The organism is Curtobacterium sp. MCLR17_051, from assembly GCF_003234395.1.
Classification (GTDB): Bacteria; Actinomycetota; Actinomycetes; order Actinomycetales; family Microbacteriaceae; genus Curtobacterium; species Curtobacterium flaccumfaciens.
In genome coordinates this window covers 171654-226212 of record NZ_QKTA01000001.1, presented here as the reverse complement: position 1 = coordinate 226212, position 54559 = coordinate 171654, and the positions used below count along the sequence as shown (strand labels likewise).

60 protein-coding genes and 4 tRNA genes (2 of these 64 only partly in view) are annotated in these 54559 nt (G+C 71.1%); 43 read left to right on the top strand and 21 right to left on the bottom strand.

The window, feature by feature from the left end; translation table 11 throughout:
* A protein-coding gene (locus tag DEJ06_RS01115; RefSeq protein ID WP_027466323.1) for a superoxide dismutase crosses the window boundary here: on the top strand, positions 1–376 show its 3' portion. The gene continues 239 nt to the left of window position 1, outside the view; 376 of the gene's 615 nt are visible here — the last part of the coding sequence; its start codon lies beyond the left edge, outside the window; the stop codon is at positions 374–376.
* Positions 377–529: 153 nt separating this feature from the next.
* On the opposite strand, the gene DEJ06_RS01110 is transcribed toward DEJ06_RS01115, so the two are convergent.
* Positions 530–1111, bottom strand: coding sequence for a TetR/AcrR family transcriptional regulator (locus tag DEJ06_RS01110; RefSeq protein WP_111038126.1), 582 nt, complete (start codon positions 1109–1111; stop codon positions 530–532).
* Positions 1112–1269: 158 nt separating this feature from the next.
* Here DEJ06_RS01110 and DEJ06_RS01105 point away from each other — a divergent pair, with 158 nt between their 5' ends.
* Positions 1270–2241: a carbohydrate kinase family protein gene (locus DEJ06_RS01105; RefSeq protein WP_111038125.1), complete on the top strand. Its 972-nt coding sequence runs from the start codon at positions 1270–1272 to the stop codon at positions 2239–2241.
* A gap of 78 nt (positions 2242–2319) precedes the next feature.
* Here the strand turns inward: DEJ06_RS01105 and DEJ06_RS01100 are convergent, their stop codons facing one another.
* The 5 genes from DEJ06_RS01100 to upp all read right to left on the bottom strand — a co-directional run bounded on the left by DEJ06_RS01100 (position 2320) and on the right by upp (position 7989).
* Positions 2320–3792, bottom strand: coding sequence for a serine hydrolase (locus DEJ06_RS01100; RefSeq protein WP_111038124.1), 1473 nt, complete (start codon positions 3790–3792; stop codon positions 2320–2322).
* Entirely contained in the window at positions 3789–5138 is a 1350-nt protein-coding gene (locus tag DEJ06_RS01095) for a deoxyribodipyrimidine photo-lyase (RefSeq protein WP_111038123.1), read from the bottom strand. Before DEJ06_RS01095 ends, DEJ06_RS01100 begins: the two co-directional genes overlap by 4 nt.
* Positions 5135–5647 carry a MarR family winged helix-turn-helix transcriptional regulator gene (locus DEJ06_RS01090; RefSeq protein ID WP_181433080.1) on the bottom strand — a complete coding sequence of 171 codons (513 nt, stop codon included), beginning with the start codon at positions 5645–5647 and terminating at the stop codon, positions 5135–5137. Before DEJ06_RS01090 ends, DEJ06_RS01095 begins: the two co-directional genes overlap by 4 nt.
* Before the next feature lie 258 nt (positions 5648–5905).
* The gene (locus DEJ06_RS01085; RefSeq protein ID WP_111038122.1) at positions 5906–6673 is read right to left on the bottom strand and encodes a winged helix-turn-helix domain-containing protein; all 768 of its coding nucleotides are present in this window, start codon (positions 6671–6673) and stop codon (positions 5906–5908) included.
* Positions 6674–7353: 680 nt separating this feature from the next.
* Complete coding sequence (gene upp / locus DEJ06_RS01080) at positions 7354–7989, bottom strand: uracil phosphoribosyltransferase (protein WP_111038121.1); 636 nt, start codon at positions 7987–7989, stop codon at positions 7354–7356.
* A 76-nt stretch (positions 7990–8065) separates the two neighbouring features.
* On the opposite strand from upp, the gene DEJ06_RS01075 reads away from it, so the two are divergent.
* On the top strand, positions 8066–8500 hold the full coding sequence (locus tag DEJ06_RS01075; RefSeq protein WP_071247896.1) for a nucleoside deaminase: 435 nt from the start codon (positions 8066–8068) through the stop codon (positions 8498–8500).
* Here the strand turns inward: DEJ06_RS01075 and DEJ06_RS01070 are convergent.
* Complete coding sequence (locus DEJ06_RS01070) at positions 8481–9437, bottom strand: cation diffusion facilitator family transporter (protein WP_111038120.1); 957 nt, start codon at positions 9435–9437, stop codon at positions 8481–8483. The genes DEJ06_RS01075 and DEJ06_RS01070 overlap by 20 nt on opposite strands.
* Positions 9438–9501: 64 nt before the next feature.
* On the opposite strand from DEJ06_RS01070, the gene proC reads away from it, so the two are divergent.
* Positions 9502–10332 (top strand): pyrroline-5-carboxylate reductase, encoded by an 831-nt coding sequence (gene proC, locus DEJ06_RS01065; protein ID WP_111038119.1) that lies wholly within the window; start codon positions 9502–9504, stop codon positions 10330–10332.
* 87 nt (positions 10333–10419) lie between these two features.
* On the opposite strand, the gene DEJ06_RS01060 is transcribed toward proC, so the two are convergent.
* Positions 10420–11115 carry a TrkA family potassium uptake protein gene (locus tag DEJ06_RS01060; RefSeq protein ID WP_217499818.1) on the bottom strand — a complete coding sequence of 232 codons (696 nt, stop codon included), beginning with the start codon at positions 11113–11115 and terminating at the stop codon, positions 10420–10422.
* Complete coding sequence (locus DEJ06_RS01055; RefSeq protein ID WP_071406293.1) at positions 11108–12541, bottom strand: TrkH family potassium uptake protein; 1434 nt, start codon at positions 12539–12541, stop codon at positions 11108–11110. The genes DEJ06_RS01060 and DEJ06_RS01055 overlap by 8 nt, the downstream gene beginning before the upstream one ends.
* 74 nt (positions 12542–12615) lie before the next feature.
* Between DEJ06_RS01055 and DEJ06_RS01050 the strand changes: the two genes are divergently transcribed.
* The 5 genes from DEJ06_RS01050 to DEJ06_RS01030 all read left to right on the top strand — a co-directional run bounded on the left by DEJ06_RS01050 (position 12616) and on the right by DEJ06_RS01030 (position 14323).
* Entirely contained in the window at positions 12616–13131 is a 516-nt protein-coding gene (locus DEJ06_RS01050; protein ID WP_051596885.1) for a helix-turn-helix transcriptional regulator, read from the top strand.
* Positions 13132–13288: 157 nt separating this feature from the next.
* A complete protein-coding gene (locus tag DEJ06_RS01045; RefSeq protein WP_111038118.1) occupies positions 13289–13483 on the top strand; it encodes a helix-turn-helix domain-containing protein in 195 nt (64 codons plus the stop codon).
* A 109-nt stretch (positions 13484–13592) separates the two neighbouring features.
* A complete protein-coding gene (locus tag DEJ06_RS01040) occupies positions 13593–13691 on the top strand; it encodes a 30S ribosomal protein bS22 (protein ID WP_003792170.1) in 99 nt (32 codons plus the stop codon).
* Between the two features lie 87 nt (positions 13692–13778).
* On the top strand, positions 13779–14033 hold the full coding sequence (locus DEJ06_RS01035) for a glutaredoxin family protein (RefSeq protein ID WP_071247435.1): 255 nt from the start codon (positions 13779–13781) through the stop codon (positions 14031–14033).
* Positions 14030–14323 carry a Dabb family protein gene (locus tag DEJ06_RS01030; RefSeq protein WP_111038117.1) on the top strand — a complete coding sequence of 98 codons (294 nt, stop codon included), beginning with the start codon at positions 14030–14032 and terminating at the stop codon, positions 14321–14323. The genes DEJ06_RS01035 and DEJ06_RS01030 overlap by 4 nt, the downstream gene beginning before the upstream one ends.
* A 128-nt stretch (positions 14324–14451) precedes the next feature.
* Here DEJ06_RS01030 and aspS read toward each other — a convergent pair whose 3' ends face one another.
* Positions 14452–15792, bottom strand: a complete 1341-nt coding sequence (gene aspS / locus DEJ06_RS01025; RefSeq protein WP_111038116.1) for an aspartate--tRNA(Asn) ligase — start codon at positions 15790–15792, stop codon at positions 14452–14454.
* A 33-nt stretch (positions 15793–15825) separates the two neighbouring features.
* Between aspS and DEJ06_RS01020 the strand changes: the two genes are divergently transcribed.
* Together DEJ06_RS01020 and DEJ06_RS17985 are read left to right on the top strand one after the other, a co-directional pair.
* On the top strand, positions 15826–16161 hold the full coding sequence (locus DEJ06_RS01020) for a hypothetical protein (RefSeq protein ID WP_146245773.1): 336 nt from the start codon (positions 15826–15828) through the stop codon (positions 16159–16161).
* Positions 16158–16385, top strand: coding sequence for a hypothetical protein (locus DEJ06_RS17985; RefSeq protein WP_128780976.1), 228 nt, complete (start codon positions 16158–16160; stop codon positions 16383–16385). Before DEJ06_RS01020 ends, DEJ06_RS17985 begins: the two co-directional genes overlap by 4 nt.
* Here DEJ06_RS17985 and DEJ06_RS01015 read toward each other — a convergent pair.
* The gene (locus DEJ06_RS01015; RefSeq protein WP_111038349.1) at positions 16362–16736 is read right to left on the bottom strand and encodes a MerR family transcriptional regulator; all 375 of its coding nucleotides are present in this window, start codon (positions 16734–16736) and stop codon (positions 16362–16364) included. The genes DEJ06_RS17985 and DEJ06_RS01015 overlap by 24 nt on opposite strands.
* 69 nt (positions 16737–16805) lie before the next feature.
* Between DEJ06_RS01015 and DEJ06_RS01010 the strand changes: the two genes are divergently transcribed.
* The 6 genes from DEJ06_RS01010 (at position 16806) to ccsB (ending at position 23135) form a co-directional block, all read left to right on the top strand.
* Positions 16806–18299, top strand: a complete 1494-nt coding sequence (locus DEJ06_RS01010; protein ID WP_111038114.1) for a SulP family inorganic anion transporter — start codon at positions 16806–16808, stop codon at positions 18297–18299.
* 67 nt (positions 18300–18366) lie between these two features.
* Entirely contained in the window at positions 18367–19023 is a 657-nt protein-coding gene (locus DEJ06_RS01005; protein ID WP_111038113.1) for a histidine phosphatase family protein, read from the top strand.
* Positions 19020–19658, top strand: coding sequence for a TlpA disulfide reductase family protein (locus tag DEJ06_RS01000; RefSeq protein WP_111038112.1), 639 nt, complete (start codon positions 19020–19022; stop codon positions 19656–19658). The genes DEJ06_RS01005 and DEJ06_RS01000 overlap by 4 nt, the downstream gene beginning before the upstream one ends.
* 45 nt (positions 19659–19703) lie before the next feature.
* Positions 19704–20402 carry a cytochrome c biogenesis CcdA family protein gene (locus DEJ06_RS00995; protein WP_110863490.1) on the top strand — a complete coding sequence of 233 codons (699 nt, stop codon included), beginning with the start codon at positions 19704–19706 and terminating at the stop codon, positions 20400–20402.
* A complete protein-coding gene (locus tag DEJ06_RS00990; RefSeq protein WP_250896982.1) occupies positions 20386–22110 on the top strand; it encodes a cytochrome c biogenesis protein ResB in 1725 nt (574 codons plus the stop codon). Before DEJ06_RS00995 ends, DEJ06_RS00990 begins: the two co-directional genes overlap by 17 nt.
* A gap of 5 nt (positions 22111–22115) precedes the next feature.
* Positions 22116–23135, top strand: a complete 1020-nt coding sequence (ccsB, locus tag DEJ06_RS00985; protein ID WP_110863489.1) for a c-type cytochrome biogenesis protein CcsB — start codon at positions 22116–22118, stop codon at positions 23133–23135.
* Positions 23136–23406: 271 nt separating this feature from the next.
* On the opposite strand, the gene DEJ06_RS00980 is transcribed toward ccsB, so the two are convergent.
* On the bottom strand, positions 23407–24396 hold the full coding sequence (locus tag DEJ06_RS00980) for an o-succinylbenzoate synthase (protein WP_111038111.1): 990 nt from the start codon (positions 24394–24396) through the stop codon (positions 23407–23409).
* A gap of 319 nt (positions 24397–24715) precedes the next feature.
* Between DEJ06_RS00980 and DEJ06_RS00975 the strand changes: the two genes are divergently transcribed.
* Genes DEJ06_RS00975 through DEJ06_RS00960 form a run of 4 tightly spaced genes read left to right on the top strand, consistent with a single transcriptional unit; the run spans position 24716 to position 28202 of the window.
* Complete coding sequence (locus DEJ06_RS00975) at positions 24716–25060, top strand: hypothetical protein (protein WP_071406302.1); 345 nt, start codon at positions 24716–24718, stop codon at positions 25058–25060.
* Between the two features lie 31 nt (positions 25061–25091).
* Positions 25092–26021: a 1,4-dihydroxy-2-naphthoyl-CoA synthase gene (locus DEJ06_RS00970; RefSeq protein ID WP_111038110.1), complete on the top strand. Its 930-nt coding sequence runs from the start codon at positions 25092–25094 to the stop codon at positions 26019–26021.
* Positions 26021–27160, top strand: a complete 1140-nt coding sequence (locus DEJ06_RS00965; RefSeq protein WP_111038109.1) for an AMP-binding protein — start codon at positions 26021–26023, stop codon at positions 27158–27160. The genes DEJ06_RS00970 and DEJ06_RS00965 overlap by 1 nt, the downstream gene beginning before the upstream one ends.
* A 40-nt stretch (positions 27161–27200) precedes the next feature.
* Positions 27201–28202 (top strand): 1,4-dihydroxy-2-naphthoate polyprenyltransferase, encoded by a 1002-nt coding sequence (locus DEJ06_RS00960; RefSeq protein WP_111038108.1) that lies wholly within the window; start codon positions 27201–27203, stop codon positions 28200–28202.
* Between the two features lie 45 nt (positions 28203–28247).
* Here the strand turns inward: DEJ06_RS00960 and DEJ06_RS00955 are convergent, their stop codons facing one another.
* Positions 28248–28583: a DUF4229 domain-containing protein gene (locus DEJ06_RS00955; RefSeq protein WP_111038107.1), complete on the bottom strand. Its 336-nt coding sequence runs from the start codon at positions 28581–28583 to the stop codon at positions 28248–28250.
* Between the two features lie 64 nt (positions 28584–28647).
* Here DEJ06_RS00955 and DEJ06_RS00950 point away from each other — a divergent pair, with 64 nt between their 5' ends.
* Both DEJ06_RS00950 and menD read left to right on the top strand, forming a co-directional pair.
* A complete protein-coding gene (locus DEJ06_RS00950; RefSeq protein ID WP_071406307.1) occupies positions 28648–29007 on the top strand; it encodes a PLDc N-terminal domain-containing protein in 360 nt (119 codons plus the stop codon).
* Positions 29000–30805 carry a 2-succinyl-5-enolpyruvyl-6-hydroxy-3-cyclohexene-1-carboxylic-acid synthase gene (menD, locus tag DEJ06_RS00945; protein ID WP_111038348.1) on the top strand — a complete coding sequence of 602 codons (1806 nt, stop codon included), beginning with the start codon at positions 29000–29002 and terminating at the stop codon, positions 30803–30805. The genes DEJ06_RS00950 and menD overlap by 8 nt, the downstream gene beginning before the upstream one ends.
* A gap of 101 nt (positions 30806–30906) precedes the next feature.
* Here menD and DEJ06_RS00940 read toward each other — a convergent pair whose 3' ends face one another.
* The gene (locus DEJ06_RS00940; protein ID WP_111038106.1) at positions 30907–32166 is read right to left on the bottom strand and encodes an isochorismate synthase MenF; all 1260 of its coding nucleotides are present in this window, start codon (positions 32164–32166) and stop codon (positions 30907–30909) included.
* An 86-nt stretch (positions 32167–32252) separates the two neighbouring features.
* Here DEJ06_RS00940 and DEJ06_RS00935 point away from each other — a divergent pair, with 86 nt between their 5' ends.
* From DEJ06_RS00935 to DEJ06_RS00920, 4 genes are all read left to right on the top strand, one after another.
* Entirely contained in the window at positions 32253–33044 is a 792-nt protein-coding gene (locus DEJ06_RS00935) for a demethylmenaquinone methyltransferase (protein ID WP_071406309.1), read from the top strand.
* Between the two features lie 31 nt (positions 33045–33075).
* Positions 33076–34152, top strand: a complete 1077-nt coding sequence (locus DEJ06_RS00930; protein ID WP_111038105.1) for a polyprenyl synthetase family protein — start codon at positions 33076–33078, stop codon at positions 34150–34152.
* A gap of 83 nt (positions 34153–34235) precedes the next feature.
* Entirely contained in the window at positions 34236–35609 is a 1374-nt protein-coding gene (locus tag DEJ06_RS00925; RefSeq protein ID WP_110863405.1) for an FAD-dependent oxidoreductase, read from the top strand.
* Between the two features lie 5 nt (positions 35610–35614).
* Positions 35615–36730 (top strand): heparan-alpha-glucosaminide N-acetyltransferase domain-containing protein, encoded by a 1116-nt coding sequence (locus DEJ06_RS00920; RefSeq protein WP_111038104.1) that lies wholly within the window; start codon positions 35615–35617, stop codon positions 36728–36730.
* A 208-nt stretch (positions 36731–36938) separates the two neighbouring features.
* Here DEJ06_RS00920 and cls read toward each other — a convergent pair whose 3' ends face one another.
* Together cls and DEJ06_RS00910 are read right to left on the bottom strand one after the other, a co-directional pair.
* Positions 36939–38399, bottom strand: coding sequence for a cardiolipin synthase (gene cls / locus DEJ06_RS00915; RefSeq protein WP_111029385.1), 1461 nt, complete (start codon positions 38397–38399; stop codon positions 36939–36941).
* Between the two features lie 39 nt (positions 38400–38438).
* Positions 38439–38927 carry a YajQ family cyclic di-GMP-binding protein gene (locus DEJ06_RS00910; protein ID WP_017888627.1) on the bottom strand — a complete coding sequence of 163 codons (489 nt, stop codon included), beginning with the start codon at positions 38925–38927 and terminating at the stop codon, positions 38439–38441.
* Positions 38928–39064: 137 nt separating this feature from the next.
* Between DEJ06_RS00910 and DEJ06_RS00905 the strand changes: the two genes are divergently transcribed.
* The 5 genes from DEJ06_RS00905 (at position 39065) to DEJ06_RS00885 (ending at position 41615) form a co-directional block, all read left to right on the top strand.
* Positions 39065–39149: transfer RNA gene (locus DEJ06_RS00905), tRNA-Tyr, on the top strand.
* Between the two features lie 58 nt (positions 39150–39207).
* Positions 39208–40038: an inositol monophosphatase family protein gene (locus tag DEJ06_RS00900; RefSeq protein ID WP_111038103.1), complete on the top strand. Its 831-nt coding sequence runs from the start codon at positions 39208–39210 to the stop codon at positions 40036–40038.
* A 148-nt stretch (positions 40039–40186) separates the two neighbouring features.
* The gene (locus tag DEJ06_RS00895) at positions 40187–41344 is read left to right on the top strand and encodes a M23 family metallopeptidase (RefSeq protein ID WP_111038102.1); all 1158 of its coding nucleotides are present in this window, start codon (positions 40187–40189) and stop codon (positions 41342–41344) included.
* A 93-nt stretch (positions 41345–41437) separates the two neighbouring features.
* Positions 41438–41509 (top strand) — tRNA-Thr (locus DEJ06_RS00890).
* Positions 41510–41541: 32 nt separating this feature from the next.
* Positions 41542–41615: transfer RNA gene (locus DEJ06_RS00885), tRNA-Met, on the top strand.
* Between the two features lie 92 nt (positions 41616–41707).
* On the opposite strand, the gene DEJ06_RS00880 is transcribed toward DEJ06_RS00885, so the two are convergent.
* Both DEJ06_RS00880 and DEJ06_RS00875 read right to left on the bottom strand, forming a co-directional pair.
* Positions 41708–43603: an ABC transporter ATP-binding protein gene (locus DEJ06_RS00880; RefSeq protein ID WP_111038101.1), complete on the bottom strand. Its 1896-nt coding sequence runs from the start codon at positions 43601–43603 to the stop codon at positions 41708–41710.
* 112 nt (positions 43604–43715) lie between these two features.
* Positions 43716–44114 (bottom strand): hypothetical protein, encoded by a 399-nt coding sequence (locus DEJ06_RS00875; protein WP_071406316.1) that lies wholly within the window; start codon positions 44112–44114, stop codon positions 43716–43718.
* Positions 44115–44245: 131 nt separating this feature from the next.
* On the opposite strand from DEJ06_RS00875, the gene DEJ06_RS00870 reads away from it, so the two are divergent.
* The 3 genes from DEJ06_RS00870 to DEJ06_RS00860 are packed head-to-tail and all read left to right on the top strand — an operon-like array spanning position 44246 to position 46148.
* A complete protein-coding gene (locus tag DEJ06_RS00870) occupies positions 44246–44695 on the top strand; it encodes a MaoC family dehydratase N-terminal domain-containing protein (protein WP_084741396.1) in 450 nt (149 codons plus the stop codon).
* Positions 44692–45117 carry a MaoC/PaaZ C-terminal domain-containing protein gene (locus DEJ06_RS00865; RefSeq protein WP_111038100.1) on the top strand — a complete coding sequence of 142 codons (426 nt, stop codon included), beginning with the start codon at positions 44692–44694 and terminating at the stop codon, positions 45115–45117. Before DEJ06_RS00870 ends, DEJ06_RS00865 begins: the two co-directional genes overlap by 4 nt.
* 2 nt (positions 45118–45119) lie before the next feature.
* Positions 45120–46148, top strand: a complete 1029-nt coding sequence (locus tag DEJ06_RS00860) for a UDP-N-acetylmuramate dehydrogenase (protein WP_111038099.1) — start codon at positions 45120–45122, stop codon at positions 46146–46148.
* A 117-nt stretch (positions 46149–46265) separates the two neighbouring features.
* Here DEJ06_RS00860 and DEJ06_RS00855 read toward each other — a convergent pair whose 3' ends face one another.
* Positions 46266–47492 carry a pyridoxal phosphate-dependent aminotransferase gene (locus DEJ06_RS00855; RefSeq protein ID WP_111038098.1) on the bottom strand — a complete coding sequence of 409 codons (1227 nt, stop codon included), beginning with the start codon at positions 47490–47492 and terminating at the stop codon, positions 46266–46268.
* Between the two features lie 150 nt (positions 47493–47642).
* Here DEJ06_RS00855 and DEJ06_RS00850 point away from each other — a divergent pair.
* The 6 genes from DEJ06_RS00850 (at position 47643) to DEJ06_RS00825 (ending at position 51262) form a co-directional block, all read left to right on the top strand.
* Positions 47643–47715: transfer RNA gene (locus tag DEJ06_RS00850), tRNA-Trp, on the top strand.
* A 35-nt stretch (positions 47716–47750) separates the two neighbouring features.
* Positions 47751–48014 (top strand): preprotein translocase subunit SecE, encoded by a 264-nt coding sequence (gene secE, locus DEJ06_RS00845; protein ID WP_371830607.1) that lies wholly within the window; start codon positions 47751–47753, stop codon positions 48012–48014.
* Positions 48015–48148: 134 nt separating this feature from the next.
* Entirely contained in the window at positions 48149–49198 is a 1050-nt protein-coding gene (gene nusG, locus DEJ06_RS00840; protein WP_111038097.1) for a transcription termination/antitermination protein NusG, read from the top strand.
* A 158-nt stretch (positions 49199–49356) separates the two neighbouring features.
* On the top strand, positions 49357–49788 hold the full coding sequence (gene rplK / locus DEJ06_RS00835) for a 50S ribosomal protein L11 (protein WP_017888638.1): 432 nt from the start codon (positions 49357–49359) through the stop codon (positions 49786–49788).
* Positions 49789–49878: 90 nt separating this feature from the next.
* Positions 49879–50568, top strand: a complete 690-nt coding sequence (rplA, locus tag DEJ06_RS00830) for a 50S ribosomal protein L1 (protein WP_111038096.1) — start codon at positions 49879–49881, stop codon at positions 50566–50568.
* 85 nt (positions 50569–50653) lie between these two features.
* On the top strand, positions 50654–51262 hold the full coding sequence (locus DEJ06_RS00825; RefSeq protein ID WP_071406320.1) for a Pr6Pr family membrane protein: 609 nt from the start codon (positions 50654–50656) through the stop codon (positions 51260–51262).
* On the opposite strand, the gene DEJ06_RS00820 is transcribed toward DEJ06_RS00825, so the two are convergent.
* The gene (locus DEJ06_RS00820; RefSeq protein ID WP_111038095.1) at positions 51259–51942 is read right to left on the bottom strand and encodes a YqaJ viral recombinase family protein; all 684 of its coding nucleotides are present in this window, start codon (positions 51940–51942) and stop codon (positions 51259–51261) included. The genes DEJ06_RS00825 and DEJ06_RS00820 overlap by 4 nt on opposite strands.
* A 67-nt stretch (positions 51943–52009) precedes the next feature.
* The gene (locus tag DEJ06_RS00815; RefSeq protein ID WP_027466368.1) at positions 52010–53221 is read right to left on the bottom strand and encodes an ROK family transcriptional regulator; all 1212 of its coding nucleotides are present in this window, start codon (positions 53219–53221) and stop codon (positions 52010–52012) included.
* Between the two features lie 144 nt (positions 53222–53365).
* On the opposite strand from DEJ06_RS00815, the gene DEJ06_RS00810 reads away from it, so the two are divergent.
* On the top strand, positions 53366–54112 hold the full coding sequence (locus DEJ06_RS00810) for a sugar phosphate isomerase/epimerase (protein ID WP_111038094.1): 747 nt from the start codon (positions 53366–53368) through the stop codon (positions 54110–54112).
* On the top strand, positions 54109–54559 hold the 5' portion of the coding sequence (locus tag DEJ06_RS00805) for a Gfo/Idh/MocA family protein (protein ID WP_111038093.1). 701 nt of this gene lie beyond the right edge of the window; only the first 451 of its 1152 coding nucleotides appear in the window; it begins with the start codon at positions 54109–54111; its stop codon lies off the right edge, out of view. Before DEJ06_RS00810 ends, DEJ06_RS00805 begins: the two co-directional genes overlap by 4 nt.

The window sequence follows — 54559 nt, the reverse complement described above, 5'->3', positions numbered from 1 at the left end:
GACCAACCTCGGCCCGGACACGAAGGTCCCCGAGGGCGAGCTCGCCGCGGCGATCGACGAGTTCTTCGGTTCGTTCGAGAAGTTCCAGGCGCAGTTCGCCGCCGTCGCGAACGGCATCCAGGGCTCCGGCTGGTCCGTGCTGGCCTGGGACACCGTGGGCCAGAAGCTCACCACGTTCCAGCTCTTCGACCAGCAGGGCAACATCCCGTTCGGCCTCGTCCCGATCTTCATGCTCGACATGTGGGAGCACGCCTTCTACCTCGACTACCTGAACGTCAAGGCGGACTACGTCAAGGCCGTCTGGAACATCGTCGACTGGGAGAACGTCGCCGCTCGTTTCGAGAACGCGAAGTCGCAGCGGTTCGTCACGCTCTGATCCGCGTCGGCGGGTCACCACGGTGACCACCTGACGAACGGGAGGCACGGTGCCAGCTGGCACCGTGCCTCCCGTTCGTGGTCCGGGTCACGTTCCGGGCCGTGCGCCGTCGCCGGGTACGCGAGCGGTCCGCGATCGCGTGGGTGCGTGTGCTCAGCGCACGCGGTCTGCGGCGGCCGTGCTGGCTGCCAGGTCGTGGGCGATGCGACGCAGTGCAGCGTCGGCGTCGGTGTGCGCGCCGTCGACGAGCGCGCCCCACTGGGCTCCGCGGGCGGCCAGGACCGTGTGCTGGGCCGCGCGTTCGGCGAGGACGGGGTCGGCGCCGTGTGCTCGGCACCAGGCCCGGATGGCGGCGACCTGGCAGCGGTGCGCGCGGCGCTGCCGGTCACGCCCGTCGAGGGACTCGACCGACCCGAGTTCGAAGGTGAGCCGTGCGGCCAGCGCACGGTGCGGGTCGTCGAGCCCGCCGAAGGTCGCGACCAGGTGGTCGGCGAGGGCGTCCGTGTCGGCGGCGGGTTCGAGCGCGGGCGCTCGGTGCGAGGTCGCGAGGTGCTCGACGACGGAGTCGATCAGGGCGTCGCGGGAGCCGAAGTGGTAGACGACCGGGTAGGCGCTCGTCCCGAGCACGCGGCCGAGGCCCCGGACCGTGACGTCCTCGATCTTGGTCTCGACGAAGTGGTCGACGACCTTCTCGAGGATCGCGGGTTTGCGGGTGGGGTCGGGCTTCCTGGGCATGGCATCTCCGTCGTCGGGGCGGTGGTCGCGCGACCGCCCACATACTAGCAGCCGGTATATCAGTGGCACCATTGGTCGTTGTGTGCGATCTCTCCGCGAAACCTCCGTTTTCACCGATAGAAACGGAGAAAAACTCGGCTCCGGGTAGACTGTTGCGGATGTCCATGCCGTACGAGGGTGCTCTGCCGCCGTCACGGCCCGAGGGGACCCGCGCCGGACGGGTGGTCGCGGGCCGTCGTCGCGGCGCCGGAAAACGCTTCCTGGTCGTCGGCGACGTCCTGGACGGCGTCCTCGTGCACACCACCGCGCACCGGATCGGAGTGCACGACCCCGCTGCGGAGATCCGCCACCGGCCGACCGGTGCCGGTGGCAACACGGCCACCTGGCTCGGCTGGCTCGGGGCCGAGGTCGACGTCGTCGCCCGGGTCGGGGTCGACGACGTGTACCGCCACGAGCGCGCGCTCGAGGACGCCGGGGTCCGCGCCCACCTGCGCTACGACGCGATGACGTCCACCGGGGTCGTCGTCTCGGTCCGCAACGACCACGGTCGCACCGCGATGTCCGACCCCGCCGCGAGTGGGAAGATCAGTGCCGCCGACGTCCCGCCGTCGGTGGTCGCCCGCGCCGACATCGTGCACCTAACCGGCGCGGCCATGCTCGGCGGCGGTGCCGACCGGCTCGCCGACCTCGTGGCGTGCGCCCGGACCGGCCCAGCGCGCGTGGCGGTGGACCCCTCGTCGGTGGCGGTGATCGAGACGATCGGTGCCGACCGGTTCCTCGAAGCCCTGCGGGGCGTCGACGTGCTCTTCCCCGACCAGCACGAGGCGCTCGCCCTCGCCGGGGGTGACGACCTCGACGCCGCGGTTCGTCGGCTCACCGAGCACGTCCCACTGGTCGTCGTCAAGGCCGGGGCCGACGGCGCGCTCATCGGGCGCCGGGGCCGCAGCGTCCACCGGGTGCCCGCGACACCGGCGACCGTCGTCGACACCATCGGGGCCGGGGACGCCTTCGTCGCCGGGTTCGTCCGTGCGTGGGCGACGGATCCGGTCCGCGTCGGTGCGGCAGCCCGCGAGGGCACCCGGGTCGCCGCGCGGGCACTCGGCTTCGTGGGCGGTCGACCGCCGGTCTGAGCTGACGGGTACCCGCGTGGTGCCGTCGGGTCAGCGCGCCGTCAGATCAGCGCTCGGACGGTTCAGCGCTCCGTCAGATCAACGCTCCGACGGTTCAGCGACGACGTTCAGGGTCTGGACGCGCCCCGCGGCGGCGGGCGCGAGCCGGATCTCGACGCGCAGCCGCCCGCAGGTGCCGGGGAGCCACCAGCGCAGGTGCGACGGCGCCGCCGAGTACTCGGACACCGGTGCGGCACCGAGGTCGGCACCGACGTCCGCGACGGCCTGCGCCACCGCACGCCGCCGTCGGTCGTACGGCACGTCCATCGCCACGTTCGGCGTGCAGATCGCGTCCGCCAGATCGTCGCGCCAGTCGGCCAGGAGGCGCGTCACGGCGGCCTGGGCGGCTCGCGTCGCGCGGGTGGTCGCCACCACCCCGGTGCTCGGTCCGGTCACGTCGGCGTCGGCTTCCGGCGCGTCGGATGTGTGGGCCGTCAGCGCCGCGTCGAGCACGAGGTCGTGCGCCTGTTGCGCGGCCGCGGAGACCTTGGCCTGCGTGGCGTTCTCGAACGCGACGACCCCGAGGCCGTCGCGCACGGACCACCGCATGTGCGCGGAGAAGCCCGGGTAGCCGCCGGAGTGCGAGACGAGCTCGCCGAAGCGGTCGTCCTGCTCGACGAACAGCCCGAAGCCGTACGCCGTCGCGCGGGCCGAACCCGGGACGACGGACGACGGGACGACCCGCATCGCCTGCTGCATGAGCCGGCGGTCAGCGGGGGAGACCGGGCCGGGTTCCGGTGCGGCGGAGAACGCCGAACCGAGGTGTGTCGCCCAGCGCGCCAGGTCACGCACGGTCGAGAAGAGCCCGCCGATCGACGAGAAGGCACCGGGGCCGGTCATCGGCAGGGGTTCCCAGTCGCCCTCGTGTCCGCGGACACCGGTGACCACGAAGCCGGTCGACTCGGCGGCGCTGAACACCGTGTCGGTGAGGCCGAGGGGACGGAGCACGATCTCACTGGCGGCAGCGGTGAAGGGCTGCCCCGTCACGGCGGCGACGACCCGGCCGAGCAGCGCGTAGCCGAGGTTCGAGTAGGCGAAGCGGGTGCCGGGCAGCGAGTCGAACAGCAGGCCGCCGCGCAGGACCTCGTCGAGCTCGGCGTCCGAGATCGACTCCTGCCGGTCGGCCCAGGGGTCGTCGGTGGGGAACCCGGCCGACATCGTCAGCAGCATCCGCACCGTGGGGACGGGGGAGTCCGGGGTCGGCAGGGTGACGGCGCCGAAGGCCGACACGAAGTCGGTGATCGGCGCGTCGAGGTCGAGCGCACCCCGGGCGACGAGGGTCAGCAGGGTCGCGGCGGTGACGCTCTTGGTGCAGGAGGCGATGCGGTAGACGGTGTCGGCGTCCGGGCTCCGGCCGTCACCGCGGTCACCGTGCCCGCCGGACGCGACGAGGCCGGAGCGGTCGAACACGCCCCACACGCTGCTCGGCGCGAGGCCCTGCTCGACGCGAGCACGGAACAGCTCGTCGACCTGGTCGACGACCGCAGCGATCGCGGGCTGCGACCCGGTCACGAGCGCCGCATCCGTTCGTAGGCGTCGAGCGCCCGCTGCCGCGACGCCTTCAGGTCGACCATCGGCTCGGGGCGCAGCTCGTCGGCGGGGACCCAGCGGTGGACGTACTCGCGGTGCGGGTCGAAGCGCTCGAGTTGCCGATCGGGGTTGAAGACCCGGAAGTACGGGGCGGCGTCGAAGCCCGAGCCCGCGACCCACTGCCAGTTCGCCGCGTTGTTGGCGGGGTCGGCGTCGACCAGGGTGTCCCAGAACCACTGCTCCCCGACGCGCCAGTCGACGAGCAGGTTCTTCACGAGGAAGCTGCCGGCCGCCAGCCGCACCCGGTTGTGCATGGCGCCGCTGTGCCAGAGCTCGCGCATGCCCGCGTCGACCAGGTCGAAGCCGGTCAGGCCCTGCCGCCAGCGGTCGAGCTCGGCCGCTTCCGGATCACGCCACGGGAACGCGTCGAAGTTCCGTCGGACGTTGACGGTGGCGATGTCGTCGCAGTGGAAGTACTCGTTCCAGTTGAACTCGCGCCACGCCAGCTGCCGGAGGAACGCGGCGGCGTTCTGGCGCTGCGCCGGCTCGAGCCGCTCGTGCAGGCGGTGCCACACCTGGTACGGGCTGATCTCGCCCCACCGCAGGAACGGCGAGAGGCTGCTCGTGGCCTCCATCGCGGGCTCGTCGCGCTGGTCGTAGTCCTCGAGCGCGTGTTCGACGAAGTGCTCGAGCTGCTGCTGCGCGCCGTGCTCGCCCGGGGTCCAGGCGTCACGGAGGCCGCCGGCCCAGTCGGGCTTCGTCGGCAGCAGTGCCCAGTCGGCCAGCGCATCACCCGTGACGTCGGCCGGAGCGGGCAGGTCGTCGGGGTCGGGCAGGGGGTGGCGCGGTTCGGGCAGCGCCTGGACGGCGTTCCAGAACGGGGTGAAGACCTTGTACGGCTCGCCCTGCCCGGTGAGCACGGTCCACGGTTCCCAGAGCAGGTTCGCGGCGAAGCTGTGCGCCTCGACGCCACGGTCGTGCAGGGCCGTCTTGATGCCGGCGTCGATGTCCCGCTCGACGGCGCCGTACCGACGGTTCCAGTACACGGCGTCGGCTCCGGTGTCGGCGACGAGCTGGTCGATCGCCGTCGCCGCGGCACCGCGCCGGAGGACCAGCCGGGAACCCCGCTCGCGCAGGTCGGCATCGAGGGCGGTCAGGGACTGGTGCAGCCACCAGCGGCTCGCGGCACCGATCGGACGGAGCCCGGGGGACTGCTCGTCGAGGACGACCACCACCGTGACGTCGCCGCCGTGGTCGATCGCCGCACGGAGCGCCGGGTTGTCCGACAGCCGCAGGTCGTCACGGAGCCAGACGATCGCGCCGGTCACACCGTCGCCGCATCCGCAGCGGCCACCGGGCGGGTCGTCGATCGCCGGCCCGGTGCCGTGCCGACCGCCAGCCGGAGCTTCGTGCAGAGTTCGGTGAGGGTGCGGAGTTCGGGGTCGGACAGTCCGGCGCCGACCTGCTGCGCGATGCTCGCCGCGTGCTGCACGGCGACCTGGCGGTAGACGTCGAAGCCGTGCGGGGTCAGTGCCACGATCACGCCGCGGGCGTCCGTGGGGTCCGGCTGCTTCTCGACGATGCCGCGGGCGAGCAGCCGGTCGACCAGGCGGCTGACGCTCGGCTGGGTGAGGAGCAGGTGCCCGGTGAGGTCGCGCATCCGGCAGCGGCGGCCGGGCTGGGTCGACAGGTTGAAGCAGACGTCGTACTCGTTGAACGAGATCTCGTCGCCGGGGAAGTCCGCGTTGAGACTCCGCATCACGGCGACCTGGGCGCGGAAGAGCGCTTCCCAGGCGGCGACCGCGGTCGCCTTCTCACTGCGGCGTGTCTCGCTCACGTTCGCGTTCCCTCCGGTCGTACGGTCTGACCACACTACCGACGGGGTCCGACAGGAGCCGGGCGACATGCACGAGGGCCGGCCGCCTGTCGGCGACCGGCCCTCTCCCTTGCACCAAGAGTTTCCTGCAATCACATTCCACAGGCGGTGCCACAGCAAACACCGTCTGCACCACCGACTGTATAACGAAGCGGTAACGGCGCGCCAGCCTCTCCGGGGCCGGTTCGCTGCGAGTTCACCAAGAGCAGCCGATCAGGCTCAGAAGAGGTCGGGCGACGGGGTCGACGCGTACCGCACGGCGACGTCCGCGTGCCGGTCGAAGCGGTAGCCGACGCCGCGCACGGTGCGGACGATCTCCTCGAACGCGCCGAGCTTGGAACGGAGCCGACGCACGTGCACGTCGATGGTGCGCTCGTTCGGGGTCTCGTCCTCGCCGTCCGACCAGAGGCCGTCGATGATCGCGGACCGGTCGACGGTCTGGCCCTCGCGGAGGACCAGGAACTGCAGGAGCTCGAACTCCTTGTAGGTCAGTGGTGCCGCTTCGCCGTCGAGGGTCACGCGCTTCCGCGAGATGTCGATGACGACACCGGTCTCCTCGGGCTCGGGCTTCTCGGCCTGCTTGCGGGCGGCCACCGCGGAGCGGTCCTGCAGGGCGAGCCGGACGACGTCGACGTCCCGGCCACCGGAGTGCTCGGCGGCGACGGCGACGGCCGCGTACGTCTCGGACGACGGGACGAGCTGCGCGGTGAGGGCCTTGAGCTGCTCGACCACCGCGGCCAGGGTCGTGCCGGCGGCGGCGGCCTTCGCTTCGTCGATGCCGACGTACAGGGCGAAGCCGCGGGCCTCGGTGCCCTCGGGGAGTGCGCGGTTCCGCTGCGGTGCGACCACGGGGCTCGTCGGCACGGTGGTCGGTCCGGTCGCCACCGGGGAGGCCGGGCGCGGACGGATCGGCGTCACGGTGCCGAGGTCGGTCGGGGCCGGTGCGGAGCGGAGCGCGGTGCGGGGCTGGGCGATGGTGAGCGACATGGTGGTTCTCCGGGCGGTGTGGCCGGTGCGCGGGTGGCGCGGCGGCCGGTGTCGAATGCGTCATCCCGGGTACGGCGGTGCGCCGATGCCCTGCGGTCCTGCTGCGGACCGGGGCCGACCCGGGGGAACGGGAGACAGACCTCGTGACGTGGTGCGCGTCGCCGACGGTGTCCGTCACCCGGGGATCACGCGCTCGCGACGGGGGTGGTGTCGCGGGGGATCCGGCTGGAACGGGTGCCGATCAGGCACACATTCGACAACGCATGACCGGCATGGTCGGCATCATCACGCCGACGGTCCCCACTGCCCCTGCGGAGGAGCACGCCTCGGAGAGGACGCGGGTGGACACGGTTGCAGTCATGTGACGAGTATCTGCGGTATACCAACGCGGTGTCAACCGTCCGCGCGGACGGTGCGGTGGGCGCGACCGCACGGGCGTCGAGCGCCACGCCCGTTCTGTCCCATTGCGCCCGCGATGGAAAGTGGAATCGGGCGTACCGGGTGGAAAGAACCGACCTGGTACGCCCGCAACGACCTGGTACGCCCGGAACGACCGGGTACGCCCGAATCGACCGGGTACGCCCGGAACGGGCGGGTGCGGTGGGCGCGACCGCGCGGACGACAGGAGGCGCGGTGCCAGCCGGCACCGCGCCTCCAGTCCGAGAAGTGGCGGGTCTGCGCTACTCGGCCAGGCCGTAGAGCCGGTCGCCGGCGTCGCCGAGGCCCGGGACGATGTACCCGTTCTCGTCGAGCTTCTCGTCGAGCGCACCGAGGACGATCGAGACGTTGCGGTCGCCGACGGCCTGCTCGACCATGGCGAGCCCCTCGGGGGCACCGAGGATGCACACGCACGTGATCTCCTGCGCACCACGGGCGAACAGGAAGTCGATCGCGGCGGCGAGGGTGCCACCGGTGGCGAGCATCGGGTCGAGCACGAAGCACTGCCGCCCGGACAGGTCGTCGGGCAGGCGCTCGGCGTAGGTCTGCGGCTCGAGCGTCTCCTCGTTGCGGGCCATGCCGAGGAAGCCGACCTCGGCCGTCGGGACGAGCTTGACCATGCCCTCGAGCATGCCGAGCCCGGCGCGGAGGATCGGGACGACGAGCGGCCGCGGCTTGGCGATCGCGACGCCCATGGTGTGCGCCACCGGCGTGTCGATCGGCGTCGCCGTGACCCGGACGCCCCGCGTGGCCTCGTACGCGAGGAGCGTGACGAGCTCCTCGGTCAGGGCGCGGAACGTGGGGGAGGGTGTCGCACGGTCGCGGAGCACCGAGAGCTTGTGGGTGATGAGCGGGTGGTCGGCGACGTGGACTCGCATAGGGTCGAGCCTAGCGTGCCGTCGACCGTCAGGAGGTCCCGTGGAGGAGCCCGCAGCCCGCCCGTTCGTCCCGGCGATGGAGCGCGCGCTCGACGAGGCTCGACGGTGCCTGGAGACCGACGACGTGCCGGTCGGCGCGGTGGTGCTCGACCGCGACGGCGTCGTGGTCGCCACCGGCCGGAACGAGCGCGAGGCACGACAGGACCCGACGGCCCACGCCGAGGTCCTCGCGCTGCGTGCTGCAGCGGCGGTGACGGGGGACTGGCACCTCGAGGAGCACACGCTCGTGGTGACGCTCGAGCCCTGCCCGATGTGCGCCGGCGCCGTCATGGCCGCACGGGTGCCCCGTGTCGTGTTCGGCGCGTGGGACCCGAAGGCGGGCGCCAGCGGCAGCGTCTACGACATCGCCAGGGACCGCCGGCTGCCGCACCGCTCCGAGGTCATCGGGGGCGTGCTCGAGCAGGCGTGTGCCGAGCTGCTCGACGACTTCTTCAGTCCGCGGCGAGGATGACGATCGCCTCGGTCGGCGGCTGCGGCCCGGTGCGCAGGACGTCCGGTTCGACGTAGATCACCCGGGCGATCGGCACGGCGTTCCGGACACGCTGCTCGACGGTGTCGATGCCGGCGGCGACGTCACCGAGCCGGCGGTCCCCGTCGACGGCGACCTTCACGCCGACCATCAGCTCGTCCGGCCCGAGGTACAGGGTCTTCAGGTGGATGATCGCGTCGACCTCGGGGCCGTCGAGCACCGCCTGCTTGATGCGCTCGACGTCGGCGGCGGTCGCGCCCTCGCCGACGAGCAGGCTCTTCGTCTCGATGCCGAGCACCACCGCGACCGCGATGAGCAGCGCCGCGATGAGCATGGTGCCGATCGCGTCGAACACCCCGTTGCCGGTGATCGCGGTCAGGCCCACGCCGAACAGGGCGAAGACCAGGCCGAGCAGGGCCGCGGTGTCCTCGAGCATCACGACCGGCAGCTCCGGGGCCTTCGCGCGGCGGACGAACTGCACCCAGCTCTGCGAGCCCTTTTGCGGTCGGGCCTCGTGCAGCGCGGTGCGGAGCGAGAAGCCCTCGAGACCGATGGCGATGACGAGCACGACGAGGGGGAGCCACCAGTTCTCGAGCGGGTGCGGGTGGGCGAGCTTCTCGATGCCCTCGTAGAGCGAGAAGACACCGCCGACCGAGAACAGGATGATGGAGACGACGAACGCGTAGACGTAGCGTTCACGCCCGTAGCCGAACGGGTGCTCCTGGTCCGCCGCTCGCCGGGCCTTGCGGCCACCGAGCAGCAGGAGGAGCTGGTTCGCGGAGTCGGCCAGGGAGTGCACGCCCTCGGCCAGCATCGACGCCGATCCGCTGATCGCCGCCGCGATGAACTTCACGATCGCGATGCCGATGTTGGCACCGAGTGCGGCGAAGATCGCCTTCGTGCCTCCGGAAGCGCTCACAGCTGTCCCCTTCTCGTGGTCTGCGACACGATCCTAGGCGGGTGGCGTCGGTAGGGTCGGGAGCATGACGATCGACCTGCCCCGCACCGCCCTGCTCGGCGTCGGCTCCATGTCCGGCGCGGTCCTCGACGGCCTGCTCGCCGCGGGACTCGACCCGGCCACCGTGACCCTCACCACGAAGTCCGAGGCGTCCGCTGCTGCCCACCGGGAGCGCGGTCTCGACGCGACCGCGAGTGACACCGACCCCGACGCCAACCGGTCGGCCGTCCGTGGCGCGGCCCTCGTCGTCGTCGGCGTGAAGCCGTACATGATCGCGGACCTGCTCGACGAGGTCGCCGACGACCTGGAGCCCGGCGCCGTCCTGGTCAGCGTCGCCGTCGGCACCACCACCGCGAGCATGGAGACACGGGTGCCCGCCGGCGTCCGCGTCGTCCGTGCCCTGCCGAACACCCCGATCGGCGTCGGCCACGGCGTCACCGGCATCAGCGCGGGCACCTCGGCCGACGCCGAGGCCGTCGCACTGGCGTCGTCGGTGTTCACCGCCTCGGGCGAGGTCATCGAGGTGCCGGAGTCGCAGCTCGACGCGCTGTCCGCCGTGTCCGGTTCCGGTCCCGCCTACGTCTTCCTGCTGATCGAGCAGTGGCAGCGTGCCGCGGAGGAGCTCGGGTTCACCCACGAACAGGCGGCGACGATGGTGCAGGGCACCGTCCGCGGCGCGGTCGAGCTGCTCGAGCGGTCTGGACGTGAGCCCGCCGACCTGCGCCGCGCGGTGACGAGCCCGAAGGGCACGACGGAGCGGGCCGTCGCGGTGCTGCAGGACGCCGACCTGGCGGACACGCTGCTGCGCGCGTCGCGTGCCGCGATCGCGCGTGCCGAGGAGATCGCCGCGTCGTAGACGCACACCGCGTCGTGGACGCAGCCACAGTGCGGACGGGAGGCCCGGGGCGACGCCGCCACGGGCCTCCCGTCCGTCCGGTGGTCGCTACTCGTACGCGGCGAAGCGCTCCAGGTCGGTCTCGGAACCCGAGACGATGATGACGTCGTCCTCACCGATGACGCTGTCCGGCGTCGCCGGCACGAAGGGGCTGCCGGGCGGCTTGATGCCGAGCACGGTCAGGCCGAAGCGGGTGCGGATCACGGTGGTGGCGAGGTCCTTGCCGCGGACCGCGCGCGGCGGGAACATCTTGACCACGGCGAAGTCGTCGTCGAACTCGATGAAGTCGAGCATCCGGCCGGAGACCAGGTGTGCCGTGCGCTCGCCGGCCTCGCGCTCGGGGTAGACGACGTGGTTCGCGCCGATGCGGGACAGGATCGTGCCGTGCGAGCGGCTGATCGCCTTCGCCCAGATCTGCGGGACGCCGAGGTCGACCAGGTTCGCCGTGATGAGCACGCTCGACTCCAGGTCACTACCCGTGCCGACGACGGCGATGGCGAAGTCCTGCGCGCCGATCTGCCGGAGCGCGTCGATGTCGGTCGCGTCCGCCTGCACCGCGTGGGTGACCCGGTCGGACCACTTCTGCACGAGTCCGGCGTCGGTGTCGACGACGAGCACCTCGCGGTCCTGGCGTTCGAGCTGGCCGGCGGTGGCGGCCCCGAAGCGCCCGAGCCCGATGACCAGGACGGGGGCGTCGTGACTGATGGCACCGTGCTGGTGCGACGAACGGGTGCGGTCAGCCAACGATCGGCCTCTCCTCGGGACGGCGGAACAGTTGCCGGCTCTGGCTGGCGGCCAGGGCAGCGGCGATGGTCACTGTACCGACCCGGCCGAGGAACATGGTGGCGGCGAGCACGTACTTGCCCGGTTCCGGCAGGTCCGCGGACACGCCGGAGGACAGTCCACTGGTCGAGAAGGCCGAGATCACCTCGAACAGCACCCGGTCGAGCGAGTCGTCGGTGATCTGCAGGAGCACCACGGTCGCGACGGCCACGATCGTCGCTCCCCAGAGCACGATGGCCACCGCGACCCGCAGGACGTCGCTCGGGATCCGGCGACCGAAGGCCTCCATGCTCTGGCGACCGCGGGCCTCGGCGACCGCGGCCAGGAACAGCACGGCGAGGGTCGTCACCTTGATGCCGCCGGCCGTCGAGGCGGATCCGCCACCGATGAACATGAGCATGTCCGTGACGAGCAGGCTCGAGCCGTTGAGCTGGTCGAAGTCGACGAGCGAGAAGCCTCCCGAGCGGGTCATCGTCGACAGGAAGAGTGCCTGGAACGCAGTGCGCCCGGCTCCTTCTTCGCCGAAGGTCGTCGGGTTCGACGCCTCGAGGGCGGTGTAGACGACCGCACCGCCGAGGAGCAGGATCGCGCTCGTCGCCAGGGTGAGCTTGACGTGGATCGGCCAGCGCCGCGGGGTGCGCAGCTGCTTCGTCAGGGCACGGATCACCGGGAACCCGATGGACCCCGCCACGACACCGATCATCAGCAGCGTCAGGAACCAGTAGTCGTGGGCGAACGGGTCGAGGCCGTCGGCGTTCGGCGAGAACCCGGTGTTCGTGAAGGCCATCGCCGCGTAGTAGAAGGAGTCGCCGACCGCTGTCCAGAACGGGATGCCGGCGATGAGCACCGACGGCAGGAGCAGCAGGCCGAGGACGATCTCGATCGACAGCGTGCTCACCGCCACCGTCGCGAGCAGGGTGCCGACCTCGCCGAGCCGGACGGCCTGGCCCTCGGGCACGGCGCCGTGGTGGGTGCGGAGCGGGTTCGAGTCGCCGGCCGCCATGAGCTTGGCGCGCAGGCCGAGCTTGCGGGTGACGAACAGCCCGAGGATCGACGCGAAGGTCAGGACCCCGACGGCGCCGATCTGCGTGCCGATGACCACCAGGACCTTGCCGAACACCGACCAGTGCGTCGCCATGTCGACCGTGGACAGCCCGGTGACGCAGACCACCGACGCCGCGGTGAACAGGGCGTCCGCGAAGTGGGTGCTGCTGCGGTCCGCGGTGGCCCACGGCGTCATGAAGAGCACCGTGAACAGGAAGATCAGCGCGATGAACACGACGATCGCCAGTCGGGACGGCGACGAGCGCAGCACCGTCGCGATCCGGCTCGCTCGCCGTCGGCCGACACTCACGTGGTGCGGGATCGGCTCGGTTCGGTCGAGCATGCGTATGCCTCCGAGGACATGGGCCGGGACGGTTCGTCATGGTACATCCGTGGTGCCCCGGCTAGCCTTGCCCCATGGCCGACATCTTCTCCGTCGTGGCGGACCCGACCCGGCGCGAGCTGCTCGGCACGCTGTTGTCCGCCTACGGATCGGACGTCACCGGCGGGGAGCTCAGCGTCGGCCAGCTGGTCGAACGCCTCGGGGTCAGCCAGCCCACGGTGTCGAAGCACCTGCGCGTCCTGCGCGACATCGGGCTCGTCACCAGTCGCGAAGAGGGGCAGCACCGCTACTACCGACTCGACCCGGAGCCGCTCGTGCACCTCGAGGACTGGGTCCTGCCGTTCACGGGCGCGGTCGACGCCGACGGCACCCCGGCCACCACCGCGTGGACGCCGGACGGCCAGCCGGTGTCGATCCGCCGGAACGGCACGGCCGGCAAGGCGACGGTGGAGGTGGGCACCGAGCTCGGTCGTGTGATGGCCGAGGCGTCGTACCGGGCGACCGCGGCGATCTCCGGCGCGCAGCAGGGCTGGGAGCGCGTCGTCGACCGCAGCCGCAAGCGCTTCACCCGCCGGGGCGACGAGGACTGAGCCCTGCCGCTCGGGCTTCCGAGGACGGGGCGGCGCCGGTGCACGCGGCGCGGACTGATCCTGGACACCGGGTCGCACACGCCTCTACAGTTGCCACTGACCACACAGGTCACACCACTCCCGTGCGCAGCGCGCGTGCGAGCCCCGAAGGCGGACCATGACCGGCAGTTTCGACGACGTGCGCTTCCTCACCGTCGCTGAGGTCGCCGAGATGATGCGCGTCTCGAAGATGACCGTGTACCGGATGGTGCACGCCGGTGAGCTCCCCGCCATCCGCTTCGGCCGTTCCTTCCGCGTCCCCCAGTCAGCCGTCGCCGACGTGCTGCGCGGTGGCGTGGCGGACGTCGGCTGAGCGCGCGTTCGACATCACAGCGGGCAGCCGGTAGACTCGGGCAGGTTGATTTTCCGCGGTCTCTTCGGCCCGGTGTCCGTACATCAGCATCAGTCCGAGCGAGGTCCACATGGGTTCTGTCATCAAGAAGCGTCGTAAGCGCATGGCGAAGAAGAAGCACCGCAAGCTCCTTCGCAAGACGCGTCACCAGCGACGCAACAAGAAGTAGACCCTCACAGGTCTGCGCAGGTCGGAGGACCTGCACGAGAAGCCCCGGTTCGCCGGGGCTTTCGCGTTCCCGGACTACGCTGGGACCATGCCCGCAGTGACGTTCCTGACGAAGCCCGGATGCCACCTCTGCGACGACGCCCGACCCGTGGTCGAACGCGTCGTCGCCGACCACCCGGGGGTCACCCTGCAGGAACGCTCGATCCTCGACGACGACGCCCTCCGCCAGGAGTACGCGGAGGACATCCCCGTCGTGCTGATCGACGGGCGCGTCCACAGCAACTGGCACGTCGACGCCGACCGGCTCGCACGTGCGCTCGAGAAGGCCGAGGCCCGCGCATGATCTCCCACGTCGTCTCCTGGTCCCTGCGGACCGACCTCGACCGCACCGCGTCGATCGCCCGCATCCGCGAACTCCTGACCGGTCTGGTCGGCACCGTCGAGTCGATCCGGTCGCTCGAGGTCGTCGAGAACGTCGCCTACCCGGACAAGAACCACGACGTCGCCGTCGTCGCCAGCTTCGACGACCTCGCCGGGCTCGATGCGTACCAGGTGCACCCGGAGCACCAGGCCGCGGCAGCGGAGATCCGCGAACTGGTCACGGCGCGGGCCGCCATCGACTGGCAGAGCTGAGCCGGGCCTCCCGTCCCGCCCCCGGCGCTGCGTGCGCTGCGTGCGCTGCGTGCGCTGCGTGCGTCCAGTGAGCAGAAAAGGTCGCCTCCGATTTCCGGAGGCGACCTTTTCTGCTCACTCGCTGGTGACTACGGGGTCAGGCGCGTCGGGCCACGGAACAGGTACGTGACCTCGCGGATCGACGGCTCACCGAGCATGAGCATCAGCACGCGTGCGAGGCCCATACCGAAGCCGCCGTGCGGCGGGACGCCGTAGCGGAAGAAGTCGAGGTACCAGCCGAGCTCCTCCGGGTCGAGACCCTTCTCGACGGCCTGCGCCTCGAGCACGTCGACGCGGTGCTCACGCTGGGCACCCGTGGAGATCTCGGCACCGTTGAAGATGAGGTCGTAGCTGTTGGTGACCGACGGGTCGCCGGGCTTCCGCATGTGGTAGTACGGCCGGATCGAGGCGTCGTACTCCGTGACGAACACGAACTCGGAGCCGTGGTGCTCCTTCGCCCAGGCGGCGACGCGGCGCTCGCCCTCGGGGTCCAGGTCACCGTCGGCGCGGACGACGTCGTAGCCGCTGTCGGCGACGATCTTGCGCGCGTCGGCCAGGGTCACGCGCGGGAACGGCGTCGCAGGGACCTGCAGCTCGAAGCCGAAGACCTCCGCGATGTCCTTGCCGTACTTCTCCTTGACGGCGGTGATGCCGGCGACCAGGACCTCTTCGTGCATCGCCATGACGTCCTCGTGGGACTCGATCCACGAGAACTCGGCGTCGACGCTGGTGAACTCGGTGGCGTGGCGGCTCGTGAAGGACGGGTCGGCGCGGAAGGCGTCCGCGATCTCGAACACGGCACCGAAGCCGGCCGGCTGCGCCATCTGCTTGAAGTTCTGCGGCGACTGGGCCAGGTAGGCGGTCGTCTCGAAGTACTCCAGCTGGAACAGCTCGGCGCGCGACTCGGATGCCGACGCCATGAGCTTCGGGGTGTGGATCTCGATGTAGTCGCGGTCGACCCAGTACGTGCGGAACGCGTGCTCCAGCGTCGTCTGGATCCGGAAGATCAGGTTCTGCTTGCGGTTGCGCAGGTCGAGGAAGCGCCAGTCGAGGCGCTTGTCGAGCGACGAGTCGTCGGCGATCGGGGTCTCCGGGATCGCGGCACTCACCACCTGCAGCGCACCGATCTTGACCTCGAGCCCGCCGAGCTTCACGCGCTCGTCGTGCTTCAGCGTGCCGGTGACGTGCACGAAGGTGCCGTGCGCCAGGCCGGAGATCTCGTTGGTGGTCGCGAAGGCGGACTGTGCGGCGTCGTCGCCGTCCTCGGCCTCGCGCGTCGCCGGGTTCACGAGCTGGACGGCGCCGGTCTCGTCGCGCAGCACGACGAACTGCACCTTCTTCTGGTCTCGGACGGTCTCGACCCATCCGGCCACGGAGACGGGACCGTCGGGGAGGGCTGCCAGGTCGGCGATGCGGGTGCGTTCGATCACGGTGGTCGAGTCTAACCGCCTGCGTCCGGGGGCGTGGGCGGCAGGGTTCTTCCCTCCACAGGGCCGCCTGCGGCGGTCGCGGTGGTGGTGGCTGCGCTCTGCACGGCGGCGTTCACGCTGCTCGTGGCGGTCGTCGGTGGGCTGTGGGCGGTCATCCGGTGGCGGCGGGACGTCGCGCGTGAACAGCGCGACCGGGCTTGGTCACGATTCGTCTGGGTGGTCGACCACGTCACAGACGCGGACGTGGGTCGTGTCGAGATCGGGAGACTCGTCGCAGGAGCGATGTACAACATGCAGGTTCTTCGCGAGGCCGACGAGGTCATCGGCAAGCTCGTGCTGGAACTGGTGACGGAAGAGGAGCAGACGTGACGCAACGGGACCCGGTGAAGGCCTTGTTCGTGCGGCGGGACGAGGAGTGGAAGGCGAATGTGCGCAAACGGCACTGGTTCCGGCCATGGCGAGCACGTCGGGTGATCGCCGAACACGATCGGCTGCGGGAGATGATGGAGGAGATGGCCGAGGCGAAGCGGGAACGGAGTCGCCTCATCGCGGCTGGCGTGCTCGAGGGCTCAGGGGAGCGACGCGCGGAGTGATCCGAGCGTGCCGATGAACTCCTCGGCCATGCCGGCCCGCTCGATGAGCTTGGCGTGGCGGGCGCGGGCGTCCTCGAGGTACGCGTCGAGGCGGGCTGCCAGCGCTGGTTCGTCATCGGGGTCCTTCATCGCGAGGGCGTCGACCACGCGGAGCAGCTCGGCCATCTCGTCGAGCGTGAACCCGAGCGGCTTCATCCGGCGGATCACGAGCAACCGTTCGAGGTCCTGCGCCGTGTAGACCCGGAAGCCGCCGGTGGTGCGGCCGCTCGGCACGAGCAGCCCGACCTCGTCGTAGTGCCGGATCGTGCGCAGGGACATGCCGGCGCGGTCGGCGAGCTCGCCGATGTGCATCGTGTCGGGGGCGTCGCTGGTGCTCACGGCGTACGACTCTACCCTCACGTGAGGGTAGAGTTCCGATCGATGTCCGTGATCACACACGCGCCGACGGCCCCGAGCGTCCTCGCCGCCCTCCGCTCGCCCCGCATGCTCACCCGAGAGGTCCTGGCCGGCATCGTCACCGCGCTGGCCCTCATCCCCGAGGCGATCTCGTTCTCCGTCGTCGCCGGGGTCGATCCCGCGGTCGGCCTGTTCTCGAGCGTCGTCATCGCGATCGTGATCTCGATCGTCGGTGGTCGCCCCGCGATGATCTCCGCCGCAGCCGGCTCGGTGGCGCTCGTCATCGCCCCGCTCGTCCGAGAGCACGGGATCGAGTACCTGGTGCCCGCGATCGTCCTGGGCGGCGTGTTCCAGCTCGTGCTCGGGTTCCTCGGGGTGGCACGGCTGATGCGCTTCATCCCGCGCAGCGTCAACGTCGCGTTCGTGAACGCCCTGGCCATCCTCATCTTCACCGCCCAGCTGCCGAACCTGCTCGGCGACGACGTGCCGTTCATCGTCTGGCCGCTGACGGCGCTCGGCATCGCGATCATCGTCGGCTTCCCGTTCCTGACGAAGGCGATCCCCGCACCGCTCATCGCGGTCGTCGTCGTCACCGGCATCACGATGGTGTTCAGCGTCGCCGTGCCGACGGTGGGCGACGAGGGCGAACTGCCGACGGCGCTCCCGGGCTTCGGCGGCATCACGACGCCGTTCACGTTCGCGACGCTGCAGATCATCGCCCCGTACGCGTTCGGTGTCGCGATCGTCGGGCTGATCGAGACCCTGCTCACCGCGCAGCTCGTCGACTCCATCACCGAGACGGGTTCGAGCAAGTGGCGCGAGTCGTGGGGCCAGGGCGTCGCGAACATCGCGTCCGCCTTCTTCGGTGGGACCGGCGGTTGCGCGATGATCGGCCAGACGGTGATCAACGTGAAGACCGCGGGTGCCCGGACCCGCGTCTCGACCTTCGCGGCCGGTGTCTCGGTGCTGGTCCTGACGATCGTGCTCCACGACCTCGTGGCCCAGATCCCGATGGCGGCACTGACGGCGGTCATGCTCATGGTCTGCGTCGCGACCTTCGACTGGCACAGCATCCGACCGCGCACGCTGCGCCGGATGCCGTTCGGCGAGACCGCGGTCATGCTGGTCACCGTCGTGGTGGTCGTCGTGACCGAGAACCTCGCGACCGGGGTGCTCGTCGGTGTGGTCGTGGCGGCCCTGGTCTTCGCCCGACGGGTGGCACACGTGGTGACCGTGGTGCGCGAGCCGGTCGACGACCGCACCGTGCGGTACCGGGTCCGCGGGGCGCTGTTCTTCGCCTCGTCGAACGACCTCGTCACACGGTTCTCCTACGCCGAGGACCCGGAGCGCGTGATCATCGACCTGGCCGACGCCCACGTGTTCGACGCGTCCACGGTCGCGGCGCTCGACGGGGTCGAACAGCGGTTCGCGAAGCACGGGTCGACCGTCGAGGTGGTGAACCTCGACACGGGGTCGATCGCGCTGCACGGGCGGCTCTCCGGTGAGCTCGGCGGCTGAGTGCTTCCGCATCCGGTGAATCACCTGAGGGGGCGGTGGGAACCGCGGGCGACCTACACTGGAACCCATGCCCGCGACCCGTCTCCACCTCGTCCGGCACGGAGAGGTGCACAACCCGGGCCGCGTCCTCTACGGCCGGCTCCCGGGCTTCGGGCTGAGTGACCTCGGCACGCGGATGGCGCAGGCCTCCGCGACCGCCTGGAAGGACGCCGGCGTCGACGTGCGTCGGATCGTCGCGTCCCCGCTGCAGCGCACGCAGGAGTCCGCCGCACCCTGGTCGGCCGCCTACGGGCTCGACGTGACGCTCGACGAGCGCCTGATCGAACCGACGAACCGCTACGAGGGGCAGCCCCCCGGGTTCACGAAGCGCTCGCTCGGCCGCCCGGCGGAGTGGCCGTGGATCGCGAACCCGCTGCGTCCCAGCTGGGGCGAGGCGTACGAGTCGATCGCCAACCGCATGCTCGCGGCGATGACCACGGCGTGGGAGAGCGTGGACGAGGGCGACGTCGTCCTGGTCAGCCACCAGCTGCCGATCTGGATGGTCCACCGGAAGCTCGCGGGGGAGCCCCTGTGGCACGACCCGCGCAAGCGCCGCTGTGACCTGTCGAGCATCACCACCGTCGAACGTGTGCCCGCCACGTCGACCGGTCGGTTCACCGAGGTCGGGTACGCGGACCCCGCGCAGGAACTGCGCGCGACCGCCGTCGACGAAGGAGCAGTGTGAACAGCACGAAGCGTGCGCGCGTCATCAGCAAGCGGTTCGCGGTCCTCGCAGCGACGGCCGTCGCTGCCGTGCTCGTCCTGTCCGGCTGCTCGTCGGACAGCGGCGGCATCGCGAAGCAGTACGGCAACGGCACGACCCAGAACTACATCTCCGGTGACGGTGCCGTGACCGAGGTCTCCGCGAAGGACCGCACCGACCCGGTCACCTTCCGGGCCGAGGACTCGAACGGTGACACGGTCTCGTCGAAGGACCTCCGCGGCAAGGTCGTCGTCCTGAACTTCTGGTACGCCAGCTGCCCCCCGTGCCGTGCCGAGGCGAAGTACCTCAACCAGGTGCACGACGAGTACGCCGACGCCGACGACGTCGCGTTCGTCGGTGTCAACGTGCGCGACGAAGCAGCGACCGCGGCCGCCTTCGAGCGCACCTTCGACGTGCAGTACCCGACCGTCCTCGACCAGCGCACGGGCACGATGCAGCTCGCGATGTCCGGGCAGATCGCGCCGAACGCGGTGCCGGCCACGATCGTCCTCGACACCAAGGGCCGCGTGGCCGCCCGGGTCCTCGGCGCGATCGACGGCACGAGCATCCTGCAGACCCTGGTCAGCGACGAGCTCGACGCCGGCAAGGCCTCCTGACCCGTGACCTCCAACCCCTTCGCCGACGCGATCCTGAGCGGCCAGATGGCCGTCGCGCTGCCCGTGGCGGCGCTCGCCGGGCTCGTGTCGTTCCTGTCCCCGTGCGTGCTGCCGCTCGTGCCGGGGTACCTCGGGTACGTCGGCGGTGTCGCCGAGGGCGGGCAGCGTCGGGGTCGTGTGGTGCTCGGCGTGCTGCTGTTCATCGCCGGGTTCACCGCGGTGTTCGTGGCGTACACGACGGTGTTCGGCGCGCTCGGCTTCTGGCTCGTGCGGTGGCGCGACCTCATCACGCAGATCCTCGGGGTCGTCGTGATCGCGATGGGCCTGGTGTTCGTCGGTCGGTTCACGTTCCTGCAGCGCACCATCAAGCCCAGCTGGACCCCGGCCACCGGGATCCTCGGCGCCCCACTGCTCGGCATCGTGTTCGGCCTCGGCTGGACCCCGTGCCTCGGCCCGACGCTGGCGGCCATCAACCTGCTCAGCGTGCAGTCGGGCAGCGCCTGGCAGGGCATGTGGCTCGGGGTGGCGTACTGCCTCGGGCTCGGCATCCCGTTCGTCCTCGTCGCCCTCGGCGCCGGCTGGGCCACGGGGGCCATCGCGGCGGTGAAGCGTCACATGCGCACCGTCAACATCATCGGAGGAGCAATCCTGATCGTCATCGGTCTGCTCATGGTCACCGGTATCTGGTCGGCCGTCATGTCGAGCGTGGGGGCGGTGATCCAGAGCTTTGTCCCCGCGGTCTGACCTGAACGAGCACATCCCGACGGGCGCAGGCGACGGAGCCGACAGCGCCTCCGACCCGCAGCGACCGTCCGACCACGTCGACGGCTCCGGCCCCACCGACGGCGGCATCAACCAGCCGAAGCTCGGCTTCGTCGGGTACCTCCGGTTCTTCTGGCGGCAGCTGACGAGCATGCGCACGGCGCTGTTCCTGCTCATGCTGCTCGCCCTCGCGGCGATCCCGGGCTCGCTCGTCCCGCAGCGCACCGCCGACCCGAACGGCGTCGTGCAGTACAAGGCGGACCACCCGCAGCTCTACCCGGTCCTCGACAAGCTGCAGGTCTTCGACACCTACACCTCGGTGTGGTTCTCCGCGATCTACCTGCTGCTCTTCATCTCGCTCATCGGCTGCATCGTGCCCCGCACGAAGCACCACTGGCAGGCACTGCGGACCCGTCCGCCGAAGACCCCCGCGCGCCTGACGCGACTGGCGGGCTTCCGCACGGTGGCGGTGCAGCCGGACGCGATGATCGACGGGACGACCGGGATCGACGCGACCACGGGCCTCCCGTCCGCCGAGCACGCGGTGACGCGCGCGATGGCGATCCTGAAGCGGTCCGGGTACCGCGTCGAGCGGTTCGGCGACTCGGTGAGCGCGGAGCGCGGCTACCTGCGCGAGACCGGCAACCTGGTGTTCCACGCCGCCCTGGTCGGGGTGCTCCTGGCGGTCGGGGTCGGCGGTGGCTTCGGCTTCACCGGTCAGCGCCTGCTGGTCGAGGGCCAGACGTTCTCGAACGTGCTCGGCTCGTACGACTCGTTCAACCCCGGTCGCTGGTTCCAGCAGACCGACCTCAAGGGCTACAACCTCCGGCTCGACAAGTTCGTGACGAAGTACGAGGAGCGCAACCTCGACGCCCTCGGGCAGGCGCTCGACTACTCGGCCACGGTCACGAGCACCGAGAAGGGCGGCGAGCCGAAGACGAGCCGCCTCGGCGTGAACGATCCGCTGCACGTCGGCGGCACCAACGTCTACCTGCTCGGCAACGGCTACGCGATGCAGGTCACGGTGCGCGACGGCGACGGCAACGTGGCCTTCAAGGACGTCGTGCCGTTCCTGCCGGAGGACGCGAACTACACCTCCACCGGCGTCATCAAGGTGCCGGACGCGAAGCCGGACCAGCTCGGCATGGTCGGGTTCTTCTACCCCACGGCATCGAAGCTCGCGAGCGGCGCCTACTCGAGTGCCTACCCGGACACCCAGAACCCGCTGCTGACGCTGCAGGTCTACACGGGCGACCTCGGGCTCGACAGCGGAGTCCCGCAGAGCGTGTACACGCTCAGCACCAAGGGGCTCGACCAGATCGCCGGTCGGCAGTCGGACACCGCGAGCATCGCGCTGAAGCCCGGCCAGACGAAGAAGCTCCCGGAGGGTGCCGGGTCGATCACGTTCGACGGCGTCAAGCGGTACGTCTCCCTCGACGTGCACCACGACCCCTCGCAGCTCTGGGTGGGCGGGTTCGCCCTGCTCTCCACCCTCGGCCTGCTCACCTCGCTGTTCGTCCCGCGCCGTCGCGTCTGGGTGAAGGTCGTCCCGCGCACGGACACGGCGGGCGGCGAGTACGACCTCGAGTACGCCGGACTCGCACGCGGCGAGGACCCGAACCTCGAACGGGCCGTCGCGGACATCGCACAGCGCCACACGTCGGACCTCGGAGTTAGGATGCCCCAGTGAACGACATGACCACGAACCTCGCGACCTACTCGGTCGTGCTCACGTACTCCGCGATGGCGGTGTACGTGGTCGCGTTCATCTCGTTCGCCCTCGACATGGCCAAACGCTCCGGCGACGTCACGGCCGCCGCGAAGAACGCGGGCGCCGACGACAGCTCGGCCGACGCGGCCAGCGCTGCGGCAGCACCCGGCGCGAAGACGGTCGCGACCGTCCGCGGCGGCACCGTCGTGCTCGAGCAGGTCGCCGCACCGCCGTCGGGCGGTTCGGCCGGCCGCGGCACGAAGTTCGAGCGCGTCGGCATGGCGATGACGATCCTCGCGCTCGTCCTGCACGTCGCCTCGGTCGTCCTCCGCGGCATCGCGGCCGACCGTGTGCCGTGGGGCAACATGTTCGAGTTCTCGCTGACCGGCACGGCGCTGATCACGCTGATCTTCCTGCTCGTGCAGTTCTGGCAGAACCTGAAGTTCCTCGGTGTCTTCATCACCGGCCTGACGATCATCCTGCTCGGCATCGCGACCGTGAACTACTGGGTCCCCGTCGTCCCGCTGCAGCCGGCCCTGCAGTCGTACTGGCTGGTCATCCACGTGTTCGTGGCGATCGCCGGCACCGGGTTCTTCGCGCTCGGCGCGGGGCTCGCGGTGGCGCAGCTCGTGCAGACGTACCGCCAGGGCCGCACGGCCTCCGGCAAGCTCCGCTTCATGGCGACGCTGCCCGACGCCGACCGGCTCGAGGTCCTGACCTACCGCGTCCTGCTCGTCGGCTTCGTCCTGTGGACCTTCACGCTCATCGCCGGTGCGATCTGGGCCGAGCGCGCCTGGGGTCGCTACTGGGGCTGGGACACGAAAGAGGTCTGGACCTTCATCATCTGGGTCGTCTACGCGGGCTACATCCACGCCCGTGCGACCCGTGGCTGGCGCGGTGCGCGGTCGTCCTGGCTGGCCCTCATCGGCTTCGCTGCGGTGATGTTCAACTTCTCGGTCGTGAACGTCTTCTTCAAGGGCCTGCACAGCTACTCGGGTCTGTGAGTCACGCGGGTCGCTGACGCGGCCCTGGTCGCGATCACGACCGGACGGGAGGCACGGTGCCAGCTGGCACCGTGCCTCCCGTCCGTCCTCCGGGGTGCGTGCACGGCCAGGAAGACGCCGTCGTGTCGGTGGGACGCCGCGTCATCGGTGAGACGCCGCTGATTACGGCGGCGTCTCGATGACTCGGCGGCGCCGAAAGGAGACGCCGGCGTCGAACTGAGACGCCGGCGTCTTCCGGAGACGCCGGCGTCTCGTGAGGACGCGGCGGGCGCTACCCGGCGGCGAGCAGATCGTGCACGCGGGCCACCCGCGCACGCCACCACGCCGTGCGCTCCGGCGACGCGGCGTACCGGTCCACCAGCTCCAGCGCGACGTCGACGCGGCGCACCGGCACCCGACCGCCGACCGGCAGCAGCGGATCGGTCGTGACGTCCCCGGCGAACATGGCCGCCGTCCCGAGCCCGGCGGCGTACCCGGGCGTCATCGCCGCAGCGGCCAGGAACGCTCCCATGCCGAGCCCGACCGAGGTGTCGAGCGCACTGGAGACGACGCACGGCAGCCCGGCGTCGGCGATGACGGCACGGGCCGCGGTGGTCCCGCCGAGCGGCTGGGCCTTCACGACCAGGACGTCGGCGGCACCGGCCCGGGCGACGGCGAGGGGGTCGCTCGCCTTCCGGACGCTCTCGTCCGCGGCGACCCGGACGCCGAGGCCGGCGATCCGCGACCGGAGCTCCGCGAGCTCGGGCACCGTCGCGCAGGGCTGCTCGGCGTACTGCAGGTCGAACGGTGCGAGCCGCTCCAGCGCCGCGGTGGCCTGCTCCACGCTCCACAGCCCGTTCGCGTCGACCCGGACCGCGGCCTCGGGCCCCATCACCCGGCGGACCGCGGCGACACGGGCGACGTCGTCGTCGACGGTCGTGCCGGGTTCGGCGACCTTGACCTTGGCCGTCGTACAGCCGGGGTACCGGGCGAGCAGATCGGCGACGTCGGCGGCGGCGATCGCGGGGACGGTGGCGTTGACCGGCACGGAGTCGGCGGCGGGTTCGTGGTCCGTCCACCCGAAGTCGACGGTGGCCCGCAGCCAGGCGGCGGCCTCGGCGTCGTCGTACTCGACGAACGGGGAGAACTCGGTCCAGCCGGCGGGTCCGCGCAGCACGACCGCCTCGCGCGTGGTGATGCCGCGGAACCGCACCCGCATGGGCAGGGCCACCACGTGGGCGTCGGCGAGGAGGTCGGCGAGGTCGGGGAGCACGTCCGCCATCCTCCCACCGCACCCAGGGGGCCCGCCGGTTCCTCGGAGGGGACCGCCAGGGCAGGGCACTAGCATGCATCGGTCGGCCTCGGTCGGCAGGGGAACGACCCGGAACGAGGGAGGCTCGGTGGCGGTGGATCCGCGGCAGCGCGCAGCACAGCAGCGTGCATCGCAGCGCCCGTCCGACCCGTCGAGCGCCGGAGCAGCACGCCCGGCGGCCTCGACTCGTCCGGCAGCTGCAGCGCGACCCTCGGCGGCGACCCGCCCGGCAGCGGGCGCTCGATCCGCGGCGGCTCCCGGGCGCGACTCCGATGACTTCGCCCGCCTCATGCAGCGCAACACCGTCGACGTCCGGCAGACGGGTGGCACGAAGCGCCGCAACCCCGTCGTCGGCAAGATCGCCCTCGGCCTGGCCGTGGTGTCCGCCGCGGTCGACGCCAGTGCCTTCGCCGTGTTCATGGGCGGTGACACGAACTTCGCCTTCGGGATCTGCTTCGTCGTCGTGTTCCTGACGCTCGTCGCCGCCGTGCTCGGGTTCGTCGCCGCCGTCGGCTCGTTCGGACGCTGGTACGGCGCCGTCGGGGTCGTCCTGGCGTTCTTCGCGAACCCCGTCATCCTCATCGTGATCATGGTGTTCGTCGCGCCGGAGATCCTGACCGACATGGGCGCCTGACCCGCCAGACGCCCGGCGGTACGTTGGGAGCATGGCTGCTCCCGTCTCCGACCTGTTCGACCCCGACGTCTGGACCACCGCTCCGATCGCGGAGCAGTTCACCGACATCACGTACCACAAGCACGTCTCCAAGGGCATCGTCCGGGTCGCCTTCGACCGTCCGGAGGTCCGCAACGCCTTTCGCCCGCGCACGGTCGACGAGCTCTACCGCGCCCTCGACGACGCGCGGCAGGACCCCCGTGTCGGCGTCGTGCTGCTCACCGGCAACGGCCCGAGCCCGAAGGACGGCGGGTGGGCGTTCTGCTCCGGCGGCGACCAGCGCATCCGGGGGCGGAGCGGCTACCAGTACGTCGGCGACGAGGGTGCGCCGCCCGCGGGTGTGGACCCCGCGGCCGCCCAGGCGTCGATGGGCCGGCTGCACATCCTCGAGGTCCAGCGGCTGATCCGGATGATGCCCAAGGTCGTCATCGCGGTCGTCCCGGGCTGGGCTGCGGGCGGTGGGCACTCCCTGCACGCGATCTGCGACCTCACCATCGCGAGCGCCGAGCACGGGAAGTTCAAGCAGACCGATGCCGACGTCGGCTCGTTCGACGGCGGCTACGGCAGCGCCTACTACGCCAAGCAGATCGGGCAGAAGTTCGCCCGCGAGGTCTTCTTCCTCGCCCAGGAGTACTCCGCCCAGCGCGCGTACGAGATGGGTGCGGTGAACGCCGTGGTGCCGCACGAGGACCTGGAGCGTGAGGCGATCCGCTGGGGCGAGATCGTGCTCGGCAAGTCGCCGACGGCGATCCGGATGCTCAAGTACGCGTTCAACGCCGTGGACGACGGCATGGTCGGCCAGCAGGTGTTCGCGGGCGAGGCGACGCGGTTGGCCTACGGCACCGACGAGGCCGTCGAGGGCCGCGACTCGTTCCTCGAGAAGCGCGCTCCCGAGTGGACCGCGTTCCCCTGGCACTACTGATGCCCCGTCCGCTGGTCGCGACCGGTACGTCGGACCCGACGGCCGTGCTGCGCGGCCTGGAGGCAGCACTCGCCGGCGGCCCCGCACTGCTCCCCGTCGCCGAGGGGGCACCGGCCCTGCCGACGCCACCTCCGGCCGAGGTCCGGCAGGCGGTCGCCCTGGTGGTCGAGACGAGCGGGTCCACCGGCACCGGCAAGCGCGTGGCGCTCTCGTCCGAGGCGCTCCTCGCCGGTGCTGCCGCGGCGGACGCGGCACTCGGTGGGCCCGGGCGCTGGGTGCTCGCGCTGCCGACGCACTACATCGCCGGCATCAACGTCCTGACCCGCTCGATCACCGCGGGCACCGAACCCGTCGTCGTGCCACCCGGGCACTTCGCGGCCGCCGCGTTCACCGAGGCCGCCGAACGGCTGGTCACCGGTCCGGCCGCGCCGCGTCGCTACACCTCGCTGGTGCCGGTGCAGCTCGCCCGGGTCCTCGACGACCCGGACGCCACCCGTGCGCTCGCCCGGTTCGACGCGGTCCTGGTCGGCGGGCAGGCCACCCCAGCGCCGCTCCGGCAGCGTGCGCTCGACGTCGGGGTCCGGGTCGTGACGACCTACGGTGCGAGCGAGACGAGCGGCGGATGCGTCTACGACGGCGTCCCGTTCGGCACGGTGCGCACCGCGCTGGTCGACGGCGAGCTGCACCTGGCGGGGCCGATGCTCGCCGAGGGGTACCTGGACGACGACGCCCGCACGGCGTCGGCCTTCGTCGAGCGGGACGGGCTGCGCTGGTACCGGACCGGGGACACCGCGACCCTGTCCGACGGCGTGGTCCGCGTGCTCGGACGCCTCGACGACGTGGTGATCTCCGGCGGCGAGAAGGTCCAGCTCGGTGCGGTCGAACGGCTCGTCCGCGGGCTGCCCGGGCAGGAGACCGCTGTCGTCGCCCGGCGCTCGGCGGGGGAGTGGGGCGAGGTCCCGGTCGTCATCACCGAGCAGCCGCTCGACCTCGATGCCGTGCGTGCGCACGTCGGCGCCACCCTGGGCCGAGCCGCCCGGCCGGCGGACGTCGTCGTGCTGGACCGGATCCCGCTGCTGTCGTCGGGCAAACCCGACCGTCGGGCCGTGCAGGCGCTCGTGGAGCCGGGCCGCCCGTAGGGACCGCGAGCGGCCGGGCGGCGCATCGGCAATATGATCGGTGCTCGTGGCACGAACGAAGAACTCGACGCAGAAGCAGGGCCGGTCCGGCAACCCGGCGAAGGCCGCTGCCCCCGCCCGCACCAAGCGGAAGGCGACCGCACGCGACTGGATCGGCGGCGCACGCCTGCGCACCCTGACCCTCGGTGTCGTCCCGGTCGTGCTCGGCACCGCCGTCGCGTTCGTCGACAGCGGGGAGCCCGGCGACTTCGGCGACTACCTGGCGAAGGACGGCCACCTCGCCGTCGCGCTGCTCGCCCTGGCCGTGGCGCTCTTCCTGCAGATCGGTGTGAACTACAGCAACGACTACTCCGACGGGGTCCGCGGCACCGACGAGTACCGCGTCGGCCCGGCACGACTCACCGGAGCCGGTCTGGCCAACCCCCGGACCGTGCTCACCGTCGCCCTGACGTTCTTCGGCCTGGCCGCGGTCGCCGGCCTGGTCATCGTGCTGCTCACCCAGCTGTGGTGGCTGCTGCTCGTGGGGGCCGCCGCCATCGTCGCAGCCTGGTTCTACACGGGCGGCAAGAAGCCGTACGGGTACAACGCCCTGGGCGAGGTCTTCGTCTTCGTCTTCTTCGGGCTGGTCGCCGTGCTCGGCACCCAGTTCGTGCAGATCCGCGAGGTCACGGTCAGCGGCTGGGCAGCCGCGGTGGCCGCCGGGTTCTTCGCCTGCGCGGTCCTGATGGTGAACAACATCCGCGACATCGACGAGGACCAGCTGGCGGGCAAGCGCACGCTCGCCGTGGTCGTCGGGCGTCCGGTGGCCCGCGTCCTGTACGGCCTGTTCCTGATGCTGCCGTACGTCGTGCTGCTCTGGTTCGTGCTGCTGTACTTCCGCACGGGCTTCACGTACTTCTCGCTGCTGTTGGCGCTGCCGGCACTGGCGATCGGGGTGTCGTCACGGAAGCCCCGCGAGCTCATCACGGCCCTGCAGCTGTCGTCGTTCGCCTCGCTCGCCTTCGGCGTGGTGCTCGGGATCACCCTGGCCGTCCAGCCGTAGCCGTTCCGGCTGCTCCACCGGACGGCCCCGCCCTCGCGCTCGGAGTCAGTCGGCGTCGGTGTCCCGGCGCGCCCCGTGCCGGTCGGCGTCGGACACCGGACGGACGGTCGGGGTGGCCGCGGCGTCGGAGTCGGCGGCGTCGACGAAGTCGTCCTCGAAGTCCGAGTCCGCGTCGCGCTCCGGGGTACCGCGGCGGTTCGCCAGGCTCAGCGCGACCTGCGTGCGCAGTCCGGACAGAGCGATGTACGAGATGAGCAGGCCCACCAGGGCGGCCACGATCGTCGCCCAGTACCACGGCATCGGCGTCAGGAGCAGGAGGAGCACGAGCGCCACCACGAAGATGCCGAGCCGAGCCAGGGTGTACAGGAGCCACGCTTTCACACGGTGAGTCTACGGAGCGCCGACCGGCAGGGGCATCACAGGGTCGCGACCTAGACTTCACCGCATGGTCCGCTTGTGGTTGATCGTCGCCGTGGCCGCCGTCGCCTTCACGGTGTACGCGGCCATCGACTGCGGCACGATGCCGCGTCAGCGCGTCCGTTCCCTGCGTCGCGGCGTGTGGCTGCTGCTCGTCATCATCCTGCCCGTCCTCGGTGGCGTGCTCTGGTTCCTGCTGGGCCGCACCCCGGCGGCCGACCCCGGTGCGTCGGCCCGCTACCGTGGACCCGAAGACGACCCGGACTTCCTCGGCACCACGCCGGAGCCGGGCACCACCCTCACGGACAAGGACCAGGACGACGCGACCCTCCGAGACCTCGAAGACCAGTTCCACGAGCGCGACGACGACGGCCGCACCGATCGCTGACGGGCCCGCCGGTTCGGGCAGCCCGGCGACGGACACCGCGCTCGCCCTCCTGCAGGAACTCGTGCGTGCCGGCGTCACCGACGTCGTGGTGAGCCCCGGTTCGCGTTCCCAGGCACTCGCCCTCGCGGCAGTCGCCCTCGAGCGCGCCGGCGGGTTGACCGTGCACGTGCGGTTGGACGAACGGACCGCCGGGTTCTTCGCACTCGGGCTCGCCGTCGAGACGCACCGACCCGCAGCGGTGGTGACGACGTCGGGCACCGCGGTGGCCAACCTGCACCCCGCCGTGCTCGAGGCGCACCACTCCGGCGTGCCGATGATCGTGCTGAGCGCCGACCGTCCCGACGAACTGCGCGGCATCGGCAGCAACCAGACCACCGTCCAGCCGGGGATCTTCGGCCAGGCCGTCGCCTTCGTCCGCGACGTCGAGGCCCCGTCGACGCACGGCGTCGACGGCTCGGTCCGCGACACCCTGCGCACCCTCGCCCGCCAGGCGGTCGCCGCCGCAGCCGGGCACACCGGACAGCCCGGTCCCGCGCAGCTCAACGTCGCGTTCCGCGAGCCGCTGTCGGCCGGACTCGCCCCGGAGCACGTCAGCCCCGTGCCCGAGGACGAGGTCGACCTGGCGTTCGCGACCCGCCGGGCGCACACGGGTCTGCCGGTCGCCGAACTCACCCCGGACGACGAACCGGGCACCGTCGTCATCGCCGGGCACGATGCCGGCGAGGACGCCGAGCGGATCGCCTGGGAACTCGGGGCGCCGCTCCTCGCCGAGGTCTCGAGCGGCGCGCGCTTCGGCCGCAACCTGGTCGTCGCCTACCGCGAACTCCTGCGCGACGCGGACCACGGCGGCGCCGTCCGCCGCGCCGTCGTGCTCGGCCACCCGACCCTCAGCAGAGAGGTCCCCGCGCTCCTGCAGCGCGACGGGGTCGAGGCGATCGTCGTCCGCGGACCGGCGGCCGACCCCTTCGACCCGGCCCGTGCCTCTCCCCACCGGCACGGCCCGGACGCCGCTGGCGCGTCGCCCGGGAACCGGCGGCGTGGGCCCAGCGAATCATTGACCACCTTCGTGTCCGACGTCCGCGTGACGGGCCGCACCCGGCCGGAGCACCGCGCGTGGGTCGGCCGCTGGGTCGGCGCCAGCCGACGGATCCTGGGGGACGGCGATGCCGGCCCGGACCTCGACGCCAAGCGCTCCGCCGACCGTGCCGAGCGGAACAAGTTCCTGCGTGACGAGGTCGCGCTCCGTCGCCGACCCGTCGACCGGGCCATGCTCGCCGAGGCCGTCTGGGGGGTGACCTGGCCGCACGACCGGCTGGTCCTCGGGGCGTCGCAGCTCATCCGTGAAGCCGACGCCCGGGTGCTCGGCAAGAAGATCCGGGTGCACGCGAACCGCGGGCTCGCGGGTATCGACGGCACCGTCTCGACCGCACTCGGCATCGCCGCGGCGCTCGAGCAGTCCTCGGCCTCCGTGGGCACCACACGCGTGCTCCTCGGCGACCTGACCCTGCTGCACGACCTCGGAGCGTTCGTCACCGGCACCGAGGAACGCACCCACCGGGTGCAGGTCGTCGTCGGCAACGACCACGGCGGCGCGATCTTCCGCGGGCTCGAGGTGGCGAAGACCACGCCCGAAGCCGACATGCGGCGGATGATGTCGACCCCGCAGCACGTCGACGTCGAACGGGTCGTCACGGGCCTCGGGTGGGAGTACCGCCGGGCGGCGACGTGGGGTGACCTGGAGCGGGTGCTCACCGACCCGGCCGAGCGGGTCGTGATCGAGGTTCCGCTGGCCGACTGACCGGCCAGCGGCTGTCGGGACCGCGCGGCCACGAGGGTCGCGCGACCGCGTGGATCCCGCGACCGCGTGGATCGCGCGACCGCGTGGGTCGCGCGCCTGCCTCAGGCCAGCGCGTCGGTGATCGGCCGGAACTTCAGCGCCGTCTCGGCGACCTCGCGCGCCGGCTCCGAGCCGGCCACGATCCCGGCCCCCGCCCAGGCCCGGACGGTGCCGTCGTCGTCGATCCGGGCGCTGCGGAGCGCGAGCATCCACTCGCCGTCGCCCGTCGCGCTCATCCACCCGACCGGCCCGGCGTAGCGGCCGCGGTCGACGCCCTCGAGCTCGGCGACGAGCCGCACGGCCACGTCCGTCGGGGTCCCGGCGACCGCGGCCGTCGGGTGCAGGGCGTCGGCGACGTCCAGCGACGTGGTGTCGGGCGGCAGCGTGGCCTGCACGTCGGTCGCCAGGTGCCACAGGTTCGGCAGCTGCAGCCGGAACGGTTCGGCGTCGGCGCGCAGGTCCGTCGCGAGCGGTGCGAGGGCCGCGAGCAGACTGTCGATCGCGAAGGTGTGCTCCTCGACGTCCTTGGCACTGCTGGCCAGGGCCTCGGCGGCGGCCCGGTCGGACACCTCGTCGGTGCCCCGGGCGGCGCTGCCGGCGAGCACCCGTGCGGTCAACCGTGTGCCGTCGGTGCGGGCGAGGGTCTCGGGGGTGGCGCCGACCAGTCCGTCCACCGCGAAGGTCACGCACTGCGGGTAGGCGGCCGCGAGGTCGAGCAGGACCGCCCGTCGATCGGCTCCCGGCGGCAGCGTGCCGACGAGATCGCGGGCGAGCACGACCTTGCGGGCGTCCCCGGCCACGATGCGGCGGACCGCCTCGGTCACGTTGGCGGCGTAGGTGTCCTCGTCGATGTGCCCGGGACGCAGGGCCACGGAGACGTGCGGCCCGACGTGGGGGACTGGGACCGAGGTCCGGGTGAAGGCCAGGGGCTCCGCGCCGAGCGTGGTGTCGATCGCGGTCAGCCAGGCCTTGCCGCGACGCCGGCCGAGGACCACCCGGGGCACGATGAGCACGCTCTCGTCGGCGGAGTCGTCGGCGAAGGCGAACGACCCGAACGCGACGAGCCCCGACCCGCGCAGCTGCACCGGGTCGTCGACGACGGCGGTCTCGACGATGCTGCGCCAGAGGGCCGCGGCGTCCCGCATCCGGTCGGGGCCGGTGAACGTGAACCGGAGCGCCTCACCGATGCCGACGATGCCGTCGCCGTTCCGGACGAAGGCGAGGGGACGGTCGCGGAGCGTGTGGCGGAGGACGGCGCCCGGGTCGTCGAGGATCCGGGTCGAGACCGTCAGCGGGGGCGCCGCCGTGGTGGTTCGGGTCACGGCTCCGATGCTACGCGCCGATCCCGCACCGCCCGGGTGGCTGCGAGTCCGGTGAACGCTCGGTCGGGACCTCTAGGATTGATCGTGTGAGCAGAGCGGACCTGAACAAGCGCCCGGACGAGGTGGCGGCGATGTTCGACGACGTCGCGGCCAAGTACGACCTCACGAACGACATCCTGTCGGCGGGCAACGCCCCGCTGTGGCGTGTCGCGACGGTCCGCGCGGTCGACCCGCAGCCCGGCGAGAAGGTCCTCGACATCGCCGCGGGCACCGGGACCAGTGCAGCGGCCTTCGCCAAGAAGGGCGCCGAGGTCACCGCGCTCGACCTGTCCGCCGGCATGATCGCCGTCGGCCGCGAACGCCACCCCGAGATCACCTTCGTCGAGGGCAACGCCGAGCAGCTGCCCTTCGACGACGACACGTTCGACGCCGTCACGATCTCGTTCGGGCTGCGCAACGTGAACGACCCCAAGCAGGCGCTCGCCGAGATGCTGCGCGTCCTGAAGCCCGGTGGCCGCGTCGTCATCTGTGAGTTCTCGACGCCGCCCCGCGCCCTGCTGCGCCTCGGCTACGGCACCTACCTGAAGCGCGTGCTCCCGGGCATCGCGCGGCTCTCGAGCAGCAACCCGGCCGCCTACCGCTACCTCGCCGAGTCGATCGACGCGTGGCCCGACCAGCAGGTGCTCACCCAGTGGCTCCGCGGTGTCGGCTTCTCGGTGGTCGCCTACCGCAACCTGACGGCCGGTATCGTCGCACTGCACCGTGGCCGCAAGCCCGTCGCCGACACGGTGCGCGAGTCCGCGGCACGGCGCGCGAAGGCCCGCCGTGACCACCAGAACACCGGCGAGCAGCCGCGCGTCGACCCGGCCGCCGACTGACCGGTCATCACCCCCGAAGACGGAGCAGCACTTGAATCCGAGCGTCCCGGTCGCACGTCGCGCGCCGAGCCTGCGCGCATCGCTGGGCATCGGCGAGCGGTTGTTCGCCACGCCTGCCGACCGACGCTTCATCTCCGCGGTCGACGACGGGCTCGAACTCGTCGAGCAGGGGCTCGAGGACGCCATGCGCTCCACCGACACCCTCGCCGACACCACCAGCCGGTACCTGCTGTCCGCCGGTGGCAAGCGCATCCGTCCGACCCTGACGCTCCTCATCGCCCAGCTCGGTGACGGCGTGACCGACGCCGTGGTCAAGGCCGCGGTGAGCATCGAGACCACGCACCTGGCGTCGCTGTACCACGACGACGTCATGGACGAAGCGCCCGTGCGACGCGGGGTCCCCGCCGCGCAGATCACCTACGGCAACAACGTGGCGATCCTCACCGGCGACCTGCTCTTCGCCCGCGCCAGCCTGATCACGGCCGACCTCGGCACCGAGGGCATCCGGATGCAGGCCGAGACCTTCCAGCGCCTCTGCATGGGGCAGCTGCACGAGACCACGGGGCCGCAGCCGGACGACGACCCGCTCGAGCACTACATCCAGGTGCTCAGCGACAAGACCGGCTCGCTCATCGCCACCGCCGCCCGCGCCGGCGTGATGTTCTCCGGTGCCGACCGCGCCTACCTGGACGCCGTCGGTACCTTCGGCGAGAAGGTCGGCGTGGCCTTCCAGCTCGTCGACGACGTCATCGACCTCGCCCCCGCGACGGACAAGACCGGCAAGATCGCCGGCAACGACCTGCGCGCCGGCGTGGACACGCTGCCGGTCCTGCAGCTGCGCCGGATGGCCTCGATGGATCCGTCCGCGCAGCACCTGGTCGAGCGCATCGAGCGCGACGTCAACGGTGCGCCCGACGACGTGGTCGACTCCGCGCCGTACCAGTCGGCCGTCGCCGCGCTCCGCGAGCACGAGGCCACCGCGGCGACCCGAGCCGTCGCCGTCGCCTGGGCCCGCGAAGCCGTCGCCGCCCTCGCCCCGCTCCCCGACGGCACCGTGAAACGGGCACTCACCCGCTTCGCGGACTCCGTCGTCGACCGAAGCCGCTGAACACCCCTCCCGACGGCGCACGCACTGCGGCCCGGTCGGGAGGCCCCCCGGGAACCCCCACCCGAACGAACTGGAGACGATCAGTGCCCACCCTCCGACTCGCCATCGTCGGCGCCGGCCCGGCCGGCATCTACGCCGCGGACATCCTGCTGCGCGAGGCCCACGGCTACGACGTGTCGATCGACCTGTTCGAGCAGCTCCCCGCGCCCTACGGTCTGGTCCGGTACGGCGTCGCACCCGACCACCCGCGCATCAAGGGCATCATCAACGCCCTGCGCGACGTCCTCGACCGCGGGGTGGTCCGGCTGTTCGGCAACGTCCGCTACGGCGAGGACATCACCCTCGAGGACCTCAAGAAGCACTACAACGCGGTCGTGTTCTCGACCGGCGCGATCAAGGACGCCGACCTCGACATCCCCGGTGTCGACCTCGACGGCTCGTACGGCGCCGCCGAGTTCGTGAGCTGGTTCGACGGCCACCCCGACGTCCCGCGCACCTGGCCGCTGAACGCCGAGAGCGTCGCGGTCATCGGCGTCGGCAACGTCGCCCTCGACGTCTCGCGCATCCTGGCGAAGCACGCCGACGACCTGCTGCCAACCGAGATCCCCGCGAACGTGTACGAGGGCCTCAAGGCCTCGCCCGTCACGGACGTGCACGTCTTCGGCCGCCGTGGTCCGGCGCAGGTGAAGTTCACGCCGCTCGAGCTGCGCGAGCTCGGCGAGGTCCGTGACGTCGACATGGTGGTCTACGACGAGGACTTCGACCACGACGAGGCATCGAAGACCGCGATCGCGACGAACAAGCAGGTCATGGTGATCAACCGTGTCCTCGAGCAGTGGCGCACGCGCGAGGTCGGCCAGGCCAGCCGCCGGCTCCACCTGCACTTCTACGCGAAGCCGATCGAGTTCGTCGGCGACGAGCAGGGCAAGCTGACCGCCATCCGCTACGAGCGCACCCGTCCGAACGGCGAGGGCGGCGTCGAGGGCACCGGCGAGATCCGCGAGATCCCGATCCAGGCCGCCTACCGCGCGGTCGGGTACTTCGGTTCCCCGCTGCCCGGTGTGCCGTTCGACGAGCGCCACGGTGTCATCCCGAACCACGAGGGCCAGGTCCTCGACGACGACAACCAGCAGATCCCCGGGGTGTACGCCACCGGCTGGATCAAGCGTGGTCCCGTCGGGCTCATCGGACACACGAAGTCCGACGCGATGGAGACCGTGCAGCACATCGTCAACGACCAGGCGAGCTGGTGGACCCCGGAGGACCCCTCCGACGAGGCCATCCCGGCACTGCTCCGCGAGCGCGGCGTCGAGTACACCGACCTCGAGGGCTGGCACCACCTCGACACCCACGAGCAGGCGCTCGGTGCGGTCGACGGGCGCGAGCGCATCAAGGTGGTGCCGCGCGACGAGATGATCGAGGTCTCGCTCGGACGCGTCGACACCCCGACGAGCTGACGACCATGACCGACACGCGCCCCGTCCCGTTCACAGCGGTGCGGGGCGCGTCCGCGTCGGGGATGCGGCTGCAGGGCGTCGACGTGGCCCGTGCGGTCGCGCTGCTCGGCATGATGGCCGCACACATCGGCGGCATCGCGGAGCAGCTCGACTGGACCGACCCGGCCACCTGGACCGCCGTCGCCCACGGGCGCCCGTCCACGCTGTTCGCGGTCCTCGCCGGCGTCTCGATCGGTCTGACGAGCGGCCGCACCGACCCGCCGGGCCCGCCGACCATCGGCCGCATCCGTGCCCGGCTCGCGATCCGCGCCGTGGTGGTCGTCGTCATCGGGTTCGCCCTGATGGCGCTCGACACCCCCGTGTACGTGATCCTGCCGACCTACGGGGTGCTGTTCCTGCTCGTGGTCCCGGTGCTCCGCGTCCGCCCGGCGGCGCTGCTCGGCATCGCCGCGCTCTGCTCGGTGCTGTCGCCGCTCGCCGCGCTGACGATCGCGCCGGCCTACGCGGACGCCGGCATGATCGGCGTCCAGCTCGGCCTGGTCTACCCCGTGGTCACCTTCCTGGCGTACGTCCTGGTGGGGCTCGCGGCCGCCCGGGCCGGCCTGGAGGACCGTGGCCGGCAGATCCTGGTCCTGGCGTCCGGCACACTGGTCGCCGCCACCGCGTACGTCGCCGGGTCGGTCCTCGCCCCGCTGCCCGACGATGCGGCCCTGGCGTTCCCCGGGGTCCCGTACGCGGGCGAGGCCTCGACCCCCGGCCAGGCCTTCGCGCAGCTGTTCCTGTCCCCGCGCGACCACTCGTCGTCGGTCGTCGACGTGGTGGGGACGGCCGGGGTGGCGGTCGCGGTGATCGCCCTCTGCCTGCTCGTGTTCGACGGCCGCGGCCGCGTCGCCGAGCGGATCGCGTTCCCCCTGGCGGCCGTGGGGTCGATGCCGCTGTCGGTGTACTCGGGGCACCTCGTGGTCATCGCGATGCTGCCGAGCTACCCCGAGTCGGCCGAGGCCTGGGGCTGGTTCGCCCTCGGCTCGGTGGTCTTCGCGATGCTGTGGCGGCGGTTCCTCGGCCGCGGCCCGCTCGAGCGGGTGGTCGGGGCCGTGGCGTCCCTCGTCCCGATGCGCTGAGCGCACCTGGCGGACCCGCACCGGGCCTCCAGGCGGCTACTGCAGCGCCGCCGTGAGCCGCGGAACGCTCACCGCACGGTGCAGGGTTGTCCGTTCACCGCGGGCTTGCTCGCCGGGTGCCCCGCTGTCGCGACGCACGGTGCGGCCAAGGTCGCACCGGGTGGAGGACGACGCACGGTGCGACGGTGCGACGCTGCGACAGCCTCGGCTACTGCAGCGCCGCCGTGAGCCGCGCGACGTTGTCGAGCACCTTGGACCGGCGCGGACGGTCGACCCACGCGTCGAGCGTGAGCTCGAAGCTGTGCTCCTTGTAGGAGTCCTGCACCTCGCGCAGGGCGTCGACGAAGCGGTGACCGCGCACCATCACGGAGACCTCGAGGTTCAGGCTGAACGAGCGCATGTCCATGTTGCTCGACCCGATCACCGACACCTCGTCGTCGATCGTGAAGTGCTTGGCGTGCAGGATCGTCGGCTCCCGGTACAGCCAGATCCGCACGCCGGCCCGCAGGAGTTCCTCGTAGTAGGAGCGCTGCGCGTGCCAGGTCATGGCGTGGTCGCCCATCTCGCCGACGAACAGCTCGACGTCGACCCCGCGCTGCGCCGTCGTGGTGATGGCGTAGAGCATCGAGTCGTCCGGCACGAAGTACGGCGACGTGATCGAGACCTTCTGCTGCGCCGAGTAGAGCAGCGCGTTGAACAGGCGCAGGTTGTTCTCGCCGTCGAAGCCCGGGCCCGACGGCACCACCTGGCAGTCGAGCGCATCGCCGCGGTCGGCCCGCTGGACGGGGTCGCTCTCACGCAGCAGCAGCTCGTCGGTCTCGCTGTACCAGTCGGTGACGAACAGGGCGTTGAGCCCGGCGACGACCGGTCCCTCGAACCGGGCGAACAGGTCCTTGTAGACCATGCCCTTCTCGATGTGGGACTTGATGTCGTACGACGCGTCGATCAGGTTCTGCGAGCCGGTGAACGCGACTGAGCCGTCGATCACCATGATCTTCCGGTGGTTGCGGAGGTCGGGGCGCTGGAACTTGCCCTGCAACGGCAGGAGGGGCAGCATCAGGTGCCATTCGATGCCCGCCTGGTCCATGAACGCCAGGGTGTCCTTGTAGCCCGGGTAGCCGCGGCTCGCCCAGTGGTCGAGCAGGAACCGCACGGTGACGCCCCGTGCCTGCGCCCGCGCGAGCGCCTCGAAGAACGGGCGCGTGGTGTCGTCGAGCGTCGCGATGTAGAACTCGACGTGCACGAACCGGCGGGACTGGTCGATCGCCCGGGTCATCTCGGCGATGGACTCCTCGGAGTCGGGGTAGAGCTCCGCGGAGTTGCCACCGACCAACGGCATCGCACCGAGTTCGCGGTTCAGCCGCGTGACGCTCTCGAGCCATGCGGGCCACGGGTGGTCACGGCGGACCCGCTCGATGCCCTCGGTCTGCTCGAGGATGTACGCGTTGATCTCGGTCTGCTTCTCGCGACGGGCGCGGGGGAGCTTCGTCGACCCGATGACCAGGAAGACGATGAAGCCGATGTAGGGGATGAGGAAGATCGCGAGCAGCCACGCCGTCGCGGTCTGCGGCTTCCGGTTGATCGGGACGTAGATGATCGAGAAGACGCGGATCGCCAGGTCCAGCAGGACGAGCAGGACGGTGATGACGACGCTGAGCCAGTGCTCCACGGGGTGCCGGTGTCGGGTGTCGTTCGCAGGGGCCGCTGGTCAGCGGAAGTTGATGAACTGCAACGGGACGTCGAACTCTTCACCCTTGAGGAGCTGGATCGTGTTCTGCAGGTCGTCACGGCTCTTCGACGAGACGCGGAGTTCGTCGCCCTGGATCTGGCTCTTCACCGTCTTCGGGGCGTTGGCCCGCAGGAACGCGCCGATCTTCTTCGCCACGTCCTGCTCGATGCCGTTCTTGAACTTCACCTCGATGCGGTACTCCTTGCCCGAGGGGTACGGGTCGCCGGCGTCGAGGCTCTTCAGGCTGATGTTCCGCTTGATCGCCTTGCTCTGCAGCACGTCGAGGACGGCCTTGGCGCGCTCTTCCGAGTTCGCCTTGATGAGGACGTCCTCGCCGCTGAACGCGACCGAGGCGTCGGCGCCCTTGAAGTCGTAGCGCTGCTCGATCTCCTTGGCCGCCTGGTTGAGGGCGTTCTCCGCCTCCATCTTGTCGACCTTGCTGACCACGTCGAAGGAACTGTCTGCCATACGGAACAGCCTAACGGCGGACGGGAGGCCCGGTTCCGGTCGCGCGGATCGGCTCCCGGTGGTCACGACCACCGTCAGCCATCCGCTATGCTTTTGTGCGCGCCTTCGGTTGGTGATCACACCGGCTGGGTGCGCATGGCAAGTTACCCAAGCGGCCAAAGGGATCTGACTGTAAATCAGCCGGCGTAGCCTTCGGGGGTTCGAATCCCTCACTTGCCACCATCTGATCGGCCCCGTCCACTGCGGACGGGGCCGATGGTGTTTCCGGGAGGATGGGTGCATGGCATCCGACCTCACCCCGTCCCAGTTCGCCGACCTCGCCGAGTCGATCGCCCGTGACGCAGCGGCGCTGGCCGCACGGCGCCGCGCCGAGGGGGTCGAGGTCGCGGACCGGAAGTCGAGCATCGTCGACGTGGTCACGGCCGCCGACCGTGAGGTCGAGGCACTCATCCGCGCCCGCATCGCCGAGGCCCGACCGGACGACGCCTTCCACGGCGAGGAGTCCGGGTCGGCCTCCGGCGCCTCGGGCATCACGTGGGTGGTGGACCCGATCGACGGCACGGTCAACTACCTGTACGGCAGCGCCGACTACGGCGTGAGCATCGGCGTCGTGCGCGGAGCACCCGACCCGATGACCTGGGAGCCGATCGCGGGCGTCGTCGTGGCGCCGGCGACGGGCACCGTCTTCCGGGCGGCGGTCGGGCAGGGTGCGACCCGTGACGGGGAACCGTTGTCCGTCGCCACGCCCGGTTCGCTCGCCGAGACGCTCGTCGCCACCGGGTTCGGGTACACGGCCGACCGTCGCCGGGAGCAGGTCGCGGTGCTGGCCGGACTCATCGGCGAGGTGCGGGACATCCGCCGCGGGGGAGCGGCGTCGCTCGACTGCTGCGCCGTCGGGGCGGGCGTGGTGGACGCGTACTACGAGCGCGGGATCAACCCGTGGGACATGGCGGGCGGGGCCCTCGTCGCGCAGGAGGCCGGCGCGGCGATCCGCATCTGGGAGGCCGGGGGGACCCGCTCCTTCCTCTTCGCGAGCCCCGCCGTCGCCGACGAACTCGAGGCCCTGGTGCGTGGACTCGAGGCCGGTGCACTCGGAGCCGTGCGGGCCTGAGGACGCGCCGATCCCCAGGTCCGGGGCTGCCGGGAGGACATGACCACGACTGGCGACCTGCGACGTCTCCTGCTAGCGTGCTCAGGTCCCGTTACCTGCTCGTTACCAACGAGTGAGCCCTTCTCTGATCAGGATCGCCACCGCACGCATGCCCCGTACTCCTCTGTCGTCCGCTCCCACCGACGGTTCCGTCGACGCCGCCACCCCGGTCGTCCACCAGACCCGACGCGCTCGGATCGAGGCAGAGCGGGCCGCGGCGAAGGGCGCGGTCGTGGTGCAGGAGGCGCATGACTCGACGGGTCCGAGCTTCGACGACGTGATCGGTGCGGTCACGCCGGGAACCCCCGCGGCCCCCGTGTCGCCGATCGACCTCGCACCGGCGTCGCCCGTGCGCCCGGCCTCCCGCATCGTGACGCCGCCGGCCCCCACTTCGCCCGTCGTGCCCGCGCAGCCTGCTGCTCCCGCTCCTTCGGTGTCGCAACCGCGTCGGGTCGCCGGGCAGGTCCCCGCGTCGCGTCGTCGCACCAGTCGTCCGGCGCCGACGGCCCCGGTCGACCGGGCGACCCGCCACATCCGGTCGAGCACCCCCGCCAGCGCACCGGCCCCGAAGCGTGGTGCGTCGTTCCGCCGGTCGGCCTCCCGTGTGACCGCGGTCGGCGCCCTGCTCTTCGCGGCCGGCCTGGTCGTGTCGACCTCGCTGCCGGCCCAGGCGCTCTGGGTGCCCGAGTCCGGCTCGACCGCGGCCCGTGCCAGCTCGGGTGCCACCCAGTCGATGCAGGTCGGTGCCGCTGCTGATGGGTCGACCGCCCGTGACCAGTTCACGGTCTCGGACGCCACGCAGTACGCGAACGTCGACTCCTCCAGCTTCACGAACGACCCGACCGGCACGATCCAGTGGCCGTTCCTGACCGGTGTCCCGATCACCTCGGGCTTCGGCGGACGCCAGGTCGCCGGGTGCTCGTTCTGCTCGACGAACCACATGGGCGTCGACTTCGCCCCGGGCGAGGGCACCCCGATCGGCGTCATCGCGGCCGGGACCGTCATCAAGGTGCAGGCGAACGACGGCGGCTTCGGCAACGACGTCTGGGTCGAGCATGACGTCGACGGCAAGCAGTTCGTCAGCGTCTACGGCCACATGGAGGACAACTCCTTCAAGGTGGTCACGGGCCAGCACGTCGAGGTCGGCGACATCCTCGGCCTCGTCGGCAGCACGGGCAACTCCACGGGCCCGCACCTGCACCTCGAGGTGCACGTCGACGGGGTCCCGGTGGACCCGCTGGCGTGGCTCAAGACCAACGCGAACTAGCGGCCCACGACGCGGCACGCCCGGGCGTCTCGCCCGGTTCCGGAGCAGCGTCGGAGGTCTGCTATCCTCGTGTGGTGCCGTTCGCGGCACATCGCCCCGATAGCTCAGTGGTAGAGCACCTCCATGGTAAGGAGGGGGTCGTCAGTTCAATCCTGACTCGGGGCTCCGACCCGGTGCGCGTGCCGCTCCGGATCTCTGGCGGGGTAGCTCAGTTGGTTAGAGCACACGACTCATAATCGTGGGGTCGCGGGTTCAAGTCCCGCCCTCGCTACACGCAAGGCCCTCTCGTCCAGGATCCCTGGGTCAGGGGGCCTTCTCTGTTGCCGGCCCCACTTCGATTGCTGGGGCCCGCCCACCGCGCGTTCAGTCCGCCGCCGGCACGTCGGCCGCGACGTTCTCCTGCGCGGCGAACTGGGTGCGGTGCAGCTCCTCGTACCGGCCACCCGCGGCCAGCAGTTCGTCGTGCGTGCCCCGCTCCACGATCGAGCCGTCCTCGACGACCAGGATCACGTCCGCGCTGCGGATCGTGGAGAGCCGGTGCGCGATCACCATCGCCGTCCGTCCCTCGAGCGCCTCGCCGAGTGCTGCCTGCACCGCTGCCTCGGACGTCGAGTCGAGCGCCGCCGTCGCCTCGTCGAGGATGACGACGCGCGGCTGGGCGAGCAGGAGCCGGGCGATCGTCATCCGCTGGCGCTCGCCCCCGGAGAGCCGGTAGCCGCGTTCACCCACCATGGTGTCCAGCTGGTCGGGGAGGGACCGGATCAGCGGCTCGAGCCGTGCGCGGCGGACCGCGTCCCACACCTCGTCGTCGGACGCCTCGGGCCGGGCGAACCGCAGGTTGGAGCGGATGGTCTCGTGGAACAGGTGGCCGTCCTGCGTCACCATGCCGAGGGTGTGCCGCATCGAGGCGAACGTGACGTCGCGGACGTCCGTCCCGGCCAGACGTACGGCGCCGCTGTCGACGTCGTACAGGCGCGAGAGCAGCTGCGCGACCGTGGACTTGCCGGCCCCGGACGAGCCGACCAGGGCGACGGTCTGCCCCGGTTCGATCCGGAACGACAGACCGTGCAGCACCTCCTCGCCGCCGCGGGTGTCGAGCGTCGCGACCTCCTCGAGCGAGGCGAGCGACACCTTGTCAGCGGACGGGTACGCGAACCGGACGTCGTCGAACTCGACGGAGACCGGGCCGTCGGGGATGGTGACCGCGTCGGGCTGCTCCTGGATGAGTGGTTCGAGGTCGAGCACCTCGAAGACGCGCTCGAAGCTGACCACGGCGCTCATGATCTCGACCCGGGCGTTCGCCAGGCTCGTCAGCGGGGCGTACAGCCGGGTGAGCAGGAGCGCCAGGGTGACGACCTCGCCGGTGTCCAGGCGGCCGGCGAGCGCGAGGAAGCCGCCGAGCCCGTAGACCAGCGCGAGGGCGAGCGCGGAGACGAGCATGAGCGCGGTGAAGAAGACGAACTGCAGCATCGCGGTCCGGACACCGATGTCACGGACCCGGGCGGCGCGCACGCGGAACTCCTCGGCCTCCTCGTCGGGCCGGCCGAACAGCTTGACGAGGGTGGCGCCGGGTGCCGAGAAGCGCTCGGTCATCTGGGTGCTCATCGCGGAGTTGTGGTCGGCGGCCTCGCGGCGCAGGGCGGCGAGACGGCTCCCCATCCGGCGCGCGGGGACCAGGAAGACCGGGAGCATGACGACGGCGAGGACCGTCACGAGCCACGAGGTGCTGAGCATGACGATCAGGGTGAGGACCAGCGCCACGAGGTTCGTGACCACGCCGGACAGCGTGCCGCTGAAGGCCTGCTGGGCGCCGATCACGTCGTTGTTGAGGCGGCTCACGAGCGCACCGGTCCGGGTGCGGGTGAAGAACGCGATGGGCATCTTCTGCACGTGGTCGAAGACGGCGGTGCGGAGATCCAGGATCACGCCCTCGCCGATCCGCGCCGAGTACCACCGCGTCGTCAGCGACACGGCGGCGTCGGCCACGGCCACCAGGGCGATGACCACGGCCAGCCGGACGATCGTCGCGACCTCACCGCGGGCGACGATGACGTCGACCACCTGCCCGGCGAGGACCGGCGTCGCGACCGCGAGGAAGGCGCCGACGACGGACAGGCCGATGAAGACCAGCAGCTTCGCCCGGTACGGCACCGCGAACGTCAGGATCCGCCGGACGGACGCGCGGGAGAACCCGTGCTTGCCGCCCTGCGCGGACGAGATCTTGTACAGCGAGCTCCAGGCTGCGCTCTCCATGCTCATGGCGGTTCCTTTCCGGGGCCCCGGGCCCAACCTAGATGGCTGGCCGGGTCCCCGGTGACCGCTCCCGTGGCGGTGCGCCGCGCGGCCACCCGCCGGAGGCCGTCGGACCCGTCTACTGCGTGCGGTGGGAGCCGGTGTCCGTCCGCGTCGCGAGCACCCCGGCCGCACGGAACGCGTCCTCGACCGCGGCGGTGACCTGCTGCCAGGCGGCCCGTCGCCGGTTCGCTCCGATGCTGCCGCCCGACACGGCCGTGCCGTGCCCGGCCCGGCGCAGGGTGATCGTGGTGGTGGCACCGTCCACGACGGTCGACAGCTCGTACCGGCGGTACTCCCGGGCCGGCTGGACGAGCGCGCCGAGCAGGATCGTGAGCGTCCGGCTGCCCGCCGTCGCGGTCATCGTGCCACCCGTCGACTCGACGTGGTGGCCCGTGCGGCGCAGCGCGGCGGCCGCGACCTCCATGGCGGTGCACCGGTCTCCCGTGTGCACGGCGAACTCCGTCGTGGTGTCCATCGGCCCTCCCCGTCCCGAACGAACCCGTGCCGCACGGCACGCCCCGATTCCCCCGAATCGGTCTCAGACAGTCTAGCTGAAGCGTCCTCATCGATCACCGGCCTCCGGACGGGCCTCGGTAGACTGCCGTGGTGTCAGTGAACCCCGAGCTCGTCGGCAGGACGTTCCCGCCGGCCCAGCCCTACCTGGTCGGCCGCGAGAAGGTGCGCGAGTTCTCGCGTGCGGTCTTCGCGACCAACCCCGTCCACCACGACCCGGACGCCGCACGTGCCGCCGGGTACGACGACGTGGTCGCACCCCCGACGTTCGCCGTCGTCGTGCAGGAGGCCACGCTCGCGCAGCTCCTGAACGAGCCTGACGCCGGCATCGACTTCTCCCGCGTCGTCCACGGCGAGCAGTCCTTCACCTACGACCGGCCGATCGTCGCCGGTGACGAGCTCACCGCCACCCTGACGGTCACCAGCGTGAAGACCCTCGGCGGCAACGCGATGGTCACCGCCCAGAGCACCATGAACGACGCCGAGGGGGAGCACGTCGTCACGGCGACCTCCACCCTCGTGGTCCGAGGAGACGACGCATGACCGCCGCACCCGCCACCGCGCTCGAGGTCGGCACCGTCGTCGCCGAGCGCGACGTGCACATCACGCGCGAATCGCTCGTCCGCTACGCCGGCGCCTCGGGCGACTTCAACCCGATCCACTACCGCGACGACGTCGCCGCCTCGGTCGGCCTGCCCGGTGTCCTCGCCCACGGCATGCTCACGATGGGCATCGCCGTGCAGCCGGTCGCCGAGTGGCTCGGCGACAGCGGCTGGGTCGCGGGCTACGGCGTCCGCTTCACGCGCCCCGTCGTCGTCGACCCGGAGCAGGGTGCCACCGTCGGCATCGTCGCGAAGGTCGGCACCGTCGACGAGGACGGCCGGCCGAAGCGCATCGACCTCACCGTGACCGCTGCCGGGCAGACCGTGCTCGGCAAGGCGCAGGTCACGGTGGTGTTCCGCTGACCGTGTCCGAGCCGGTGCTGGCCGACCTGACGACGCTCCGCGTCGGCGGGGCCGCCACCCGGCTGCTCACGGCCGAGACGACCGACGAGCTCGTCGCCCACGCGCTCGACGCCTTCGACGACCACGAGTGGCTCGTCCTCGGCGGCGGCAGCAACCTGCTGGTCGCCGACCAGGGCTTCGACGGCACCGTCGTGCTGGTCCGGACGACGGGCGTCGACGCCGACCGCGACGCCGACGGCGTCACCGTCCGCGTCGCCGCGGGGGAACCGTGGGACCCGTTCGTCGCCACGACCGTCGCGAACGGCTGGACCGGCCTGGAGGCCCTCAGCGGCATCCCGGGCACCGTCGGTGCGTCCCCGGTGCAGAACATCGGCGCCTACGGGGTCGAACTCGCCGACGTGCTCACCCGCGTCGAGTTCCTCGATGCAGCCACGGGGGAGCGCGCGTGGCTCCCGGCAGCCGAGCTGGCGCTCGGCTACCGCACGTCGACCCTCAAGCACGGTCGGCGCGGTGTCGTGCTGACGGTCGAGTTCCGACTCGGGATCGCGGGGGAGCGCGGTGTGCCCGTGCTGTACGCGCAGCTCGCCGGTTCGCTCGGGGTCGAGCACGGTGTGCTCGTGCCGCCCACGACCGTCCGCGACGAGGTCCTGCGGCTGCGCGGCTCGAAGGGCATGGTGCTCGACGGGGACGACCACGACACCTGGAGCGCCGGGTCGTTCTTCACGAACCCCATCGTCTCGCCGGCGTTCGCCGAGACCCTGCCGGCGGACGCGCCCCGCTGGTCCGCGGGCGACGACGTCAAGCTCAGTGCGGCGTGGCTCATCGAGCACGCCGGCGTGCACCGCGGGTACGCGGTGCCGGGCTCCCGCGCGGCGATCTCGTCCAAGCACACCCTCGCGCTCACGAACCGCGGCGGTGCCACGGCGGCGCAGGTGGCCGAGCTCGCACGGTTCGTGCAGGTGACGGTCCTGAACCGCTTCGGTGTCTCGCTCGTCCCGGAACCCGTCGTGGTGGGGGACCTGCTCGGCTGATCGTCCGCACGACGGGTCGGACGAGCACGACGCACCACGGGCCTCCCGGCACGCAGAACGGGCCACCTCGACGAGGCGGCCCGTTCTGCGTTCCGCGAGGTGTCGTGGGCGCAGCGTCTACGCGAAGAACTTCGCCAGTCTGGCGACGCCCTCGGCGATGTCGTCGTCGCCCAGCGCGTACGACAGGCGCAGGTAGCCGGAGGGGCCGAAGGCCTCACCCGGCACGACCGCGACCTCGGCGTGCTCGAGGATCAGGTCTGCCAGCTCGAGCGTGGTCGTCGGGGTGGTGCCGGCCCACTCGCGACCGAGCAGTGCGGTGACGTCCGGGTAGACGTAGAAGGCGCCCTGCGGGGTCGGCGTGCGGAAGCCCGGGATCGCGTTGAGGCCGTCGACGATGGCCTTCCGCCGGCGGTCGAAGGCCTCGCGCATGGCGGCGACGGGCTCCTGCGGACCGGTGAGGGCGGCGATCGCGGCGCGCTGCGACACGTTCGAGACGTTCGACGACAGGTGCGACTGCAGGTTCGACGCGGCCTTGACGGCGTCGGCCGGGCCGATGAACCACCCGACGCGCCAGCCGGTCATCGCGTAGGTCTTCGCGACGCCGTTCACCAGGATCGTGGTGTCGGCGAGGGCAGGGACCTCGGCCAGGATGCCGGCGAACCGGACCCCGTCGTAGACCAGGTCCTGGTAGATCTCGTCGCTGATCACCCAGATGCCGTGCTCGAGCGCCCACTCGCCGATGGCCCGGGTCTGCTCGGCCGAGTAGACGGCGCCCGTGGGGTTCGACGGCGAGCAGAACAGCAGCGCCTTGGTCGCCGGGGTGCGGGCGGCCTCGAGCTGCTCGACGGTCACCAGGTAGTCCTGGTCGCTGCCGGCGAAGACCTCGACGGGCTCGCCGCCGGCCAGCCGGATGGCTTCGGGGTAGGTGGTCCAGTACGGCGCGGGCAGCAGGACCTCGTCACCGGCGTCGACGATGGTCTGGAACGCCTGGTAGACAGCCTGCTTGCCACCGTTCGTGACGATGACCTGCGACGGCTCGACGGTGACGCCGGACACCCGGGCGGTCTTGTCGGCGATGGCCTGCTTGAGTTCGGGCAGGCCGGTCGCGGGCGTGTAGCGGTGGTTCTTCGGGTCCTGCGCGGCAGCGACGGCCGCGTCGACCACGTGCTGCGGGGTCGCGAAGTCCGGCTCGCCGGCGGCGAACGAGATCACCGGACGACCGGCGGCCTTGAGTGCCTTGGCCTTCGCGTCGACCTTGAGCGTCGCGGACTCGGCGATGGCCGCGATGCGGGATGCGATGCGCGGACGATCGACCGGCGCGGTGGCGGGGGTGTCGACGGACACGTGGGCGGTGGACTCGGGGCCTGGGGCTGCGGTGCTCACGGGGCCAGCCTACCGGCGCGGCACGCCGTGGAAGGGGCCAAGTGGACACCGTGTGACGGACTCCCGTAGACTCGTCCACCGGAACGCGGATCGGTGACGAACCGTGTCCGAAGGGCGGTGGCTCAATTGGTAGAGCAGCGGTCTCCAAAACCGCAGGTTGCAGGTTCGAGTCCTGTCCGCCCTGCAACTCTGGAAGGGTAGAAGTTGGCGAGCAAAGACATGGAGACGACGGCGGACGACGTCGTCGCCAAGGCGAAGCAGGACCGGGCCGAGCGCCGCGGGCCCATCGCTGCCATCGTGCTCTTCATCCGCCAGGTGATCGGCGAACTGCGCAAGGTCGTGACGCCGACCCGCAAGGAACTCTTCAGCTACACGGGCGTCGTGCTCGTGTTCGTCGTCGTCATGATGATCCTGGTGTCGATCCTCGACTTCGTGTTCGGTCTCGGCGTCGGGTACGTCTTCGGCAACGGGCCCACGGCCTGACCCCGACGTCGACTGCCGTGTGCGGTCGTTCCGAGGAGTACGGTCGCCCGAGACGGCGTCGATCGTGACGGCGTCGCTCGTGACCATGAACGAACGCCACCCCGACCCGAACCACCGAACGGAAAGAATCGACTGTGTCTGACAACTCCCGCGATGACATCGACCTCGCGACGGCTGCCGAGCAGTCCTCCGAGGTCGAGGAGAACCAGGAAGGCGACGTCGAGACCGGCGAAGGACGCTCCGTCGAGTCCGCTGAAGAGCGTGCGATCTCGATCGAGGGCGACGACGACGAGTCCCTCGGCCTCAGCTCCGAGCCCGACGACGGCACCGTCGACGCCGGCCTCGGCGAAGCACTGACGGCCCTGCAGGAAGCCCGCGACCCCGAGGCTGACGCCGTCGTGGACGACGCCCTCGAGATCGACTCCACCGACGAGGCCGAGGCCGCCGTCGAGGCAGTCGAGGACGAGGAAGAAGTCGAACTCGAGTCCGAGACCGCCGCAGAGGCGAACGAGACGCTCGCGGCGGACGAGGCACTCGACGCCGAGGACGAGGACGACGAGCCCGCCGAGGTCGACCCGTACGAGGCCTTCAAGGCCGAGCTGCGGATGAAGCCGGGCAAGTGGTACGTCATCCACTCCTACGCGGGCTTCGAGCGCCGCGTGAAGTCGAACATCGAGAACCGCATGGTCTCGATGTCGATGGAGGACTACATCTACCAGGTCGAGGTCCCGATGGAGGACGTCGTCGAGATCAAGAACGGGCAGCGCAAGCTGGTCACCCGCGTCCGGATCCCCTCGTACGTGCTCGTCCGCATGGACCTCAACGAGGACTCGTGGTCCGTCGTCCGGCACACCCCGGGCGTCACCGGCTTCGTCGGCAACGCGCACAACCCGACGCCGCTCCGTTTCGACGAGGCGTTCGGCATGCTCAAGTCCCTGGTCCAGGTCGCCGAGGCCGCCCCGACCAAGGGCGGCGCGAAGGGCAGCGGCCTGCAGGCACAGCCCGCAGCCGAGGTCGACTTCGAGATCGGCGAGACGATCACCATCAAGGAAGGCTCGTTCGCGGGCCTGCCGGGTTCGATCTCCGAGATCAAGCCGGAGAGCGGCAAGCTCACCGTCCTCGTCTCGCTGTTCGAGCGCGAGACCCCGGTCGAGCTCAGCTTCGACCAGGTCACCAAGCTCTAACGACCACCCAGCTGTAGCGATCACCGAGATCGACTACACTGAACGGGTTTGGGCCCGCGCGCCTCGTGCGAGCGGGCCTTCACCGCTGTCCGGAACGGCCGGACCAGCGGGAGAGTGCACGGATCCCCGTGTGTTCGATTCCAGGAGGAAGACAAGTCATGGCACCGAAGAAGAAGGTCACGGGCCTGATCAAGCTGCAGATCAACGCGGGAGCCGCCAACCCGGCCCCCCCGATCGGTCCGGCGCTCGGTCAGCACGGCGTCAACATCATGGAGTTCTGCAAGGCGTACAACGCGGCGACCGAGTCGCAGCGTGGCAACGTCGTGCCGGTCGAGATCACCGTCTACGAGGACCGTTCGTTCACGTTCGTCCTGAAGACCCCGCCGGCCGCTGAGCTCATCAAGAAGGCTGCTGGTGTGCAGAAGGGGTCCTCGACCCCGCACACGGTCAAGGTCGCGAAGATCTCGATGGACCAGGTCCGTCAGATCGCCGAGACCAAGCAGGCCGACCTGAACGCCAACGACATCGAGCAGGCCGCGAAGATCATCGCCGGCACCGCACGCTCGATGGGCATCACGGTCGAGGCCTAAGCACCGATCGGGCTCCGGCCCACCACCAGACACCTTTCCGTGGGAGAGCCTCGCCGGCTCGCCAACCACGTATCTCGCAAGGAGACCACCATGGCGAAGAAGTCCAAGGCCTACCAGGCCGCGGCCGCGAAGATCGAGGCCGACAAGTTCTACACCCCGACCGAGGCCGTCGCCCTGGCCAAGGAGACCGGTTCCTCGAAGACCGACTCCACGGTCGAGGTCGCGCTGAAGCTCGGCGTGGACCCCCGCAAGGCCGACCAGATGGTCCGCGGCACGGTCATCCTGCCGCACGGCACGGGCAAGACCGCCCGCGTCATCGTCTTCGCGACGGGTGCGGCTGTTGAGGCTGCCATCGCCGCCGGTGCCGACGAGGTCGGTGGCGACGAGCTCATCGCGAAGGTCGCCGAGGGCTACACCTCGTTCGACTCCGCCGTCTCGACCCCGGAGCTCATGGGCAAGGTCGGTCGTCTCGGTAAGGTGCTCGGCCCGCGTGGCCTCATGCCGAACCCGAAGACCGGCACCGTGACCCCGAACGTGGCGCAGGCCGTCAACGACATCAAGGGCGGCAAGATCGAGTTCCGCGTCGACAAGCACGCCAACGTGCACTTCGTCGTCGGCAAGGCCTCGTTCACGCCGGAGCAGCTCGACGAGAACATCTCGACCGCGCTCGAGGAGATCAACCGCCTCAAGCCGTCGTCCTCGAAGGGCCGTTACGTCATGAAGGGCGCCGTCTCGACGACCTTCGGCCCCGGCATCCCGCTGGACGTCAACAGCATCTGAGTCCACTGACTCGTGGAAGGACCCGCACCGGCAACGGTGCGGGTCCTTTCCGCATGTGGGGCGCGTGTCCCGATAGCGTGGAGCCGTGCGCACCCTCGTGAACTCGCTCCGACTGATCGCCGTCATCGCCATCGTCGTCGCGGTCGTGGCGCAGTGGCTCGAGAGCTCGCAGACCCCGACCTACTCGTTCTGGAACTTCTTCGGCTACTTCACCATCCAGTCGAACCTGATCATCGCCGTGGCCCTCGCGGTGACGCTCGTCGCCGCGGCTCGTCGCAAGCGGGCGGACCTCGCCGTCTCGGTGCTCCGTGGCGCCGCGACGGTGTACATCGCAACGACCGGCATCGTCTACAACACGCTGCTCACGGGCGCGAACGTGTCGGCCTCGGTGCCGTGGTCGAACGACATCGTGCACAAGATCATCCCGGTGTACGCGGTGCTCGACTGGCTGCTGTTCTCGGACCGCGCACGGCTGCTGCTCCGCCACGTGTGGTGGTTCCTGCTCTACCCGGCGGTCTGGACCACCGTGGTGCTCGTCCGCGGTGCGACCGACGGGTGGGTGCCGTACCCGTTCCTCGATCCGGCGCAGGGCTACGGCGTCGTCGCGATCTACGTGGTCGGGATCGCGGTCTCGATCACGCTGCTCGGCATCCTCGTCGTCGGGATGAGCAGGCTGCGCCTGGTGAAGGTCTAGGAGCGGAAACCGCGGAGCTTGTCGAGCACCAGGTCGGCGAGCTGCACCAGCCCGCGGATCTGGTCGTCGTCGCGGTCGACCCAGCGGCACTCGGGTTCGTCGGCGACCGGTACGAACCCGTCGTGGCGTTCCCAGACGAACAGGGTACGGTCGGCACCGAGCACGTACTGCTGCCACCAGATCTGCCGGAGGTAGTGCCGGGGGATGCTCCGCCAGGCCTTGCCGGTGGTCTTGATCTCGGCGAGCACCACGCGGGACGACTCGTCGACCCCGACGCCGTCCGGGGTGGCGAGGTGGGCGCGGTTCGCGGCGGCGTGGAACAGGTGCGCCGAGGGCTGGATGCCGTGGGTGGCGGCCACCCAGGCGGCGATGACCGGTTCGCGGTCCTTGCCGTGCTCGGTGAACGCGTTGCCGGAGAACCGGGAGCCGTAGCGCTTCTCGGTGACGACGGCCTCGACGGCGCGCAGTGAGGCGAGCCGGGCGACGTCGGTGGCGGTGATGCCCATGGCGCGGGCGCGGAGCCAGGCGACGCGGTCCGAGGAGTGCGCGACGATGCGCTCGGTGTGGCCACGCAGGGCGGTGAACGCGTCACGCGCAGCCGGAGCCGGCCTACCGGGGGCGGGATCCGCCTCCAGACCGGGGTCCAGGTCGCCCCACAGGGTGGGCTGCACGATCGTCACCCGACGATTGTCCCCCCGACCACCGGCAAGACCGAAACCGACGCGCTCACGCGACCGTGGGTGTGCGTCAGGAGACGAGTTCGCGGCCCTCGGCGAAGGCGACCAGCTCGTCGACCCCGGCGGGGGAGAGGGCGTAGCCGATGGCGAGGGCCGCGGCGCCCTGCAGTGCGGCGAGGGACCCCGCGCGGGACTGCACGATGACGAGGTGCTCACTGGCCAGGGGCATCGAGCGGGAGTAGACGACCTCGCGGACTCCGGCGAGCAGGTGCTCACCGGCCTGCGTGATCGATCCGCCGAGTGCGATGACGGACGGGTTGATGAGCGAGATGCACGTCGCCAGGACCTCGCCGATGTCCCGACCGGCCTGTCGCACGGCGTAGATCGCGTCGAGGTCCGACCGGTTCACCAGGTCGATCACGTCCGCACCCGTGTGCGCGTCGTGCCCCTTCGCGCGGAGTGCGCGGGCGATGGCCGGACCGGAGGCCACGGCCTCCAGGCAGCCGGTGTTGCCGCAGTGGCAGGGGACGTCGCCGGCGCGGGAGACCCGCACGTGGCCGATGTCACCCGCGGTGCCCTGGGCGCCGCGCTGCAGCCGGCCCTCGGAGACGATGCCGGACCCGATGCCGGTGGCGACCTTCACGAACAGCAGGTGGTCGACGTCCGGCCAGCCGTGCTCGCGCTCACCGAGGGCCGCGATGTTGACGTCGTTGTCGAGCAGCACGTGGGCGGCGATGTGCTGACGGAGCCACGAGGGCACGTCGAAGCCGTCCCAACCGGGCATGATCGGCGGGTTGGCCGGGCGGCCGGTGGAGAACTCGACCGGTCCGGGGACGCCGATGCCGATCGCGATGACGTCCTGCCGACTGCGCCCGACCTCGGCGAGCAGGTCGTCGATCGTCTCGACGAGCCAGGACAGCGTCGGTACCGGACCGGCGGCGATGTCGATCCGGGCCTCGCGGGTGGCGAGTGGTGCCGCGACCAGGTCGGTGACGGCGACGCGACCGTGCGAGGCGCCGAGGTCGGCGGCGATCACGAGCCGGGCGCGGGGCTTCAGCGCCACCTGTGCTGGCGGACGGCCGCCGGTGGAGACGGCGGTGTCCACGGCGCCGACCAGCCCGATGTCGATCAGGGAGTCGAGGCGCACGCCGATGGTGGAGCGTGCGAGTCCTGTCAGTGCGGCGAGCTCGGCCCTGGTGCGCGGCACGCCGTCGCGGAGGATCTGGAAGAGCTCGCTCGTCCCGACCGGAGGCGACGCTGCCGTCCGGTTCAAGTCGACCATGTGGGGAGTGAAGCACACATCGTTCGCGCCACGCAATGAAGTCCGTCGACATTCCTCGGACTTCTGCTTGACCGCCGACAAAAGTGCTCGTAGTGTGACGATCGGTCAGTGACGACCGCACCATCTCGACGAGGAGAACCCCTGGTGACCCAACCGCTCTCGGTCCAGCTCTACACGGTCCGCGATGCCCTCAGTGCCGATCTGCCCGGCACCCTGCAGCGCATCGCAGACATCGGCTACACGAACGTCGAGGCCTTCGGCTTCGTCGACAACGCCGACGAACTCGCCGCCGCCCTCCGCGACGCCGGCCTCGCCGCCCCGAGCGGCCACGCCCGTCTGCTGGACGCCGGCGAGCAGGACCTCGAACGCATCTTCCACGCCTCCACCACCCTCGGCTTCGGGACCCTCATCGACCCGCACATCGACGAGTCCCGCTGGACCACCCGCGAGGACGTCGAGGCGATCGCCCGCGAACTCAGCGCCCTCGCCCCGCGCGCCGCCGACCACGGTCTGGTGCTCGGCTACCACAACCACGCGTTCGAGTTCTCGAACCGCATCGACGGCGTCAGCGCCTACGAGGTCTTCGCCGACGCCCTGTCCGACGACGTCGTGCTCGAGCTCGACACCTACTGGGTGCAGGTCGGCGGGGACGACCCGGTCGCGGTCATCGGCAAGTACGGCGACAAGGTCCAGTTCCTGCACGTCAAGGACGGCGATGGCTCGCACGACGACAAGCGGCAGGTCGCCGTCGGCAACGGCATCATGCCGATCCGCGACATCATCGCCGCGGCGCCCGACGCACTGCACGTCGTCGAGCTCGACGACCACGAGGGTGACGTCTTCCAGGCCGTCGCCGACTCCTACACGTTCCTCGAGGGGGCCCGCGCATGACCGACACCACGACCGCCGCTGCGCCGGCGACCGACAGCACCACCCGCACCGGCCCGGTCGGCGTCGGTGTCATCGGCGCCGGGGTCATCTCGGACCAGTACCTGTCGAACCTCACCGTCTTCCCCGACGTGACCGTCCGCTTCATCGCCGACATCGACCTGCCGCGCGCCGCCGCCCAGGCAGAGAAGTGGGGCGTCCCCGGATCGGGCACCGTCGAGGAGCTCCTGGCCGACGACGACATCGAGATCGTCGTGAACCTGACGATCCCGGCCGCCCACGTCGAGGTCGCGCTGCAGGCCCTGGCCGCCGGCAAGCACGTCTGGGGCGAGAAGCCCTACGCCCTCGACCGTGCCAGCGCCGCCGAGCTCCGCGACGCCGCGGCCGCCGCGGGGAAGACCGTCAGCGTCGCTCCGGACACGTTCCTCGGCGCCGGCCTGCAGACCGCGC

What these genes read in the sequence shown, in the direction of transcription:
- ccsB (WP_110863489.1), top strand. Translation starts at nt 22,116, where the DNA reads ATGACCACGAACCTCGCGACCTACTCGGTCGTGCTCACGTACTCCGCG.
- DEJ06_RS01075 (WP_071247896.1), top strand. Translation starts at nt 8,066, where the DNA reads ATGGAGCGCGCGCTCGACGAGGCTCGACGGTGCCTGGAGACCGACGAC.
- DEJ06_RS00880 (WP_111038101.1), bottom strand. Translation starts at nt 43,603, where the DNA reads ATGAGCATGGAGAGCGCAGCCTGGAGCTCGCTGTACAAGATCTCGTCC.
- rplA (WP_111038096.1), top strand. Translation starts at nt 49,879, where the DNA reads ATGGCGAAGAAGTCCAAGGCCTACCAGGCCGCGGCCGCGAAGATCGAG.
- upp (WP_111038121.1), bottom strand. Translation starts at nt 7,989, where the DNA reads ATGCGAGTCCACGTCGCCGACCACCCGCTCATCACCCACAAGCTCTCG.
- DEJ06_RS00920 (WP_111038104.1), top strand. Translation starts at nt 35,615, where the DNA reads ATGACCGACACGCGCCCCGTCCCGTTCACAGCGGTGCGGGGCGCGTCC.
- DEJ06_RS01050 (WP_051596885.1), top strand. Translation starts at nt 12,616, where the DNA reads ATGGCCGACATCTTCTCCGTCGTGGCGGACCCGACCCGGCGCGAGCTG.
- DEJ06_RS00975 (WP_071406302.1), top strand. Translation starts at nt 24,716, where the DNA reads ATGCAGCGCAACACCGTCGACGTCCGGCAGACGGGTGGCACGAAGCGC.
- DEJ06_RS00950 (WP_071406307.1), top strand. Translation starts at nt 28,648, where the DNA reads ATGGTCCGCTTGTGGTTGATCGTCGCCGTGGCCGCCGTCGCCTTCACG.
- secE (WP_371830607.1), top strand. Translation starts at nt 47,751, where the DNA reads ATGGAGACGACGGCGGACGACGTCGTCGCCAAGGCGAAGCAGGACCGG.
- DEJ06_RS00875 (WP_071406316.1), bottom strand. Translation starts at nt 44,114, where the DNA reads ATGGACACCACGACGGAGTTCGCCGTGCACACGGGAGACCGGTGCACC.
- DEJ06_RS00995 (WP_110863490.1), top strand. Translation starts at nt 19,704, where the DNA reads ATGGCCGTCGCGCTGCCCGTGGCGGCGCTCGCCGGGCTCGTGTCGTTC.
- DEJ06_RS01105 (WP_111038125.1), top strand. Translation starts at nt 1,270, where the DNA reads ATGTCCATGCCGTACGAGGGTGCTCTGCCGCCGTCACGGCCCGAGGGG.
- DEJ06_RS00900 (WP_111038103.1), top strand. Translation starts at nt 39,208, where the DNA reads ATGGCATCCGACCTCACCCCGTCCCAGTTCGCCGACCTCGCCGAGTCG.
- DEJ06_RS01110 (WP_111038126.1), bottom strand. Translation starts at nt 1,111, where the DNA reads ATGCCCAGGAAGCCCGACCCCACCCGCAAACCCGCGATCCTCGAGAAG.
- DEJ06_RS01085 (WP_111038122.1), bottom strand. Translation starts at nt 6,673, where the DNA reads ATGTCGCTCACCATCGCCCAGCCCCGCACCGCGCTCCGCTCCGCACCG.
- DEJ06_RS00895 (WP_111038102.1), top strand. Translation starts at nt 40,187, where the DNA reads ATGCCCCGTACTCCTCTGTCGTCCGCTCCCACCGACGGTTCCGTCGAC.
- DEJ06_RS00980 (WP_111038111.1), bottom strand. Translation starts at nt 24,396, where the DNA reads ATGGCGGACGTGCTCCCCGACCTCGCCGACCTCCTCGCCGACGCCCAC.
- DEJ06_RS00815 (WP_027466368.1), bottom strand. Translation starts at nt 53,221, where the DNA reads ATGGTCGACTTGAACCGGACGGCAGCGTCGCCTCCGGTCGGGACGAGC.
- DEJ06_RS01045 (WP_111038118.1), top strand. Translation starts at nt 13,289, where the DNA reads ATGACCGGCAGTTTCGACGACGTGCGCTTCCTCACCGTCGCTGAGGTC.
- DEJ06_RS01035 (WP_071247435.1), top strand. Translation starts at nt 13,779, where the DNA reads ATGCCCGCAGTGACGTTCCTGACGAAGCCCGGATGCCACCTCTGCGAC.
- DEJ06_RS00910 (WP_017888627.1), bottom strand. Translation starts at nt 38,927, where the DNA reads ATGGCAGACAGTTCCTTCGACGTGGTCAGCAAGGTCGACAAGATGGAG.
- DEJ06_RS00970 (WP_111038110.1), top strand. Translation starts at nt 25,092, where the DNA reads ATGGCTGCTCCCGTCTCCGACCTGTTCGACCCCGACGTCTGGACCACC.
- DEJ06_RS01010 (WP_111038114.1), top strand. Translation starts at nt 16,806, where the DNA reads ATGTCCGTGATCACACACGCGCCGACGGCCCCGAGCGTCCTCGCCGCC.
- DEJ06_RS01030 (WP_111038117.1), top strand. Translation starts at nt 14,030, where the DNA reads ATGATCTCCCACGTCGTCTCCTGGTCCCTGCGGACCGACCTCGACCGC.
- DEJ06_RS00965 (WP_111038109.1), top strand. Translation starts at nt 26,021, where the DNA reads ATGCCCCGTCCGCTGGTCGCGACCGGTACGTCGGACCCGACGGCCGTG.
- proC (WP_111038119.1), top strand. Translation starts at nt 9,502, where the DNA reads ATGACGATCGACCTGCCCCGCACCGCCCTGCTCGGCGTCGGCTCCATG.
- DEJ06_RS01005 (WP_111038113.1), top strand. Translation starts at nt 18,367, where the DNA reads ATGCCCGCGACCCGTCTCCACCTCGTCCGGCACGGAGAGGTGCACAAC.
- DEJ06_RS01055 (WP_071406293.1), bottom strand. Translation starts at nt 12,541, where the DNA reads ATGCTCGACCGAACCGAGCCGATCCCGCACCACGTGAGTGTCGGCCGA.
- DEJ06_RS01040 (WP_003792170.1), top strand. Translation starts at nt 13,593, where the DNA reads ATGGGTTCTGTCATCAAGAAGCGTCGTAAGCGCATGGCGAAGAAGAAG.
- DEJ06_RS01015 (WP_111038349.1), bottom strand. Translation starts at nt 16,736, where the DNA reads ATGCACATCGGCGAGCTCGCCGACCGCGCCGGCATGTCCCTGCGCACG.
- DEJ06_RS00865 (WP_111038100.1), top strand. Translation starts at nt 44,692, where the DNA reads ATGACCGCCGCACCCGCCACCGCGCTCGAGGTCGGCACCGTCGTCGCC.
- rplK (WP_017888638.1), top strand. Translation starts at nt 49,357, where the DNA reads ATGGCACCGAAGAAGAAGGTCACGGGCCTGATCAAGCTGCAGATCAAC.